The following is a 56,289-nucleotide window of genomic DNA, read 5'->3' on the forward strand; positions in this document are numbered from 1 at the left end:
CACCAGCGCCTGCAGCAGCACCTTGCGCTTGGCTTTCTGAGCGAATAGAATTCCGCACACTGCGTACAGCAGCACGCCGCATAAAAGACAGCCAATTTGATAAATCGGCGTTCCCATCCAGTTAAAATAGTATAAAACGCTGAATAAGAACGAAACTAAGAGGGAACCGCCGAGAAAGACGGCGGCCAGTCTGAGATAGGGGTCAAGCAAGTGTTTCATGATGTCACCTCACTCCCATCTTACGCTGGAAATGCTGAATTATGTCAACAGGAGGAAGTCAAAGTGGAATATGTTGAACTCATTTCAAAATGTATTTTTTTCTATCTGATCATCATCATCTCGCTGCGGGTGATGGGCAAGCGCGAGGTCGGCGAACTGAGCGTGCTGGATATCGTCATTTATTTCGTCATGTCGGAGGTTTACGCCCTGTCCATATCCGAACCGGACCAGAGTATCTGGAAAGCGCTGATCGCAATCCTGACGCTGACGGTGCTGCAGATCCTCATCGCCTGGGCCTGCCTGAAAAAGAAGAAATGGCGCGATTTTTTTGAAGGTAAGCCGAGTTTGATCATCTATAACGGCATGATCGACCAGATGGAGATGAAGAAGCAGCGCTATACGATCGACGATTTAATGTATCAGCTGCGTGATAAGGATATTTCAACGCCGGAGGAGGTTCAGTTTGCGATTCTGGAAAACAGCGGCACGCTGACGGTGTTAAAAAAAGACGCCAGCAAGCTGAAGTGGAAAGACCCGCTGATCTCCGACGGCATCGTGCAGCGGCAGGTGCTTCAGGCCATCGGCAAGGACGAGGCATGGCTGCGCGAACAGCTGGAAACCGAAGGCATCTCGGATCCGGCGGATGTGTTCTTATGCCTGTGGCAGAAGAATGGCTTTTTCGTCCTGAAAAAGACAGCGCAGAACCCGACCGAGATGCAGCACGGTCGTCACCAGCATACCGCTGACTAACGCGATTCCGACCGCCTGCGTGCCGAAGGGAATCGTCAGAAAGCTGATGCAGGCTAAGCGCGTCAGACAGCCGCAGGTCGTGTCGATCATCGCCTTCTGACTCTGGCCGAGCGCGTGCAGCACGCTGCTTAAGCAAGGCTGGATCGAATACAGAATAAACGGCAGAGCCAGCGAGCGCAGCAAACCGACCATCTGCGTCTGGTGATAGAGCAGCTGGCAGATCGGCTCGGCAAAGCAGAACAACGTCAGTCCGCTGGCGCAGCCGATCCCCAGGCAGCACAAGCCGATCTGAAAGAATTGTTTGCGGGCATGGTCCATGCGGTGCCGGCTGGCCTGGTAGGTAAACGAGGGCAGCAGCCAGTTGCTTAGAGCGATCGTCGCAAAGCTGGGCAGCGTCAATAACGGCATGACGTAGCCGTTAAGCTGACCATAGGTTGTGATCAGCTGCTGCTGAAGCAGGACGCCCGCGAACAGCACGAGACACATCGGCTCCAGAAAGCTTGTCAGGGAACCGATTAAACGACTGCCGGTCATTGGCAGCGACAGGCTGAGCAATTCGTTGACGGTCTGCCAATGCAGGGAATCGGTTAAGGTGCTGACGTGATGCAGCACCCTTTTTTTACGTTTGAGCGCGATCAGCAGATGGACGATGCTGCCCATTTCTCCAACCGACATCGAAAACACCGCGATCGACGCCATTTTAACCGGATCGGTCGTCGGCGCCAGCGTGAAGCAGCCGATCAGAAAGAGAATCCGTGTGATTTCCTCGCTGATCTGACAGGCCGTGGGCGGGATAATTTCCTGCCGGCCCATGAAATACCCCTTCAATAGCCCCGAGACACTGACCAGCGGAATGATCGGTACGACCGCCCGCAGCACCGGAATCAGAACCTGCTGCTTCAAGACGACGGCTGCCAGCAACGGGATCACGAGGATGAAAAAGACCGTCAGAAGCAGGTTGTTGATCACCGAAAGCAGAACGGACGCTTTTAACACCGGCGTGTAGTCCTGACGCGAAGCGATGATCTTGCTGACGGCGCTGGGCAGCCCCATCTGGCCGAGCGTGATGAGGAACACCGTCGTCGGCATCGTCAGACTGTAATAATTCATCGCCTCGGCGCTGAGAACGCGCGCGCAGGCGATCCGAACAAAAAAGGAAAGGATTTTTGCGATCAATGAAAGGGTAAGGAGATGGACAGTTGATCGAATGATTTCTTTTTTCATTACTTTTTCCTCCACTTTTTATAAAGTATGATTTATAATAAATAAGTATGATTAAGAAAGGGGAGAGTTCAGATGGAATCCCTGGATCTGAAAAATAAGCAGATTCAGCTCACTCTGATGCTGAAGCTGCAGCAGCTGCAGCGTGAACAGCTTCCCGGCCTAAACTATAAAAATCTTGAGGATGTCATGCAGAAGCTGGTGTGGAAAAGGAATCAACCGAAGACTTTACACGAGGCTGTAAATGATATATTATCTTTATCGGCAGATCAGATTGTCCGCTTTTTGTCAAAGCAGGCGATCATTGAAGGGTATCATCAAGAATTATCAGAGTTTAGCGATTTAATAGGAGGAAGAAACGTATGAAAAAGGGGACAAGAACAAGTCGTTTAACGGTCTTCATCGTGACTGTTGTTGCCATCTTTGCAATGATCGGCATCTTCGCGCAGGATGTCGCCAGAAACACGACGCTGGGTTTGGATTTGCAGGGCGGCTTTGAGATCGTCTATCAGATCAGCCCGCTGCAGGAAGGCAAAGATTTGCCGGCGATGTCCGCGGTGGCGGAAAGCGTCAGCAAGCGCATTAACGTACTGGGGGTCAGCGAACCTCAGATTTTGATTGAAGGCAACGACCGCATCCGCGTGCAGCTGGCGGGGGTCAAGGATCAGGAGGAAGCCCGGCGGGTGATTTCCTCGACCGCGAACTTAACGTTCCGCGACGTCAACGACAACCTGCTTTCCGATGCAAGCATCATCAAGGAAGGCGGCGCTTCTTTAGGGTATGAAAACGGCGCGCCGGTCGTCAGCTTGAAGATTGCCGATCAGGCGAAGTTTGCGGAAATCACGCAGAAGGTTTCCGAAATGGGAACCGGCAACAACATTATGATTGTCTGGCTGGATTATGAAGACGGCGATTCCTATGTCAAGGAAGCGGCCGTAGCGCAGGCCGGGGGCGAAGCGAAGTATATCAGCGCGGCGCAGGTCAAGTCGGCAATTTCCGGCGACTGCGTCATCAGCGGCGGCTTTACGGAAAGCGAAGCGCGCGAGCTGGCGGAGCTGATCAATTCCGGCAGTCTGCCTGTCAAGATGACAGAAATTTACTCCAACGTCGTCAGTGCCGACTATGGCATCGGCGCGTTTAACAAGACTGCGACGGCGGGCATCGTCGGCGTGGCGTTAGTCATGGTCTTCATGTTGGTCGTCTACCGTTTCGCGGGCGTGATTGCCGACGTGATGCTGGCGCTGTACATCTTCGCGGTCTTCGCGATTTACGGCGGTATGGGCGGCGTCTTTACGCTGCCGGGCATTGCGGCGCTGGTTTTAGGCGTCGGCATGACCGTGGACGCGAACATCATCACCTTCGAACGAATCAAAGATGAACTGTACGCCGGCCGTTCCGTTCAGAACGCCGTCAAAGAAGGACAGTCGACTTCGTTTGCGACGATCTTCGACGCGCAGTTCACGACGCTCTTAGCGGCGTTGATCATGTATATCTTCGGCACCGGCGCAGTCAAGGGCTTTGCGACGATGCTGATGGTCACCGTTTTCTGCACGATGGTGTTAAACGTGTATGTCTCCCGCTTCTTAGTCAATCAGATCGTGAAGTCCGGCGCGCTGGACAACAAGAAGACCTGGTTCGGCGTGAAGCAGTCGAATATTCCGGATGTGGCCAAGCGTCAGGAACAGTTTTACTTCGGTCCGTTTAAGAAGGTCGACTTTGTCGGCAAGGCGAAGTATTTGATTACAACCAGCCTGATTATTCTGGCGGCGGCGGTCGTGATGATCTGCGTCAACGGCTTTGGCGGCAAGGGCGCGATGAATCTGGGGATCGACTTCTCCAGCGGCACGAAGATTACCGTTTCATCCAATGAAACGCTGAATACCAACGAGGTCCGCAGTGATTTTGAAGCGCTGGGCTACAAGCCGAGCCGCGTGCAGGCTTCCGGCGATAAGGTTGTTTACGTCACGCTGAACCAGGCGTTGGAACAGGATCAGCTGACCTCGATCAAGGAAACGCTGACGGCGAAATACGGAATTGAGCCAAACGATAACGTCGTTACGCCGGTCGTCGGCCGCGAGCTGGTCAAGAACGCAATCGCGCTGTCCTTGCTGGCGTGGGTGGCGATGCTGATCTACATCACGATCCGCTTTAAATGGGATTATGCGGTCAGCTGTATCGTCGCGCTGGTTCATGACGTTGCAATCGTTCTGGCGATCTTCGCCATCTTCAGAATGGAAATCAACATCGAGCTGATTTCCGTCATTCTGGCGATCATCGGCTATTCGATCAACAACTCGATCGTCGTCTTCGACCGCGTCCGCGAGTCGGTGGCGGAAAGCCGCAAGCCGAAGCTGACAAACGAAGATTACAAGCAGATCGTCAACGACTCGCTGGATAAGACGCTGGTGCGTTCCGTCTTCTCTTCGATCACAACGCTGCTGCCGATCATCGCGCTGCTGTTGATGGGATCGGGTGCGATCGTCACGTTCAACTTCGCGATGTTCGTCGGTCTGATCGCCGGCACCTTCTCCTCGATCTTCATCGCGCCGCAGATGTGGTATGCTATCCGCACCCATGTGAAGCCGAAGGAAAAGAAAAAGAAGAAAGTCAAAAAAGAAAAACTGGACGAACTGACGATTCCAGGCATCAACGATTAACCATCAGGAAGGCGGCGCGAGCCGCCTTTTGTGCATTTGAAAGGAGCGCGAGCCCAGACAGACAGCGTATTTTATGATAAAATAAACAATACAGGTGAAAAATATGAAAATTGAACGAATTGAAACCAACGGCGAAGAACAACGGATCCGGCAGGAATTTGGCGTCAGCGAACTGTGCGCGAAGGTGCTGGCCTGCCGCTGCCAGGACGATGAACAAATCCGTCAGGTGCTGAATCCGGATCTGACGCTGCATCCTTGCCAAAGCCCGGAACTCACGCAGATTTTAAAACGGCTGGACACCGCGCGTCAGCGTCATGAAAAAGTGCTGATCGCCGGCGATTATGACGCCGATGGCCTGTGCGCGACCGCAATCATGAAAGAGGCGCTTGACCGAACGGGAATTGTCAACGGGTTTTACGTTCCCCACCGGCTCAACGAGGGTTATGGCTTATCTGCGCAGACCGTGCAGCTGGCCAGGGAAAAGGGCTATTCGCTGATCCTGACCGTGGATAACGGCGTGGCGGCGCATCCCGCGCTGGCCTTGGCGAAACAGCTGGGCGTGGAAGTGATCGTCACCGATCATCACGTAATCCAGCAGGAGCCTGAATGTCTGACGCTGCTGCACCCGTCGCGGATGGGCAGGCCATGGCAGTATTGCTGCGGAGCCGGGGTGGCGCTGCAGTTGTCAATGGCGATGACGGGACCGCGCAAACGGCCGATCATGCTGGCGGCAATCGCGACGATTGCCGATATGATGCCGCTGTGGGAAGAAAACCGGATTCTGGTGCGGCTGGGACTGAAATATCTTAACGAACGCCAGTTTACGGCGATCGAAGCGCTCAACGAAAAGAAATGCGAGCTGTGGACGGAGAAGGAAGTCGCCTACCAGATCGTGCCGAAGCTCAACGCCGCCGGCCGGCTGGCCGAGCTGTGCAATATCAACAACATCGTGCGCTATCTGCTGCTGGAAGATCCGGCGCAGATCGAATCCGCAGCGGCGCAGATCCGCCAGATTAATCAGAAGCGCCGCCAGATGAGCGACAAGATGACCAAAACGGCGATGGAACAGATGCATCATGAGGATCCTTTCCATGTGATTGCGGATAAGGAATTTCATGAAGGCATCATCGGTTTGGTCGCGGGCCGGATCATGAACGAAACACACCGGCCGACGCTGGTGCTGGCGCCCAGCGCTCAGGGCTACAAAGGCTCGGTGCGCAGCGTACCGGGTTTGGATATCCAGACCTTCTTTGAGGATCTGCGCGGGTATCTGATCCAGTTTGGCGGCCATGCTCAGGCAGCCGGCATCGAAGTCGCGGCGGATCAGCTGGAACCGTTGAGGCAGGCGATCCTGGCTAAAATGAAAACGCTAAATTTAGCGCTGCAGGAGCCGACGCTGCAGGTATTGCCGGTCAGCGCTCAGGAAATCAATCTGGCGGCGCTGCATGAGCTGGATCAGCTGGCTCCGTTTGGGCAGCAGTTTGAGCCGGTGACCTTTGAGGTCAGCGGGCTGACGATTCTGCAATACGCCAAAATGAAAGAAGTTTATCCGAAATGGCAGACGACCAACGGCGTCGATCTGATCGACGCGATCAGCTTTAACCGGGAACTGGACAATCCGCATCCGGTCAGCTGGATCGGTCAGCTGCAGATCAACCGCTTCCGCGGGCGGGAAAAGTGCTCGATTCTTGTGGAAACTGTTGAATAAAACAGTTCAATTTGATAAAAATTTGTTATAATAACGGTATTATAGGAGGCATCCATCCATGGACTTTAAAAAATATATTGCTTCAATTCCTGATTTCCCGCAGCCGGGCGTGCTGTTCCGCGATATTACGCCGCTGATGAGCGACGGCGAAGCGTTCCACGCGGCGACATCAGAAATTCAGAAGTTTGCCGAACAGGTCGGCGCGGAAGTGATCGCAGGGCCGGAATCCCGCGGCTTCATCTTCGGCTGTCCGGTGGCCGCGAATCTGCATATCGGCTTTGTGCCGGTCCGCAAGCCGGGCAAGCTGCCGCGTGAAACGATCAGCTACCGCTACGATCTGGAATATGGATCCAACGAACTGCACATGCACAAGGACGCAATCAAGCCGGGGCAGAAAGTGCTGATCGTCGACGATCTCTTGGCGACCGGCGGCACCGTTCAGGCCACGATTAAAATGATCGAAGAACTGGGCGGCGTGGTTGTCGGCTGTGCGTTTCTGATCGAGCTGGAAGGCTTGAAAGGGCGCGAGGCGCTGGCGGGCTACGAAGTCTTTACGTTGATGTCCTACGAATAAGCCGAAGAGGATTCTCTTCGGTTTTTCTCAAAAAAGGGGGAATGGGTTGTGGATAAAGGGAATACGATGATCACGCTGGATGAGCTGATGAATGAGGTGAAAACCTACATCCAGGAGCCGGACAGCCTGGCTCTGATCGAAAGGGCGTACCGCTATGCGCAGGAACACCATCAGGGGCAATTCCGCCGCAGCGGGGAACCGTATATGATCCACGCCGCCCAGGTGGGTTATATCCTGGCGACGATGAAGGTCGGACCGCGGACGATCTGCGCGGGGCTTCTGCACGACGTGCTGGAGGACTGCGGCGTTTCAGCCGAGCAGATGAGCGCGGATTTCGATGAAGAAATCACGATGCTGGTGGAAGGGGTCACCAAGATCGGCAATCTGAAATTTAAGGACGAGAAGGAATATCAGGCGGCAAATCATCGTAAGATCTTTATCGCGATGGCCAACGATATCCGCGTAATCGTGATCAAGCTGGTCGACCGGCTGCACAACATGCGCACGCTGCAGTACATGCCGCCGCAAAAGCAGCAGAAGATCGCGGCGGAAACGCTGCAGGTCTACGCGCCGATCGCTCACCGCTTAGGTATCAGCGAGATCAAAAACGAATTGGAGGATCTTAGCTTTTACTATCTTGACCGCGAGAAATACTATGAGATCGCGCATCTGGTCGAAGAGAAAAAGGCGATGCGCGACGAACAGGTCAAGCACATGATCCGCGATATTTCCGAAATGCTGCAGGAAAAAAATATCGAATTCCGGATTTTCGGCCGCAGTAAGCATCTTTACAGCATCTACAAAAAGATGAAGACGAAGAACAAACGGTTTGAGGAAATCCTCGATTTGTTAGCGATCCGGATCGTTACCCAGACTAAGCTGAACTGTTATGAAATCCTCGGCTATATCCATGCGGCTTATCGTCCGATCCCCGGGCGCTTGAAGGACTATATCGCGGTGCCGAAATCGAACATGTACCAGTCGCTGCACACGACGATCGTCGGCGATGAAGGGCGCATTTTTGAGATTCAGATCCGCACCGAGGAGATGGACAGCATCGCAGAGATGGGCATTGCGGCGCACTGGCGCTACAAGGAAGGCACGAAGTATGATCCGCATAAGGAACAGCGTGAAATCGAACAGAAGCTGTCGTGGTTCCGTGATCTGTCGGCGCTGACCGGCGATCTCAGCGACGATCCGAACGAATACATGGATACGCTGCAGAAGGATATCTTTGAGGCGAACGTCTATGTCATGACGCCGAAAGGGCGGGTCATCGAGCTGCCTAACGGCTCCACGCCGATTGACTTCGCCTACCGTGTGCATACCGAGGTCGGCCATTCCACCGTCGGCGCGATGGTTAACGAAACGCTGGTGCCGCTGAACACGCCGTTAAAAACCGGCGACGTCGTGCAGATCAAGACGTCCAAGCAGTCCGCGGGACCGAGCGAGGACTGGCTGAAATTCGTCAAGACCAACCATGCGAAAAATAAGATCCGCGGCTTCCTGCAGAAGAAGGAAGTCGAGAAGAAACAGGAGTTTATCGAACGGGGCGAACAGATCATCCGCGACGAGCTGAAAAAACGCGGCTATCCGGAAAAGGATTATTTTGAACGGAAAAAGATTGAAAGCATTCTGACGGCGTTTCAGGTCGGCTCCTATACCGATCTGATGTACGGGATCGCCGTGAAGTCGATCTCGGTGATCAGCGTCATTGAAAAGCTGACAAATCAGAAAAAACCGATCATTCTGGATAATGAAACGGTCAGCCGGTCGTTTTCTCCAGCCCGCAAAGCGCCGAGCAAATCCGGGATTATCGTGCCGGGCATCGAGTCGATGATGATTTCGCTGGCCGGCTGCTGCAGCCCGATCCCGGGCGATGAAATCGTCGGTTATATCTCCAAGGGCAACGGCGTCAAGGTTCACCGCCGGGACTGTCCGAACGTCGCCAATGAGAAATCGCGGCTGATCGATGTGGAATGGGACGACCGCCGCGAACCGCGCAAATATGAAGCGACGATTCAGATTTACAGCCACGACCGCAATTTCCTGTTAACTGATTTGATGACGGTCATCTCGCAATGCAAGGCATCGCTGCAGAATATCAATTCCTCCGTCAATCAGGAAGAATTGACGGTATCGACAAAAATCATGCTGCTGGTCGACGATTATGATCATTTAAAAACGCTGATCGCCAATCTCAAAAAGGTGAACAGCGTGGTCAGCGTGGAACGGGTAATCCAATAAAGGAGGACTTCATACATGAAACTCAGTACAAAATGTTTACTGACAACTTTCGGCGCCGCCGCCGCGGTGGGGACGGCGTATGCCGTGCAGCGCGAGGTCAATCAGCGAAAGCAGCGTTTTGATCAAGACACCGGGTTTGAGCTGAAGGAATACCGGATGATCAACGGCATTCAACAGTATCTGGTGCATCGCACGGAAAACGATGAAAATCCGGTGCTGTTAATTCTGCATGGTGGACCGGGTGAATCCGCGATGCCGACGCGCTATCTGTATCAGCGTGAATGGGAGAAGTATTTCACGGTGGTGAACTGGGATCAGCGGTTGTGCGGCAAGACGCTGCAGATCAACGCCGATCAGAAGGAGGAGCTGGCTTCTTCACTGACGCTGGATCAGCTGATCGAGGACACGCGCGAGATCTGCGATGTGCTGCGTGCCCAATACCATCAGGATAAAATTTTCATTCTCGGTCATTCCTGGGGTAGCGTGCTGGGCACGATGTTTGTTCGCAAGTATCCTGACCGTGTGAAAGCCTACGTCGGCGTCGGTCAGGTTGTCAGTATGCGGCGCAACGAAGAAACCGGCTATCAGAAGGTGCTGCAGAAAGCGCGGATCGCCGGAGCGGATCACGACGTTCAGCGGCTGTTGGCACTGACGCCGTATCCCCAAACGCAATTTGATCAGGAAATGATGGATAAAATGATGGCCGTGCGCAGGCTGCAGCGGAAATATCATCTCGCTGCGCCAATCTCGCTGAAAGCTCTGTGGCAAATGCTGGTGGCGCCCGATGTCAACCCCGGCGAGTTCTCAGTCTACTTCAACCTTGATTTCAAGCTGCAGCTGCCGTTGCTTCAGGAACTGATGAGCTTTGATCTGGAAGCGATGGACCGGCATTACGAAGTCCCAGTGTACTATTTGTTAGGCGATCAGGACTGGCAGACGCCGTATCCGATCGCGCAGGAATACTTCGCGGGGATCGAAACGCCGCGGAAGCAGCTGATCCTGATTCCCAACGCCGGACATAATACGATGATCGATCAGCCGGAGTTTTTCCTCAATGCGCTGCGCGCGGTTTTGTTAGTATAGTCTACATTTATTAGATTCTTTTCAAAAATAGTGCTGGTGAAAGGAAAAACAAAATAAGAAAAATATAGATGAGTTCCGGTAAGGGGACTCATCTTTTTTAGTGAGCCTCGTTTTATTGAAGTTGATTCTTGTGTAAATGAATATTCCAAGATGATAATTTCCATCATAATTTATCAGGTCTTTTCTGAATTAACTGCAAATTAACTTCAGCGCAAGTATTTTTGTGAATATAAGAATCTGGGAAGAACGCATGACCTCCTCTAAGCATGATTTTAAGGGGAGGGCCTGAATTATGCTTGATGTAGAGTAAACCTACAATTTGACTTTAACAGTCAGAAGGAAGAATAACGAATAAAATGTTAAGAAAAAGAAACATATGGGACAGAGTGCGGAACATGTGATTATTATTCGTACAAATCAAAATGCTTAATATAAAACCAAGCGCTTTCATTTTTACAGCATCAATTTTGTTAAAATTTACTGATTTAAATTTAAACAACTTTTAACTGGTGATTTACAAAGATATTTTCGAAATGGAATATAATGTCGATGTTATCTGAGGAAAGGATTTGGAGAATGAAACGAAAAGAACGTACACAAATTCTGATTCATTGTTCACTGGATTTTCTGACTACGCTAAAGCAGAAAATTGAAAGTGAGCATCCAATTCGAGTCGTTGAGGATCCGCAGCTATCCCTGGTTATGGTCAAAATGCGGGAAAGTGCTCAAAACAGTTTGTTCTATTTTACGGAAATGGTTGTCAGTGAGTGCAAAGTTGAGGTGGAGGGCGTTTTAGGTATCGGAATTCTGCAGGAAAATCAACTGGAAAAAAGCTTTTGCTTGGCCGTTATTGACGCAGCCTACAACGCTTCGCTGGAATGCTGCGAAATGTTGACGGCAATGATCCGGGAACAGGGCGAATTGCAGCGAAAGCAAAGAATTCATGAAAATCAGCAGATATTAAAAACTCGTGTCAACTTTGAAACCATGGACACAGAATGAGGAGAAGTTAATGAATAAAGATCAGGTTTATAGTCTTCATCGCGTATATCGCAAGGTGCTGGACGCGATGGCACGACCAGGTACGATTCAGTCACTGAGTGAAGAATCTGCGGTAATCCGTCTGGATTTGGGATGCTTACCCGCCATGCAGTGTTTAATTCAGCTTTTGCTGGATGCGGATACGTCTTTCTGCGCTTTCAGCGCGGACGAGGCATTTGAAAGAAAAATCAGTCAGCTGACCTATTGTCCAATCCAGTCAATGGAAAAAGCCGCCTATGTGTTGATGACAAAATCAGTGAACACAGCGCTGCCGTCGGTGATTGAACAGGTCGGCGGCGGGACGCTGGAAGATCCGCAGTTAGGCGCGACGTTGATCGTGGAATGCGACGCATTGAAGGGTGACGGCGAATTGGTGATGAAAGGGCCGGGAATCGAGAATTCAGCTCGATGTCAGATTGAAATTCAGGCTGACTGGATCGAGGCACGGACGGAAAAAAATGCTGAATTTCCGTTGGGCGTGGATTTGATATTTGTTGATTCGGCAGGGCAAATTCTTTGTTTACCACGAACAACTCAAATAAACAAGGAGGCAGAAACATGGCTTATGTAGCGGTGAAGGGCGGAAAAATTGCCATTGAACAAAGTATTCTCCGATTGAAGCAGGAACGTTTGCTCTCAGGAACGGCCGCCAAGGTTAAGACGATAGAGAATTCGATGCGCCTGCTGATCGATCAGGTGATGAGCGAAGGCTCGATCTATTGTCCTTCTTTGGCTGCTCTGGCCATCAAGCAGGCGGAAGGCTCGATGGAGGAAGCCGTATTTCTTTTGCGAGCTTATCGATCTACATTACCGCGCCGTTACTATTCAACGACGGTTGAAAGCTCGGATATGCAGATTGAACGTCGGATTTCAGCTGCGTTTAAAGATATTCCAGGCGGACAAATTTTGGGAACCTCTTACGATTATACTCACCGACTTTTGGACTTCGAGCTGATGGACGAATCCGATGAACAGATTCAAAAAATTCTTCGGCAGTTCAAAGCGGAAGACGAGGAAACGGCTCCTGCGCCAGAAACAATGCGGATGCCGAAAGTGACGGATTATCTGCGCTCCCAAGGTTTAATCGCACCCGTGAAACAGGACGATACCCAACCCCAAGATGCGACTAAGGAAACGCTGACCTTCCCGTGTCCCCGTTCGATGCGGCTGCAGATTTTAACTCGAGGAATGACGCAAGCGGTGACGGCTTTAGGCTATGCATCACTGCGCGGATATGGTGTGGCGCATCCGACAGTGTGCGAACTGCGGGTTGGCCGGCTGCCGGTAACGATTGCGGACCCTGCGAATGCCGAAGATGAAGAAAACGAATATGTGATCGGTGAAATTAAAGCGACGGAAGTGGAAAGCTTAATTCCGGTTACGCGTCAGGATGAGGATGGCAGAAAGCAGATCGGTTTTGAAATTGGATATGGCATTGCCATCGGTCAGAACGAAACCAAGGCGATCGCGATGAGCATTCTGGATCAATGCTTAATGCATCCGGAGAGCAATTTTGCGACTTCGGATGAAGAATTCGTTCTATATCATGTCGACAGCATTGAGGCCACCGGTTTTATTTCTCATTTAAAATTGCCGCATTACGTTACATTCCAGGCTAAATTAAACAGCGCCCGGAAAGTCAGGGAGGAACAAGCATGAACGAGCATATCAATTTTGCCTTTTTTGACGAAGGCAGCAAACGTGAGATTCGCAGAGCAACATTAAAAGCAGTTGCGATTCCGGGATATCAGGTTCCTTTTGCTTCTCGTGAAATGCCGATCGCCCGCGGCTGGGGAACCGGCGGCTTACAGCTTACGTTGTCGTGTATTCTGCCGGAGGATCATCTGAAAGTGATCGATCAGGGCAGTGATGAAAGCGTGAACGCTATTTCAATTAAAAATTTGATCACCTCCACCACTGACGTTCAGGTTACTCAGGATACGGAACAGGCAACGCTGATTCAGTCGCGCCACCGGATTCCAGAGGTGCCGTTAAGTGCCGGACAGATCTTAGTGCTTCAGGTTCCGACGCCTGAGCCATTGCGGCATGTGGAACCGAGTGAAAGGTTGACGAAAAAATTGCATGCCGAAGCTGAATACAGCGGAGCATGGTTGATGCTTTTTGAACAGATTATGAAATATGGACAAATGGCAACCGGGGCAGATCATCCGGTTCGCACAGCAGGCCGCTATGTCATGGCGCCTTCGCCGATTCCGAAATTTGATAATCCGAAAATGGATCATAGCGATGCTTTAATTCTTTTAGGAGCCGGGCGTGAGAAAAAAATATACGCTGTCCCTCCGTACACTTCGGTTGTCTCCCTTGATTTTGAAGACGTGCCGTTTGAGCCGGAAAGCTTTGCCGGGAAAAAATGTAGCTTGTGCGGCGCTGAGCATGTGTATTTGGATGAAATTCTGGAAGAGGATGGAACGGTTCGGTATCAATGCAACGATACGAGCTACTGCTTGGCGCGCCGCAACCGCGGGGAGGAAAACTAATGGAAAAGATCGAAACACCATTAATGAGCGTACGCCATCTCAACAAGCAATTTGGTACAGGCTGCGCGCATTGTCAGAACGGGAAAACCGATGAATTAGTCGGCAATTACTGTCCGTATTGCGGTACGGTTTACGCCTGCCGGGATTTGAATTTTGATTTGTATGATGGGGAAATCCTCGGAGTAGTCGGAGAATCGGGCAGTGGAAAGTCGACGATGATGCGTTGTCTGTATTTTGATCAGGAGGTCAGCGGAGGAACCGCCACGATTCGAACCTATAAAAACGGCCGTGCTAATCTTTTTGCCGAGTCGCCTCAACAACAGCGGTTTATCCGCAATACGGTGCTGGGAATGGTTTATCAGAATCCGTATCTTGGCCTTAAGATGAACTTTTCTTCGATCGGCAACATCGCGGAAAAACTGATTGCGGCTGGATGCCGTAACGTAAATAGGATGGAAAGCCGTGGCGTTGCGTTGTTGGATCGAGTCAACATTCCCGCTCATCGCCGCAAGGATGAGCCGAAGACTTTTTCTGGCGGCATGCAGCAGCGCGTTCAGATCGCAAAGGCGTTGTCGAATAATCCTCCGGTGCTGCTGCTGGATGAAGTAACGACCGGGTTGGATCTTTCCGTTCAGGCAAATGTTCTGGACCTGATAAAACAAATTCAACGGGAAAGCGGTGTTTCGATGATTGTCGTTTCGCATGATTTGGCTGTAATTCGGATGCTGGCAGACCGTACGATTGTAATGCTGGAAGGTCAGATTATCGAACAGGGGCTGACGGATCAAATTATGGAGGACCCGCAGCATCCATATACGCAGCAGCTAGTGTATTCGCTTCTTTAGGAGGATAAACAATGAAACTGATTACAAACGTCCGTGTTGTATCACCTGAAAAAATTCTCGACGGCTGTCAGGTTGTAATTGACCAAGGGCAGATTCTTAAAATTCAGCCGGAAGGTTCGCCTGTCGATGGGGAAATTGACGAACGGATTAACGGCTATGGCGGCTGGTTGATTCCCGGCTTTGTCGATATCCATTCCGATTATGTCGAACAGATGATCGCCCCGCGCGTAACCAGCGTGATCGATTTTGAACTGGCTTTGTATGAATACGAAAAAGAACTGATGGCACATGGCATTACGACGATGTTTCATTCTGTTTCGCTGTTAAAAAACACGGGGAAAAAGGCGATGCGCCGTCCAGAGAACGTCCGTCGGCTGATGGAACTGATCGATCGCAGCCATAGTCAGCTGCATCTGATTCACCATCGTTTTCATCTGCGCTTTGAGCTGGATAATATTGATGCTTATGAAGAAGTATTGGATTATATTGATAAGGGATATGTGCATTTGCTTTCTTTTATGGATCATACGCCGGGACAAGGGCAGTATCGTGATCTGGAAATTTACAAATTATCCTATATTTCAGACGAGGGCTTGAGTGAAGCGCAAGTGGAGGAAGAACTTCATCGCCGCATGAATCATGAAACGCTGACGCTTGACAAAATTCAGGCGGCTGCCGACAAAGCGTTTGAAAAGGGAATTGCGATTGCTTCTCATGATGATGATACAATTGAAAAGTTGGATGTGGTTCAGGATTTCCATGCGACAATTTCAGAATTTCCAATTACGATGGAAGTCTGCGCCGAAGCTCATCGTCGTGGAATGCTGACGGTGGTCGGAGCGCCCAATATTCTTTTAGGCGGCTCGCATGCCGGTAATCTTACGGCCAGCGAGGCAATTAAAGAGGGGATTGCGGACATTCTGTGCTCGGATTACTATCCTGCCAGTATTCTGCATGCAATCTTCATGATGGAGCATCAGGGACAGCAACTTCCGGAAATGGTGCGGATGGCAACGCTGAATCCGGCGAAGGCGGTTGGCATTGACGATCAGGTTGGATCGATTGAGGCAGGGAAAAAAGCAGATCTGTTGATTGTTCAAGAACTGCCAAACCATTTCCCGGCGATCACGCACGTATTGGTTGATGGAGTCATTGTCAGCGAAACGCATTATCGGGTATAACGGTTTCGTTCAGGCCGCCGAGAGAGGTTTTCGTATCGAAGCCCGTAGACAGAAAATGAAAAATAGATTCGCCCACAAGGCAAGGAGATAGGTATGGAACAGAATGAACAGGTTTGTCTGCAGATCCGTGATCTGTCTAAACAGTTTACGATTTACAACAATGGTAAGACGATATATGCTTGCCAGCATGTCAACCTGACGCTGAATCAGGGAGAATTTATCGGCATTACCGGAAAAAGCGGAAGTGGTAAATCGACGATTTTAAAGGGGATTTACCGAACAAATTTGCCTCAGGCCGGAGAAATCTGGTATGCCAGCGAAAAATATGGATGGATTGATTTATGTCAGGCAACAGAACGGCAGATTCTTTATTTGCGGCGCTATGAGATTGGCTATGTCTCGCAGTTTTTACAGCTGATGCCGCGCACGACAGCCCGTCAGATTGTTGAAAATGCAATTTTGGAAATGGGGGGAAACACAGAAACAGCACGCCGGGAATCAGAAGCGATCTTGCGGCATTTTGAACTGGACGAAAGTTTGTGGGACACTTACCCTAACACCTTTTCAGGAGGGGAAAAACTGCGGCTGAATATTGCTTCAGCGATGGTAAAGCATCCGCGGCTGTTGCTGCTGGATGAACCGACGGCCTCTCTGGATCATCATTCCAAACTCAAGGTACGCGACCTGATTGAGCAGTTGAAACAGGAAGGAACGACGATGCTGGGAATTTTTCATGATCTGGAGTTCATGGAAAATCTCTGTGACCGCCAATATAATATGCAATTGGGAGCCATGGACGAATGAGCTGGGATTATCACATTCATTCAGATTATTCGGACTCAGATCAAACTTTAGAGCAAATTTTAAATCAGGCGAGGCAACGAAAGCTGGAAGCGATTGCGATAACAGATCATGACTGTATAGACGGAGCGTTGCAGGCAGCTAAGCTGAGTCAAAATTTGGAAGTAGTTTTGGGGATTGAAATCAGCGCGCAGGGTGAACAAGGGCAATCTATTCACATTTTGGGTTATGATTTTGATCCGGAAGCTGTTCATTTGCGTAAACTTTGCCAAAAGACTCTGATACAGCAGCAGGAACGCTCGTTGTGGCAGATTGATCAGCTTCAGCGAGCCGGATATTCAATTACAGTTAATGAAGTAAATAAACGTTTGGGGCACGGTGGTTGGATTTATAAGCAGCACATTATGGATGTTCTGATAGAAAAAGGAATTGCAGAAAGTCTTAGCGGAGATTTTTATAGAAAAACATTTAAAAACGGCGGAATTTGCGAACGAGCTATTGTTTTTCCATCCGTGCTGGAAGCGATTAAGGCTATTCACGCTGATCATGGTCTAGCTGTTTTAGCGCATCCTGGACTTTCTAACTGTATCGAACAAATTTGGAAATGGAAAGACTTAGGTCTGGACGGCGTAGAAACTGGGCATAGCTCACATTCTTTCAGTCAGATGATGCGGCTGCATGAGATCGCGATGGCGTTAGGCTTGATTGAAACTGCGGGCAGCGATAATCATGGACGTTATGGCAAAGAACCGCCGATCGGATCGGTCAGCTGGAGAGGAGAACGTTTATGTCGGCAGAAGAAAAACTAATTTTTGCGCAGTCTTTGATACGTGAAGCAGGTGCGCGTCTGCGCAGTCGTTCTCTGAGCGAATTAAAAATTCATTTAAAAAATAAGGATATTAGTGATTTAGTTAGTGATGCCGATAAGCAAACAGAAAAGTTTTTGGTTTCTGCGATCCGCAGGCGATTCAAAAATCAAAGCTTTTTGACGGAAGAAAAATCTGTGGCCTTTAAACCGGGTGCGCAGGTGTGGATTATTGATCCTATCGACGGGACGACCAATTTCATAACTTGGAAACGGGACTATACAATTTCCATAGCTTATTATGAAGAAGAAAAACCGGTCTTCGGACTGGTTTACGACGTTGAAGCTGACGATCTTTACTTGGGGATTACCGGCGAAGGCGCTTGGAAAAACGGTGAAAAAATGGCGAAGCTTCCGCAGGATAAGCCGTTGTCTAAATGTCTGGTTGATGTCAGCTTGAAAAGTATATCGTTGTTAAAAATTAAGTGTGGGATTCAGTTGGAAAAATTAGCGTCATATATTCGTGGACATCGTAGTATGGGCTGTGCTTCCTTATGCTTATGTCGGCTGGCAGCCGGAGAACTTGACGTTTATCTTTCCGCTCATTTAAAAACATGGGATTATGCCGCCGCGGTAATTTTGATTAATGAAACCGGCGGAGCCTGGGGGCTGCCTTTCCATAACCGGCAGGCGATATACAGTACCTCTGTTCCTTTTTTGGCAGCCGTTAACCGAGGCTTGTATATACAGATAGTAAATAAGTTTTTAACAGTTAATCGGATTTGATGTTGCGTTTCCTTAATCATGGCAAATCAGTCGCAGACGCGGCTTTTTTTCGATGGAGAAGGTTCAGCCGGCGGAAAATATGAAAATACATAGAAAAGACTTGAAACCGCTGGCGTAACATATAGAAACAGTATGATCGATCATATAAAAAGTGAAAAATGCAATGAAATTGGCAAACTGCTTTTGACTGCTGCGAATGGCTTAAAATGATAAAAGTGAGTCCGGTCTGAATCTGTTAATGGGCATTAACATAGGCTAAAAAAAATTAACATAAAATAAACGGTGATTCAATTCTATTTCTGTAATTTCTTGATAAAATAGCCCTGTCTTCGTAATCAGAACTAAAGAAGACTCGAGGAGGATATTGATGAAAAAACTTGTCACGGTATTGTTGGCCGCTTGTCTGCTGGGAACCGCTGGTTGTTCTGCAAATAACGGATCATCCGAAAACAGAGGTTCAGCGGGCGGACTGGAAAAAATTACAGTTGCATTCTTACCAAACGAGCAATCGACAGGCTTGTCCAAAACTAATGAAATGCTGGTAGCAGAAATTCAAAATGCGTTAGGTGACGACGTTAAAGTCGAAGGCATTGTCTGTGACGACTATTCTGCGGTTTCCGAAGCAATTTTAACAGGCACTGCTCAAATTGCCTGGGAGTCAGGCGCAACTTTTGCGGCGGCTCACATGGCGGATGAGGCTGTTATTCCGCTGTTTACCTATGGCGAAGATGCCGACGGCGACGGCAAAGGGGATCTGGATCATGCCGTTTATAAAGCCTATATCGCAACCGATATTAAAAATAAAGCAGATTTTGAAGGCAAAAACCGTGACGAAATGTTTGAGCAGCTTTTAGGTAAAAGTTTCTCTTTCGTCAGCGCAACTTCGACTTCAGGCCGTTTAGTTCCTACCACCTCATTGTATATGGTGTTTGGACCGGATGGTATGAAAAAAGTAACGGAAAAAAGTCAAATATTTGAAAAGACTGACAAAGAAGGCGGACTCTTTTCAGAAGTCCAGTTTGGTGGCAACCATCCGGGCAGCGTTCAACTGATTGTGACCGATAAGGTGTATGCCGGCGCGTTCTGCTGCCAATATGGAGAGGATTACAAAGATCAGCTGTATATTATTGATACGGTGGACGTTCCGAATGGTCCGCTGTGGGTTAATTCGAATTATATTACTGAGGATCAGCAGAAAGCTTTGATCGATCACTTTGTTAACCTAACGCCGGAAAATTGCGTAACAGACTTCTTTGACGCCGAAAAAGGCTTCTTCTATGAAACTGATCATCCGGAACTGAATCGCTTTGTACAGCAGCCCGCAGATTTCTATGATTTCCTGTTTGAAATGTATAAGGACGAGAAGTAATTACGAAAGGGGAACGTCACATGACAGAAATTTTATCGCTTAGACATGTGTCGAAGGTTTATGATAACCGTGTTCAGGCACTGAATGACGTTAGCTTCGATGTTCATCAAGGCGAGCTGATTTCTATTATTGGGCCTAGCGGAGCAGGAAAATCAACCCTGCTTCGCTGCATAAATCGAATGATTGAAGCAAGCGAAGGGCAGATTCTATTTTTAGGACAAGATGTAACGGCGGCGGATAAAAAACAGCTGAAGGAGGTCCGAAAGAATATTGGGATGATCTTTCAAAATTACAATTTAGTTTACCGTTTATCGGTGATTGAAAACGTCATGCACGGCCGGCTGGGAAATTATTCTGCGTTTCAAAGTACGCTCGGGTTGTATCGTAAGGAAGATGTTGAGGAGGCTCAGCGTCTGTTACAGATGCTTGGATTGCAGGATCGTTTGTATGAAAAATGTTCTAAGCTTTCAGGCGGACAGAAACAGCGTGTCGGGATTGCCCGCGCTCTCTTGCAGCATCCTAAGATGATTTTGTGCGACGAACCGATCGCTTCGCTGGATCCGCAGTCTTCTAAGGTAATTATGGAATATCTTCGAGACATTGCAACTTCAATGAATATCCCATGTCTGGTCAATTTGCATCAGGTGGACGTTGCGCTGCATTATTCTGATCGGATTATCGGCATGCATCAAGGGGAAGTTGTTTTCTACGGTTCCCCTCATGATTTGGACGACGCGGTTATTGAAAAGATTTATGGCAAAGGACTAGAGGATTTATTAAACCATGGAGGCCAGGCATGAGTTATTTTCGGGAGAAACGGATGCGTACCGTGTTTTTCCTTGTTATTGGTTTTTTTCTGACCCTGGTGGGGTCACAGCGTATTCAATTCGACTGGGTTTTGATGATCACCCACTTTCCAGCTGCAATAGGCCGTTTTATCCAGCTCTACCTTCCGCCAGATTTTAGTGAAATGGGGCGGATGATTCAGGAAATGGGTGTGACGATTTTGATTTCGTTGGCCGCGGCGGCGACAGGGATGATTCTGGCTTTCTTCGCCGCGCTAGCAATTTCAGCGCGGACGTCAAAAAACAAAAGTATCGCGCTGATTGTCAGAATGCTGGCTTCCTTAACTCGTAATATTCCTGAAGGCGTATGGGCGATCGTTTTGCTGATGTGTTTCTGGTACGGTGAATTTCTTGCCTATCTGGTTATGAGTATTATCTCTTTTGGTTTCCTGGCCAGAGTATATGCGGATGCCATGGACGAGACGAATATGGAATGCATTGAGGCGTTGGAGGCAACCGGAGCTTCCTATTGGCAGATCGTTATCAGCGCCGTGATCCCGGAAACGATGCCAGCCTTGATTTCCTGGAGTTTATATGCTGCAGAAAACAATATTCGATCGTCGACAATTATCGGTATGCTGGCAGGCGGCGGAATTGGATATCTGATTGGCAATTACCGGCATTTCCGCCAGTTTCAATCCCTGTTTGTCGCAATTGCTTTGGTTGTTGCCGCAGTTTTGGTCTTTGATCAAATTTCAACTCAAATTCGTAGGAGGATTTTGCAATGAGTGCTTTAGTTTCTGATATTCAAGCTCCTGCTGTTCCTTTGATAAAAACGCGGAGCGGACGTTATCGGCTGAATCAGAAAGATATGTCTTCTTGGCTGATTTTGACTGTAGGAATTATGTTTCTGTTTGCTTTGATATTCTTTCTCGGTTTTGTTGCTAACTATAAATGGGATCAATTTTCTCCGGCGGCCGCAATGAAAATTGCGACAGAATTTTTCCGCTTCGATAAGATTGCGTTGGCAGATCAGCTGTCGATCCTGTCATTGCTTATCAATACGATTATTCTTGGATTTATTACGACTGTTCTGGGTGCTTTAATCGGCCTGCCTTTTGGATTGATAGCTGCGCGCAATTTATCCTGGCCCTGGCTTTCTAATATCATTAAAGCGCTGGCTAGCTTTGTCCGGGCGGTTCCGACCATCATTTGGGTGTTATTGTTTATTTCTGGTTATGGTCTGACATCTACAACAGCGATTGTCGGCATGGTTTTCCACAGCTGGGCTTTCTTTGTTAAAAGTTATAGCGAATCTTTTGAAGAAGTTGACTCCGGTACAATCGAAGCGCTGCGTTCTACTGGCTGTACGTCTTTGCAAGTTATCAGTGGCGCGGTGATTCCCAGCGCTTTAACGCGAATGATTTCCTGGATTGCGATGCGCAGTGAAATTAACTTTGCAGTTGCTGTGGTTGTTGGACCGGCGGTCGGAGTTGCGGGGACGATTGGCTCTGTCATCAATGGTTATTCGAGAGTCGGCAATTACAGTGGATTGGGATTCTCTTTATTCAGTGTCTTTCTGACTGCATTAATCTTTGAGTTAATTCTGGCACGTCTGAAACAAAGATCAGCTGGCTAAAGAGGCTGGAACGCTTTTGCCTTTTGCGTTACAGCCTCTTTTTTGCGATGCGGATACCACGAGCTATGTGCGTGATGCCATGGCATGAAGGGTTAAAAAACAAATGCCCTCCGATACAGTGAAAAGGTCTGACAGTCAACGATAAAATGAAGGAGGTATTTTTCAAATGAATGACAAACTGTTTATCATACACGACATGACGAGGCCAATATCATATTATTATCGTGCTAGAATAGCGAAGAATGGGATCTATAGTAAATTGAGGTTGAACATCGGAAAGGAACTGAGAATGTTGATCGAAAGAAAATTAGGATAGAAGCTATTGGAAGCGGAAGCGTGTCCGGATCATACGCCGATGCTGATCGAAATCACGCCGAAGTATAATAGTTTTAAAGGGTCAACCGATAAGTTAAGTTCCACTTCAAAAAAGGAAAGAGAAAAGTGAAAATTACTCATATAAATGCGATAAAATAAGAGGGAAATGAAAGAAATTAGCCTGTAGACCTAGACTGGGTTTGATATTTGGCTTATAAGATAGAGATGGAAAAAAGCATAAAATACAACGAATTAAAACATGCGGTAAGCTCGGAAAATGGTAAAGAAAAGCTGGCAGGGACTGGTTTCCGTCTTAACCAGCTGCGCAGGGTTTAGGATTGTGTTGACGCCTGCGGGGATTCGCGTTTGGAAAATACAAAAAAGCTCTCAATAGAGAGCTTTAGCTGCATATGGCGGAGAAAGAGGGAGTCGAACCCCCGCAGGCTTTCACCTCTGCCAGTTTTCGAAACTGGTCCCTTCGGCCACTTGGGTATTTCTCCGGGTGCTTTTCTATTATACAAAATTCTTTTCAAAAAATCGAGCCTTAAATGAAAAAAATGCAAAAAAAGTGTTATTGTTCACCGGTAAGCAAGAAAAAAGAATATGGATAAAAACTGTTAAGGAGGGTTTTTACTCGAAATTGGGCAAAGAAAAAAGGTCAGGCAGGATAAACCTTCATTTCATGCTTTGTCCTGCCTGCTTCTTTGTATGGATATTCTATGTCTGCCCGAAACCGAATAAGAATCTTAAGGAGAAAACTATAATATTTCTTCTTTTTTCAGGCAGCCACTGAGCGGCCTGAGGATCATGGCTTAGCCTGTGCCAATTTCGGACTGCATTTTACGAAAAGAAAACGCAATCAAGGCTCTTTAACGTGTTTATCACTAATACGCTCTTTTTTCATTTAATAGCAGCAAAAAAGTTCAAAGGCGTTCGAAATGATGATGATCCGATTCTGTTTTGATCAGAATATTTCATAAAAGATTGTTAATAGAATACTCAACGTCAGAAGCAAAACGGCAAGCTTTAATACAAAGTGTCCGCTGTCTTTTCGCAGCGCTTTCTGTTTCTGTGCGTAATCGAAATACCGCTGCGATTGCGCCTCAGGATGCCGCGTCAACAAGTTCTTCGCCGAAGAAAACGAATAGGTCATAAAATCAAAATAACCGCCGTGGATCAAAAACTCAACCAGTCCCCCAACAAGCAGAACCAGACTGAGGATCGACAGAACGTCGATAAACATCAATAACGGATTGTCAGAAAAAAAGGCGCACCCGGCGCTGAAAATCAACGCCGCCAAAGTGAAGCTCAATAAAGATTTAAGATTTTTTTTCATACGCTACCTCGGGGGCTATTATATCAAATCCTGCACGAAAGATGAAACTAATTTCACAAAATTGTCATATTTCATTCCAAATTTTTAAGGATATCATTCGCAACATTGGTACGATTTTTAGTCAATGCAGTAAAATTAAAGGTTTCATTTTTTCCATGATTGAAAATTGATTTTGAAAGGAATATACTAAGTGGCGTGCTTTAAACAAGGAGGGAGGTCGTGCTATGGAATCTGAGATCCTGGATCTGATTCAAGCGGATCAGAAGACGCGAAAAGCGGTAGAAGAAGCGCATCGGATGAAATTTGAGCTGAAGCGGAAAATTGCCGATACGGAAAAGCAGATCAGCGAAGACGCGTGGAAAGAAGTTCATCAGCGGGTCGACGCCAAAAAAGCCGAGCTGGATTATCAGATCAGCCAGGTGGAATCCGAGAATTTGAAGGAATATGAGCAGGAGCTGAAGCGGCTTCAGGCTCATTATCTGGAGAAAAAAGAGGAATGGCAGAAAGAACTGGTTCGCCGTTGCCTGGAAATTTGAACGTCCAGCATACGACCTAGTTAAAAAGGAGGGGTGCCATGGGAACCGCATCGAATGCAGCAATGGCGACCAAAGCCAAGGCGATGTTTGGAAAACGGCTGACGGCTTCGGATTACCAGCAGCTGCTGCAGAAGAAATCAATTCCGGAAATCGCTTCTTATCTTAAAAACGAAACGCTGTTTCGGGAAGCGCTGGAAGGATACAGTGAAACCGGGCTGCACCGCGGTCAGCTGGAAATGCTGATCCGGCGCGATCTGGGAACCCGGCTGTCCCGGCTTTTACGGTATGCCAGTACCAGTGGGGATAAGTTTTATCGCTACGGCATCATGATGAGCGAGGTTGAGCAGATCATGGCCTGCATCCGCGCCTTTAATGATGAGGACAACTACAAGATGATCGGCGAGCTGCCGCTGTATATCGAAAAGAGTACGTCGTTCGATATCCGGGCGCTGGCTCAGGTGCGTGATTTCAATGCGCTGCTGGAAGTGCTGGATAAAACGCCGTATGCCGATCTGATCCGTCCATTCTCCGTGACGGACATGGAGGAGTTTGATTATACGGCCTGCGAAAGCGTCCTGCAGAAGTATTTCTATGATCAGGTCATGAAGATCGTCGATCAGGAGTTCAGCGGCAAGGTGAAAAAGGAGATCCGGGAGATTTTCCTGACCCAGATCGAATTGGACAACATCACGCGGATTTATCGTTCCAAACGGTATTTCAACGCGACGCCCGCGCAGATCAAAAAAGTCATCAATCCGGTTTACCTGCGGATACCGAAGCGGGAATTGGAGGATATGATCGATCACTGCAACGCTGAGGAATTCATGGAACGGCTGGCCCGTTCCGCCTATCACAACTATCTGGATTCCTCCAACTTCGCGTACATTGAATATCACGCGCAGTCGATCAATTATAACCTGAACAAGCGGCACATGATGTTTTCGACCAATCCGGACATCGTGCTGATCGCGTATCTGGTATTGTCGGAAACGGAAATTCAAAACGTCGTTGATATTATCGAGGGTGTCCGCTACGGAATCCCGGCTGATAAGATTAACCGGCTGTTGATTTATTAAGAAGAAAGGGGGAGCTTATGTCAATCGTAAAAATGAAGCTGGCGACGGTGCATGCCGGAGCCGATCAGTTTCAGGACGTGCTGAAACGCTGCGTGTCCTGCGCTCAGTTCCATCCGGAACCGGCCGCGCATCTGATCAACGATGAAAACGGCGGCAAGGCGCTGCAGGACGAAAACGTCTACAACGAATACCTGAACCAGCTGAAAAATATTGGCCATAGCGTCGGTTTCGAAATGAAAGCCGGACCGGTCAGCCGCAGCTATGAAGAAGCGGAAATCGAAGCGTTTATCAAGGAAGTCAACGAGCAGTTCGCGCTGATCGCGGATACGCACGAGCTGATGACCTTGACGGACAATGATGAAATCGCTTTGGAAAAAGTGCGGAGCTATGGATTTGAGGCGATGCATGAGTGCCAGTATATTTCGTTCGGAATGGGCCGCCTGCCGGCTGAAAGCTTCAAGAAGCTGAGTCTGATCGAAAAGAAGAACTTCGTCGTTGAGGAGCTGCATAAAAGCGGCCAGTACGTCTGGATCCTGTATGCGACGTCCAACACCTTCGTTAAAGAAGTCAGAAAATGTATGGAAAGCCTGTTCATCGAGGAAATTCCGATCCCGCGCATCGACGGAAAGAAAATCCTGGAACAGTATAAGGAAAAGCTGACGGAGGTTTATTCCTATTGCGCTTATACCAGTGAAATCCGCAAGCTGTACCGCTATGTCGTGCAGGTGCAGGACGACTATCAGCTGGCTGGCTTTGTGCCGGAAAAATCAGCGGATCAGTTTGTCCGGCTGTTTGACGGGCTGAATGTCCGCGTCGATCTGGCTGAACCGGAAACGGCGCCGCAGCTGGTGCCGCCGACGATGCTGCACAATGCCTGGCTGTTCCGTCCGTTTGAGATGTTTGTCGAGATGTATGGTCTGCCGAATTATCACGACCTGGATCCGACGCCGTTTGTGGCCGTCACGTTCTGCCTGTTGTTCGGCATCATGTTCGGCGATCTCGGTCAGGGCGCGCTGCTTCTGATCGGCGGTCTGCTGCTGGAAAAAATCAAGCATAACCGGCTGGCCGGCATCGTCGGCCGGGCGGGATTGACGTCGATGATCTTCGGCTTCCTGTTCGGATCAGTCTTCGGTGTGGAAACACTGCTCAATCCAGTGCATCAGAGCCTGTTCGGCGTTCGCGAGAAGCTGTTTGAGGTCATGGACGCCAGCGCGACGATGCCGTTATTGATCGGCGCGGTCGCGATCGGCGCAGTGCTGATCCTGATGACGATGATCATCAATATCTATCTGAATATCAAGCGCAAAGAGATGGCGGAAGCGCTGTTCTCGCAGAACGGCGTGGCCGGATTTATTTTCTACGGCTATATCATTCTGTTTTTGATCGGCATGTTCATGCCGGATATGCTGCCGTTTAATCCGGGAAGCAAGCCGCTCATGGTCCTGTTCATCGGCGTGCCGGTCGTCCTGTTCTTCATGAAGGAACCGTTAAACGGCTTAATGAAGGGCGAGGGGCTGACGCCGCATCAGGGCTGGGGCAACTTTGCGCTGGAAGAAGTGTTTGAAGTGCTGGAAATCATTCTGAGCTTCGTCACCAATTCCCTGTCTTACCTGCGTGTCGGCGGTTTCGTTCTGAGCCATGCCGGCATGATGCTCGTCGTCATGACGCTGGTCAAAATGACCGGCAACGCCGGACCGGTCGTCTTCGTGCTGGGCAACTTGTTTGTCATGGGCTTAGAAGGTCTGATCGTCGGCATTCAGACATTGCGTCTGGAATATTATGAAATGTTCAGCCGTTACTTTGTCGGCAACGGGAAGAAATTTACGATGATCTCATCGGAAAATGCATAAGGAGGAAAATAAACCATGTTAACATTACTTGAAATGCTGCTGCCTTTGATCGCCGTGATCCTGGTGATCGCTCCGCTGTTCTTCATCTACAAAAAGGGCGCTTCCGCTGAAAACCTGAAAACCAAGCTGATCGCGCAGATCTGCGTCTTCGGCGGCGTCTTCGTCTTAGCTGTGCTGTTTCAGTTCGGCGGCGTCCATGCGCTGGCGGAAGGCACGGCGGCCGCCAATTCCATCACCGGCACTTTAGCTCAGGGGATGGGCTTTATTGCAGCGGCGCTGGCGACGGGCTGTTCGGCAATCGGCGCCGGCTGGGCGGTGGCTTCCGCGGCTCCGGCAGCGATCGGAGCGATCTCGGAGAATTCGGAAAACTTTGGTAAGGCGATCATCTTCGTCGCGTTGGGCGAAGGTGTTGCGATCTACGGTCTGCTGATTTCCATCCTGATCATCAATAAGCTGTAAGATCGGGGATCGTCATGAAACTTTATTTGATCAGTGACAATATTGATACCCAGATGGGCATGCGCTTAGCCGGGGTCGAAGGCGTCGTGGTCCACGAACGGGACGAGGTGCTGGCCGCTTTGAACAAAGCGATCGAGGACCCGGAGGTCGCGATCGTGTTAATGACGACGAAAATCGTCAACACCTGCCCGGACGTGGTATCCGATTACAAGCTGCGGCTGTCCAAGCCGCTGCTGGTCGAAATTCCAGATCGTCACGGGTCAGCCAAAATCGGAGAAACGATCGACCGCTACATCAGCGAAGCGATCGGCATCAAATTGTGAGGTGAAAACAATGGCAGAGAAGACAGAAGCGCTCACGGCCATCCTGGAGGACATTCAGGATCAGGCCGGCTTGGTTACCGATCAGATTCATTCTGAGGTGCAGCAGCTGCAGGACGAGGAGATTCATTTCTTCACGGAATCGCTGCATAAGGAAACCGGGCACTACGAAGAAAAAGAAATCAGCGAGCTGGAGCTGCTGCAAGCCACGAAGACCTCCCAAGCCAAGCTGAAAATCAAGCGGGATCTGCTGGCGCAGCGCCAGGCGATGGCCGCGGAACTGTTTGACCACGTGGCTGACGCGCTGAAAGCGTTCGTGGCTTCCTCCGCTTACGCGGATTTACTCGAAAAGAAGCTGGATAAGCACGCGAAGATCGCCGGCAAGGCCGGAACGTTCATCGTGCGCGAACAGGACGAAGCGCTGATGCGCGAAATCTTAAAGCGCAAGGGCTTTTCCCAGCCGGTGGAAACAGCGTATCTGGAATTTGGCGGATGGCGCTTTATGTGTCCGTCAGAGGGCTTTGAGATCGACGAAACGCTGGACAACGCATTAAGAAATCAGAAAGAGTGGTTCCAGAACAATTCCGGATTCACATTGTAATACGACGAAAACCGAGGTGAAGACATTGAATAACAATTTGATCTATTCAATCAACGGACCGGTTGTCACCGTCAAGGATTCCAAAGACTTTTCCATGCAGGAGATGGTCTTTGTCGGCAATAAGGAAATGATGGGGGAAGTCATCGGCATTGATGAACAGTACACGACGATTCAGGTGTACGAATCCACCACGGGTCTGAAACCGGGCGAACCGGTTCGGCCTTCCGGATCTCTGTTGTCTGCGACGCTGGGGCCGGGAATTCTGAAAAATATCTTCGACGGCATCGAACGTCCGTTAAAAGAGCTGATGGAAACCGAAGGCGCGTTCATTGCCGCCGGAACGATGGTTTCCCCGCTGGATGAAGAAAAACTGTGGGACGTGACGATGCAGGTCAAGCTGCACGACCGTTTGCGTCCGGGACAGATCTACGCGACCTGCCCGGAAACCGAGCTGATTGAGCATCGCTGCATGCTCAGTCCGATGCTTCCGGAAGGCGAGGTCATTTTCGTCGCTGAAAACGGTCAATTTCATATCAACGACGAGATCGTGCGGATCCGTGACGATCAGGGCGAAGAACATGCGTTGACGCTCACTCAGAAATGGCCGATCCGCAATCCGCGGCCGGTCGGCTATCGCAAGCCGATCACCCGTCCGCTGATCACCGGCCAGCGCGTCATCGACACGCTGTTTCCGATCGCCAAGGGCGGCGCAGCCGCCATTCCGGGCGGGTTTGGCTCGGGCAAGACGATGACCCAGCATCAGCTGGCGAAATGGTGCGACGCCGACATCATCGTGTATGTCGGCTGCGGCGAGCGCGGTAACGAAATGACTCAGGTTCTGGAGGAATTCACGGACCTGATCGACCCGAAAAGCAACAAGCCGCTGCTGGCGCGGACAGTCTTGATCGCCAATACGTCCAACATGCCGGTCGCGGCGCGTGAAGCGAGCATTTACACCGGCATCACGCTGGCGGAATATTACCGCGATATGGGCTATCACGTCGCGATCATGGCCGACTCCACCAGCCGGTGGGCGGAAGCGCTGCGTGAAATTTCCGGACGTCTGGAAGAAATGCCGGCGGAAGAAGGCTTCCCGGCGTATCTGCCGTCGCGGATCTCGCAGTTCTATGAACGTGCGGGCTATATCGAAACCTTAAACGGAGCCGAGGGTTCCGTCACGATTATCGGCGCGGTCTCGCCGCAGGGCGCGGACTTCTCCGAGCCGGTCACCCAGAATACCAAGCGGTTTGTGCGCTGTTTCTGGGCGCTGGATAAGTCGCTGGCGTATGCCCGTCACTATCCGGCGATCAACTGGAACGACAGCTATTCCGAATATCTGGACGATCTGGCACGCTGGTACGACAAGAACGTCGACCATGAATTCAACGCGCTGCGTCAGGAAATTCAGGCGATCCTGCATGAAGAGAATCAGCTGATGGAAATCGTCAAGCTGATCGGCTCCGACGTGCTGCCGGAAGATCAGAAGCTGACGATGGAAATCGCCAAAGTGATCCGCGTCGGCTATCTGCAGCAGAACGCTTACCATCCAGCCGATACCTACGTGCCGTTTGAGAAGCAGTTCAAGATGCTGAAGATTATCTCGTATCTCAATGCTCAGGCCAAAAAGCTGGTGGCCAGGCGGATTCCGGTATCGCTGATTGCCAAGACCGGAATTATCGACAAGGTCGTCAAGATCAAATACGACGTACCGAATGATCAGCTGGAGCTTCTGGACGGTTATTTTGAGATGATCGATCAGGCTCTGGCCCAGGTGGAATAGGAGGAGAAAACAGATGAGCGTTCAATTAATGGGTTTGAATGAAATCAACGGTTCTCTTGTTGCCCTGGACAACGTCGAGGACGTCAGCAATGAAGAAATGGTTGAAATCGAGCTGACCGACGGCTCCGTGCGCAGCGGCCGTGTCGTCCAGATCGAAGGCCGGCGCGCGATCATTCAGGTGTTTGAAGGCACGACCGGATTATCCAAAATTAACAACAAGACCCGGCTGTTAGGTCATCCGATGGAGCTGGCGGTGTCCCAGGAAATTCTGGGCCGGATCTTCAACGGCGCGGGCGAGCCGATCGACGGTTTGGGCGAGGTGTACGCGGAGAAGCGTCTGGATATCAACGGTCAGCCGCTCAATCCCGTTGCCCGGAAATATCCGCGCAATTATATCAACACCGGAATTTCTGCGATTGACGGTTTAAACACGCTGATCCGCGGGCAGAAGCTGCCGATTTTCTCCGGCTCCGGTATGCCGCATGACAAGCTGGCCGTTCAGATCGTCCGGCAGGCGCAGCTGGCCGAGGGTGATGGGAAGAACTTCGGCATCGTGTTCGGCGCGATGGGCGTCAAGAACGACGTCGCCGATTACTTCAAGCGCAGCTTTGAGGAAACCGGCGTCATGGAAAAGGTTGTCATGTTCATCAATCTGTCCAACGATCCGATTATCGAACGGACGCTGACCCCGCGCTGTGCTTTGACGGCCGCGGAGTATCTGGCGTTTGAAAAGAACATGCACATTCTGGTCATCTTAACGGATATGACCTCATATTGCGAGGCGCTGCGTGAAGTGTCCAGTTCCAAGGGTGAGATTCCGGGCCGTAAGGGATATCCGGGATATCTGTACTCCGATCTGGCTTCGCTGTATGAAAGAGCGGGGATTGTCGAGGGCGTGGAAGGCTCGGTCACGCAGATTCCGATCCTGACGATGCCCAACGACGACATCACCCATCCGATTCCGGACTTAACGGGCTATATCACCGAGGGCCAGATCGTACTGGACCGCTCGCTGCATCAGACCGGGATTTATCCGCCGATCGGCGTGTTGGCTTCCTTGTCCCGTCTGATGAAAGACGGCATCGGCGAAGGCTATACCCGCAAGGATCATGCCGACGTGTCCAACCAGCTGTTCGCCTGCTATGCCAAGGTGCAGGACGCGCGCTCGCTGGCTTCGGTTATCGGCGAGGATGAGCTGTCGGATATGGATAAGAAATACATGGCGTTCGGCCGGCTGTTTGAGAAGGTCTTCGTCGGTCAGGGCTTTGATTCCAAGCGTTCGATCAACGAAACGCTGGATCTGGGCTGGGCGCTGTTGTCCACGCTGCCGATCGAAGCGCTGGATCGTCTGGATCCGGAAGTCATCAAGGGAAATTACGATCCGAAGCGGGCCGCGCGGATGCTGAATCTAAGCGGTCAGGAGTAGGCTTATGGAAAACAAGGTATTCCCGACCAAGGGCAACCTGATCGCGTCCAAAAAGTCGCTGGCGCTGGCCCGGATGGGCTATGATCTGCTGGACCGCAAACGGAACGTGCTGATCCGCGAAATGATGCAGTTAGTCGATAAAGTTAAAATGCTGCGTGACGAGATTACCCAGAGCTATGCGACGGCGTATTATCTTCTGCAGCAGGCCAACGTCTCAACCGGCATTATCTCCGATATCGCCGCCAGCGTGCATGTCGAAACCGGCGTGCATGTCACCTACCGCTCAGTCATGGGCGTTGAGGTGCCGTCCGTCAGCATCGAACCGTCGGAAACGAAAATGGAGTATGGCTTTGAAGGCACGAACTCCCGTGTCGATGAAGCGTACCTGCAGTTTCACCGCGTCAAGGAGCTGACGATCATCCTGGCGGAGGTCGACAACAGCGTGTACCGGCTGGCTAATGCGATCCGCAAGACGCAGAAGCGGGCCAACGCGCTGAAGAATATCAGTATTCCGAATCTGGAAGCGACCGTGAAATTCATCACAGAATCGCTGGAAGAAAAAGACCGTGAGGAATTCTCCCGCCTGAAGGTCATCAAGGCGAACAAGGCGAAGGAAACCGCCGTCGAATAAATGGTAAAAAACCGCAGAAATCCGCAAATAAGGCCGGATTCGCTGCGGTTTTTTTGGGGTTTGGCGTATAATAAGGGACACGAGGGAGGATGAGCGGCAATGCGGATAGGTTTGATCTCGGATACGCACAACGTCCTGCGTCCGCAGGTAATCGAACTGTTAAAAACTTGCGATGCAATCTGGCATGCGGGCGATTTCTGCGAACCGGAAATCTGGGAAGCGCTGAACGCGCTGAAACCGCTGCGCGGCGTGCAGGGCAACAATGACGAAGATCCTTTTTTTGAACGGCTGCCTACTATCGACGAGTTTGACTGCGGAGGGCTGCATATTGCGATGGCGCACAGCCGACGTTCGCTGGATTGCGTGCGGGCTGATCTGAAAATTTTCGGTCATTCCCACCAGTTTTGCGACGAGCAGCTTAAAACGGTGCGCTGGCTGAATCCCGGCAGCTGCGGGCGAAAGCGGTTTAATCTGGAGCTGACGATGATGATATTGACAATTAAGGATCAGAAGCTGCAGGTCGAGCGGATCGATCTTAGCCGCTAAGAAGTCCGGCTGCGGCGAGCTTTGCCGCAGCTTCGACCTTGAACCGGAAATCAAAAAAAGAACGGAACTCTGAAATCAAAGTTCTGTTCTTTTTTCTATGTTTCCGGCAGCCAGGCCGCTTTCATAATGCTCCATGATTTTAAATCATGAAACTTCGCAGCTTACAATCCAGCCAGCTGACGGATCTTGTCTTCGCTTAGCCGCCAGGTCGTCCATTCCGTCAGGCCTTCTGCGCCCAGATTTTGATAAAAGGCGATCGACGGAGCGTTCCAGTTGAGGCATACCCATTCCATCCGGCCACAGCGGCGCTCGACGGCGATTTCCGCCAGCCGTTTGAAGAACGCTTTGCCGTAGCCGCGGCCGCGTTTTTCCTGCAGGACGTACAAATCTTCCAGATACAATCCTTTCCGGCCGACAAACGTTGAGAAGTTGTGGAAATACAATGCAAAGCCAACGACCTGACCGTCCTCCTCACCTAACAGTACTTCCGCCCGGCGTTCGACGAACAGCTGGTCGTAAAGGGTGGCGTCGTCCCAGACGACCTCATCGCTCATTTTTTCATATTCCGCAATCAGCCGGATGAACCGGCTGATCGTCGCGCAGTCTTCCGGCTGCGCCTGTCTGATTGTAAAACCCATGATGTCCCTCCTGATCTCATTCTGGAATCTATTGTACCGAATTTCAGACCGGATGACCATCCCTTTTCTTCCAAAGAGTGCCAGAGGAATGCGGGAATATTCCTCTGCGGGCCGGGAAAACTTCCATTACGCACATCAGGAGGGTCCGGGTCAATGGGTAAATATAAAGTAGAGATCTGCGGCGTCAACACGGCGACGCTGCCGGTTTTAAAGAGTCAGCAGATGACGGAGCTGTTCGTTCAGCTGCAAAACGGCGATTTGTCAGCCAAGGAGAAGCTGATCAACGGCAATCTCAAGCTTGTTCTGTCGATCGTCCAGCGCTTTGCGCACCGCACGGAAAACATGGACGATTTGTTTCAGATCGGCTGCATCGGACTGATCAAGGCGATTGATAATTTCGATCTTTCCCATGAAGTCCGCTTTTCAACCTACGCCGTCCCGATGATCATCGGCGAGATCAAGCGTTATCTGCGGGACAACCAGATGATCCGGGTCTCGCGGCATCTGAAGGATCTGGCATACAAGGTATTGAAGGAAAAAGAAGCGTTCATCCATGCGAATCAGCGTGAGCCTTCGCTGGCGGAACTGGCGGAGATCATGGGCGTCAAGGAAAAAGAGATCGCCGAAAGTCTGGAATCGCTGCAGAGCGTCGTCAGCATCTTTGAGCCGATCTACAACGACGACGGCGACACGTTGTACCTGCTGGATCAGATCAAGGATGATCACGATGAGATCGGCAAGCTTTCCAGTCTGATCGCACTGAAGGAAAGCATGAAGCATTTGAGCGATAAGGAAGCCCAGATTATCAACAAGCGCTACTATCAAGGCCAGACGCAGACAGAAATCGCCTCTGAACTGGGAATTTCCCAGGCCCAGGTGTCGCGCCTGGAAAAAAGCGCGCTGCAATGTCTGAAAAAGAATTTCTGACCCTTTTCGATTTTTTTAGAGTCGATTCGATCGTTTGCACAAAAATCCGCCGGCGGCATACACTGAAAACAGGTGATAACTATGAAATTCAGTGAACTGCAGGACAAACAGGTCGTCAATGTTCAGGACGGCACCCTGATCGGCCGCGTCGAAGATTTGGACGTATCGCTGACCAACTACCAGGTTCAATCGTTTCTCGTCGGCAGGAATACCGGCTGGCTTCGTTCGTTGTTCGCGTTTTTATTTCCGCCGGCGCGGATCATCGTCTGCCTGGATCAGGTCGTCAGCGTCGGTGAAGATGTGATCCTGATCCATCCGCGGACCAAGAGCGGCAAGGGGAAGGAGTAAACGGCTGGAAAGCTTTGGAAAACAGAAGCCGGAATTTCGTTCTTTTTCGCTAAAATTCGTGTGAAAAAGGCGGTTGAAATCCTTTCATTTCTGTGAACTCGGTATTCCCTTGCGCAGATTTATGATATAATGAACGAGAACTAAAGGAAGGTGCAAACCATGGGAGTATTAGATAAAATGAAGAATTTCATCGCTCCGGTCGACGATGATTACGATGAGGAAGAACTGGAAGTAGAAGAAGACGAGATCGCCGCGCCCGTCAAATATGAACAGCCGCAGACAAAAGGTGTGACCAGAATCGCTTCAGATACGAAAATGGTTTTGTTTGAACCGCGTTCGTTTGACGAAGCCGAGGAAGTCGCGAAGCATTTGAAGGAAAGACGCGCCGCCGTCGTTAATCTGCATCGGCTGCAGCGGGAGTACGCGCAGCGCACGATCGACTTTTTAACGGGCGTCGTGTTCGCGCTGGATGGAACGATTCAGAAAATCGGCCACAACGTCATTCTGTGCACCCCGAAGTCCATTGCCGTCCACGGTGAAATCAGCCTGGACAGCGATGAGGAATAGTGCGGACCCCGCATTTTTCGGAGTCGGACGAAGCCGCGCTGCAGGCCCGGCTGGAAGACTGGATTGATCAGTGCAGGACGCGCCGCAAGCCGGTGCGCTCCTGTTTTCTTTCGCCTTCCCAACAGGAAGCGCTGAAACCGTTTCTGCCGTGGGATCTGGCGTATCGCTGGGACGGCGGTTGTGCGGAGGCCCAGCGGAAAAAGCTGATTCTGGCTCCGGAGGAAGACGCGTGCGTCAGCGATATCGTCTGTTTGACCGCACGGATTTCGGATAAATTTGTGCAGATCAAGCATCCTGACGTCTTAGGCGCGCTGATGAACCTGGATCTCGACCGCTCGCAATTTGGGGATCTGTGGGTTGAGCCGGGTCGGATTGTGATCTACACCAGCGAAGAGCTGGCGGATTACGTCTGTATGAACCTGACGCGGATTCATAAGCTGTCGATCCGTCTGGAACGCTCGTCGATGATGTATGAGCCGGTCGTAAAGAAGCAGGCGCTGACGGTGATCGTCACGGCGCTGCGGCTGGACTGCGTGATCGCGGGATTATGCCGGATGTCACGGGCGAAGGCGCAGGATTGGATCCGGGCGCAGAGAGTGTCGGTGAATCACAAAATTCTTGATGAATGCGACTTTCTGTGTCATAATGAAGACACGATTTCCGTGCGCGGGTACGGGCGTTTTGTGCTGAAAGGCCAGCGCGGTCAGACCCGCAGCGACCGGATCGTCGCTGAATTTGAACAGTATGTTTAAAAGGAGGGATTTCTTTGGAACCGGGAACGCCGAAATTCCGAGTGATGAAAAACGGATACGACCGCTTTGCCGTCGACGACGCGGTTGACCGGTATGTCCGGGAAATTGATTCTCTGAAAAAACAGCTGGATCTGACCAGCCGTCAGATCCAATCCGCCAACGAACAGCTGGCGGTGATCCGTCAGCGTTATCAAACGTTGGTCAGCGAACTGACTGTGAAGGAAAAGGCGGCCGACGATATCGCGCGCCTGGCCCTCAAGGAAGCCAACACGATCATCGAAACCGCGCAGAACAACGCGGACGCGATCGTAAGCGAAGCCTTGACGACCGCCCGGATCATCCTGAACGACCTCTCGCGCATCGCGTCGGAGGCGACGGAGATGAAGGGCGATATGCAGGAACAGCTGTCCTCGCTGATGGGGATGCTGGATCAGTTTGAAATTCCGCCGGTTCCGAAATCGGAATGGCTGAATCAGGAAAAGCTTTGATGCAGGACGCGCCGGTTCCACGGCAACGGGAGTGCAGAGAGTCTGCGGGTTGGTGAAACGCAGAACCCCGGGTGGACAGGACATCACCTGCGAGCTGTCTTTTTGAAATGAGTAGGAAAGACCGCGGCTCGGCGTTATGAGAGAAGCGCATTCTTCCCCTGAGGGCGGAAGGGTGAACAAAGGTGGTACCGCGCAGAACTGCGTCCTTTTCTAAGGGCGCTTTTTTATTGTTGAGGAGGTAGAGGACATGGATTACAAAAACACACTGCTGATGCCGAATACGAAGTTCGAGATGAGAGGCAAGCTGCCGACGAAAGAACCCGGCTATCAGACCCGCTGGAAAGAACAGGACATCTATGAAAAAATGCTGGCGAAGCGCGAGGGCTGCGAAGCGTTTGTGCTGCATGACGGGCCGCCGTATGCCAACGGCGACATCCATCTGGGCCACGCGTTAAACAAGATTTTAAAGGACGTCATCGTGCGCTCGCATTACATGGCCGGCTACAAGGTGCCGTACATCCCGGGCTGGGATACCCACGGTCTGCCGATTGAAACAGCGATCACCAAGCTGGGCTACGACCGCAAGAAGATGGAGCTGTCGGCATTCCGCAAGCTTTGTTACGATTATGCTCTGGAACAGGTTGAACGGCAGAAAGCCGGTTTCCTGGCGTTGGGCGTGGTCGGTGATTACGATCACCCTTACATCACATTAAAGAAGGAATTTGAAGCACATCAGATCCAGATCTTCGGTCAGATGGCGATGGACGGTCTGATCTACAAGGGCTTAAAGCCAGTCTACTGGTCCCCATCCAGCGAATCGGCCTTAGCGGAAGCGGAAATCGAATACAAGGACATCAAGTCGCCGACGATCTTCGTCAAGTTTGCGGTGAAGGACGGCAAAGGTCTCCTCGATAACGAGACTTCGTTTGTGATCTGGACGACGACGCCGTGGACGATCCCGGCCAACCTGGCGATCTGTCTGAATCCGGAGCTGACCTACGCGTTAGTGGACAGCGAAAAGGGCAAGCTGATCGTATTGGAAGAACTGGTCGACACGCTGTGGGCCAAGTTCGGATTGGAAAAGAAAGACATTATCAAGACCTTCAAGGGCCGCGAGCTGGAGATGATCACCTGCCAGCATCCGCTCTACGACCGTGAGTCGTTAGTCATCCTGGGCGATCACGTCACCGCCGACGCCGGCACCGGTTGTGTTCATACAGCTCCGGGCTTCGGTGCGGACGACTTCTTTGTCGGCCAGAAATACGGCCTGCCGGCTTACTGCAACGTTGATGAGCACGGCTGCATGATGGAGGACGCCGGGGACTGGCTGAAAGGTCAGTACGTCGATGACGCCAACAAGACCGTTGCCAATCGCCTGGACGAGTTGGGCGCGCTGCTGAAGCTGGAATGGATCACCCACTCCTATCCGCATGACTGGCGGACGAAAAAACCGATCATTTTCCGTGCCACGACGCAGTGGTTCGCTTCGATCGACAAGATCCGCACCGAGCTGCTTCAGCAGATCGACAACGTTGACTGGATTCCGAAGTGGGGCCAGCAGCGTATGCACAACATGATCGCCGACCGCGGCGACTGGTGCATTTCCCGCCAGCGCGCCTGGGGCGTTCCAATTCCGATCTTCTACAATGAAGACGGTACGCCGATCATGGAAAAAGCAGTCTTTGAACATGTCGCCGATCTGTTCCGTGAGCATGGAAGCAATATCTGGTTTGAGAAGGACGCGAAGGAGCTGCTTCCGGAAGGCTACACCAATCCGGCATCCCCGAACGGTGAATTCACAAAGGAAACCGACACGATGGACGTCTGGTTTGACTCCGGTTCCTCGCATACCGGCGCGATGATCGAACGCGGCCTGGGCTATCCGGCCGACCTGTACTTTGAAGGCAGCGACCAGTACCGCGGCTGGTTCAACTCGTCGCTGATCGTCGGCACCGCCGTGCATGGACAGGCGCCGTACAAGCAGGTGTTAAGCCATGGCTTTGTCATGGACGGCAAGGGCGTCAAGATGAGCAAGTCGCAGTGGAACGCTGTTGCGCCGGGTGAAATCACGAAGAAATACGGCGCTGATATCCTGCGTTTGTGGGCAGCCAGCGTCGATTACCAGGCCGACTGCAGCATGTCCGAGGAAATTCTGAAGCAGATCAGTGAGAACTACCGCAAGGTCAGAAATACGTTCCGCTTCTTACTGGCAAATATCAACAACGAAGATGACTTCACAAAAGCCGACCTCGTTGCGGTCAGCGAGCTGCCGAAGCTTGATCAGTACATGCTGGCGCTGCTCGACGAGGTTAACGCGAAATGCCAGCTGGCCTATCAGGAATATCGCTTCTCCGACGTTACAACGCTGCTGACAAATTTGATGACGAATGAATTCTCGGCTTATTATCTCGATTTCACCAAGGATATCCTGTATATCGAGAAGAAGGACTCCCCGCGCCGACGTCAGGTTCAGACTGTGCTGTATCACGCAGTCAACGTTTTAGTCCGGCTGTGGGCGCCGATTCTTGTCCATACTGCGGAGGAGGTCAACGATTTCTTTAAGGGTGAGGAAGAAAGCATTCATCTGGGCCGGTTTGCGGAACCGTTTAACATTGCGGACGCCGAAGCCTTAAAGGCCAAGGTCGGCCGGCTGATGCAGATCCGTTCCGATATCTTTAAAGCGTTGGAAGAAGCCCGCGCGGAGAAGGTCATTGGCAAGTCATTAGAGGCGGAAGTGCTGGTCAACGTCAGCGACGAGGACCGCGCCTTGATCGCGGAGCTGTGCGGCGATCAGTTCCACCAGTGGCTGATTGTCTCGAAGGTCAGCTTCTCAATCGACGAGCTGAAACCGTATGACGTCTGCCAGGTTGAAATTGTCAAGGCAGAAGGCACGGTCTGCCCGCGCTGCTGGAATATTTCCGATCAGGCCGATGAGGAAGGACTGTGTCCGCGCTGCCGCAAGGTGCTCGGCCTGTAAGTCTTGTTCACTCATTTAAGATCCCGTTCGCGGGGTCTTTTTTATCCCTTTCTCTAACGATGGAATTTTTATTCCTTAACGTGAACGCCTGCTTTGTCAGAACAGAAAAAGCAGGAGCGGTCCGCGGAAAAAAGCAGGTGAGAGATAGACAAAAGGGCACGAAAGTCCACGGTTTTTTCATTTCTTTGTTCAGCGGAATCTGATATAATCATTAAGATAAGGAGGATCCGTATGCTGCTGAACTATTTCACGCCTGCGCTTTATCTGAAAAGCTATGAAGATCTGGATCCCGCCTGGTTAGTGCGGCGGAAGATCCGGCTTTTAATCTTAGATATCGACAACACGCTGGCGGCGCACGATGAACAGGTCGCCGGCGACAAAGCCAAAGCATTCGTCCATAGACTCAAGGACGCCGGCATTCAAGCCGTTGTCATGTCGAATAACAACAAGGAACGTGTCAGCCGGTTTGCGGCGAGTCTGGATGTGCCGTATTATTATTTTTCAACGAAACCGCTGAAGCGGACGTATAAGAAGGTGTTGCGCGATACCGGCCTGAAGCCGGATCAATGCGCGGTGATCGGCGATCAGCTGCTGACGGATATCCTCGGCGGCAGCCGGATGGGCTTGACGACGATCTTAACGACGCCCTTAGTCACCCGGGATATCCCCTGGACCAAGCTGAACCGGGTGGTTGAAAATCAGGTGTACCGTCTGTTGGAGCATGAAGAAATCTTGAAAAGGGGAGACTATGATGAGTGAAAGATGCCAGGGCTGCGGCGCGCTGCTGCAGCACGACCGTCCCCAGGAGGCTGGGTATACGCCCAAAGCGGGCAGTGCGCTGTGTCAGCGCTGCTTCCGGCTGACCCATTACGACGACCTGCAGTTTTCGATGCGGGAAGGGATTGATCCCGACCGGATTCTGGCGCAGATCCACGCGATGGACGCGCTGATTTTGTGGGTGGTTGATCTGTTCGATTTTGAAGCAAGTTTGCTGGAAGGCATGAACCGGCATCTGTTCGGCAAGGACGTCATTGTCGTCGGCACCAAGCGCGACCTGCTGCCGGAAACAGTGGGCAGCGAGAAGCTGGCGAAGTTTGTGTACGGCCGACTGAAGGAGCTGGGCATCCATGTCAAGGGTCTGGTCGTGACCGGTAAAAATATTCCCGGCGGACCGGAGGAAGTGCTGCGGGCGATCGAATGGGCCAAAGGCAAGGACGTCGTCGTGATGGGCATGGCCAACGCCGGCAAGAGTACGCTGCTCAACGCCCTGATGGACAAACCCCAGCTGACCAGCTCACGTTATCCCGGCACCACGCTGGACTTCAATCCGCTTGACATCCACGGCGTCACGGTGTATGACACGCCAGGCTTGACGCCGCGCAATTCGATGCTGCTGCACCTGGACGAAGAAGATCTTAAAACAGTGCTGCCGGCGAAGGCGGTCAAACCGGTCGGCTTCCAGCTGCGCGGGGATCAAAGCTTCGCGGTGGGCGGTTTGTGCCGGATCGATTTACTCGGCTGCGAACATGTCTCGGCCGTGTTCTACTGCAGTAATCTTCTTGAGCTGCACCGCGGCCGCGCAGATAAGGCGGATGAGCTGTGGGATCGACATTACGGCGAGCTGCTGCGGCCGATTCCCGCCGGGATGCCGTATGCCGAATGGACGAGCACCGTCCTGACGCCGCTGGGGGTGAAGGAAGACATCGTCATTCCGGGCGTCGGCTGGATGTCCTTAAGCGGAACATGCGGTCAGATTCGCGTAACCCACCCGCAAACATTGGAAATCAAACACAGAAAGGCAATGATATAAATGTTAACGAACAAACAAAAAAGCGCGCTGCGTTCGATGGCGAACACGCTGCGCCCGATCTTTCAGGTCGGCAAGGAAGGCGTTTCCTATAACCTGATCAATACGCTTTCCGATGCGCTGGAGGCACATGAATTAGTCAAGCTCAATGTCTTAAAGAGCTGTCCGGACGACGTCCGGCAGGTCGCTCTGGATCTGGCCAGCGGCACACATGCCGAAGTCGTTCAGATCATTGGCAAAACGATCGTGCTGTACCGCGAAAGCCGCGAACACCGCAGGATCGAGCTGCCGCGATGAAAATCGGTTTATTGGGAGGCACCTTCGACCCGATTCACAACGGTCATCTGGCAATCGCGAAAACCGCGCTCAAACGCCTGCGACTGGATCAGGTCTGGTTTGTCCCGTCGCTGAAAACGCCGTTGAAGGACCGGGAACTGACACCCTTTGAGCTGCGTGTGACGATGATGGAAAAGGCGCTGCGGCCCTATCGCAAAATGAAGCTCTGTCTGATTGAAAAAGATCTGCCGACGCCCTCCTATACGATCACAACGGTGAAGACGCTGAAAAAACAATATCCGGACGACGAATTTGTCTGGATCATCGGCGACGATCAATATGCCAATCTCGATCAATGGAAAGCGGTCGACGAACTGCGCCGGCTCGTACAATTCGCCGTCTTCAGCCGTCAGGGAATCGCGGTCAAGCAGCCGGGATTTCTGTATGTTGAAAACTTTTCACATCCCGCTTCGTCCACAGCTGTCCGCCAGGGCGCCTTTAAGGATGTGCCGAAGGCTGTCCGGCAGGTAATGCTGGAAACGGGGCTGTATGTCGAGGAGATTGCGAAGGCGTATTGTCACCCACGCCGCTATCAGCACTGCGTCACGATGAGCGCGCTGGCGGTCGAGCTGGCGAAAGCGCATGGGGTGAATCCGCGCAAAGCCTACGTTGCGGGCATGCTTCATGATCTCGCCAAAGGCCTGGATGAAGAAACGGCGCGCGGCTGGATCGAAGTGTACTGGCCGCAGGCCCGGGATCAGGCGTGGAAGATCTGGCATCAATACATCGGGGCGACCTGGCTGAAAACCCGGCTGTATCTTTACGATCAGGAAATTCTGGAAGCCGTGGCGTGGCATACGACGGGCGAGGGCAAGAGCGATCTGGCGAAGATCATCTACATCGCCGATAAGATCGACCCCGGCCGCGGTTATGATATTACCCGTCAGAAAGCGGTGTGCCTGCAAGATCTGGATCAAGGCTTTCGTCTGATCCAGCAAGAACAGAAAGCTTATTTACGCAAGGAGGGATTGAATGTCTGAATTACTGCAGAAAGTCGTCCACGCGGCGGATCAGCGGCTGGCGGAAGATCTGGTCGTGCTGGATTTCCGCGGCCACAGCCCGTTTACCGATTACTTTGTGATCGCCTCGGCGAAGAATGAACGGATGGCCGATTCGATCGTCGATCACGTGATTGAGGAAGCTGAAAAAGCCGGCTATGCCGTGCGCAACGTCGAAGGCGGTCAGGGCAGCCGGTGGCTGTTAGTCGATTTGTACGAGATCGTACTGCACGTTTTCGTCGGCGAAGAACGCCAGGTATATAATCTGGAAAAGCTGTGGGGCGATCTGCCGCGGGTTGAGGTTCAGCCATGAGCTATGACAGTCTTGCGGCCTATTACGACGCGCTGGTGAAGGATGAGGAAGCGACGGCCGCCTGGCTGGATTACACCCGGCGCTATTGTGCGCCTGGCCCGCTGCTGGAGCTGGCGTGCGGCAGCGGCGAGATTTCCATCGCGTTAGCCAGGGCCGGCTACACCGTCGACGCCACGGACTTATCCCCGTCCATGATCGCTGCTGCCCAGGTCAAACCGCATCCGGATTCGATTACCTTCCGCGTGATGGATATGCTGGAAATGGAAACGAAGCAACCGGTACAGGCTGTGGTATGTTATTGCGACAGTCTGAATTATCTAACTTCGCTCGATCAGGTTGCGCAGTTTATCCAGAAGGCGGCGGCTTTGTTAAAAAACAGCGGCGTGCTGTTGTTCGATATGCACACCCAAGAGCGACTGAATGAGTTCGCCGAGGAATATATTGAAGAAGGAATGTTGGGGGATACGCCGTATCAATGGACGATCCTCAGCGACGAGGATCGGATTTACCAGCATTTTGCGTTCTGGACGCCGCAGGGACTGCGCGAGGAACATCATGTCCAGACGGTCTTCGATCCGTTAGCCGTGCGCTGGCTGATGGAAGAAGCCGGCTTCGACGTGGAAATCATGACGGATTTTACACAACCGGGTATTCAGCCCGGTGAAAAATTGTTTTACGCAGGGAGGAAGAAAGTATGATCGCGATTATCGGAGCGATGAAGGTAGAGATTGACGCGCTGCTGGATCGGATGAGCGAGGTTCAGGCCTGTCCGGTGCAGAAGATTTCGTTTTATACCGGGAAACTGGCAGGCGAGCCGGTCGTTGTTACCCAAAGCGGCGTTGGCAAGACGCTGGCGGCGATGAGCACGACGCTGTTATTGGAGCATTTCGATGTCGACGGCGTAATCAACATCGGCACGGCCGGCGGATTACTGGAAAATCAGGAAGTGCTGGACGTCGTCATCTCGACGCGGATCGCGCATCACGATGTTAACGTGCCGGGCTGGAATCATGGCTTCGGACCGGATAATCCGTGCTGCTTTTCCGCCGATGAACGGTATGTCCAGGCGGCCGGCGAAGTCATTCAGCAACAGGACCGGGCCTGGATCGGGCCGGTGGCTTCCGGCGACTGCTTCGTCAATACGCCTGAACAGGTCGAGCGGATTCTGCGCGACTATCCGCAAGCCTTGTGCGCGGAAATGGAGGCGGCCTCGATCGCTCAGGTGTGCGCGCATTACGGCGTACCGTTTGTCGTCGTTCGCTCTCTGTCGGATATCACGCTCAAAGAAGGCAATGAGATGACCTTCGAGGAATACGCGCAGAAAGCGTCGGCCCGCTCGGCTAATTGGTGCGAAAAGCTCGTTGTGAAGCTGGCTGAGCGCTCATGAGCGAAACGCTTCGATTTTGGCTTGAGCGGATCATGACCGTGGAGTTCTGGGTCGAGGCGCTCTCGGCGTTTAAGGATCTGGGGCCGCTGGCGCCGATCTGCTTGGCCTTAGTGGAATCGTTGATCCCGGCGCTGCCGCTGGTGGCGATTGTCACGATCAATATCAGCGCTCACGGCGCAATTTTAGGTTTTTTGTATTCCTGGGTGGGAACGACGCTCGGTTCACTGATCGTCTTCCTGTTCTTCCGCCGCATTGTCAAACGCAAGCTGATGCCGTGGTTCAGCCGCAGGGCGTCAATTCAGAAAGCGCTTGACTGGGTGGCTGAGCGCAACGCCGCGGTTCTGTTTATTCTGGTGTCGCTGCCGTTTACGCCCAGCTCGTTTATCAACATCGCGTTCGGTTTATCTGATTTTGACGAACAGAAGTTCATCAAGACGCTGATCGCCGCCAAGCTGATTATGATGCTGGGGCTGAGCTTGTTCGGCAAAACCCTGAGTATTTCCTTTACCCGGCCGGTCTATCTGATTTTAGCTGTTGCGATCTTGGCCGCGTTGTACCTCATCTCCGCACATTTTCGCAAGAAGCACGGATTATGAATCCTGAACTCATTAAAATGAAACGCAAAGATAAAAACGCAGCGTAAGCGATCCCGCTTACAGAGCCGGCAGGCAGCCCGGCTCCATTGCAAGATGGAAGTAACCTTCTCTGCTTCGGGTCTTCCGTTCTTTCAGCTTCGACAGCGGCGCGATCAGGAAAAAGAAAACCGGTTCGCGCTGAAGCAGAAGCAACGAAAAGCAAAGCACCGGGGGAAATCACCCGGGCCGATCAAAAAAAGGATGTCTGATTTCATCTGCGGAGACGCTCTCCGGGAAATCAGACATCCTTTTGCTTGGTTTTAAGCGATCACCGGGTGAATTGGCCGCTTATGCATGCTTGTTGACGATGCGGGTTTCCGTTTCGCCGCTTTCCAGATCGATCATGCGGACAAACAGGGAAACCTTGTTGTCCGGATTCAGATTATCCCACAACAGCGTGGTCAGTGCGTCCAGCGAATCCGGGATTTCCACGCGCTTGGGTTCGCCCTCAAAGCTGGGCAGCGGATCCCCGTCGTGCATGTAGGTGTGAATGAAATGACCTTCACCCGCCAGCGGATTTTCGTATGCGAAGGTGTAGCGGTGGCAGGACTGCGGATTGCCGTCGCTGCTTTTTAAGATCGACAGCGCATAGTTGAATTGGCCGTTTTCGATATGCAGGATCCCGGAGATCCGCGGCGTGAAGTTCGGTCCGTCCGGCTCGAATTCCCGGCTGCGCAGCGCCTGTTCAAACGTCAGCTGCCTGTCCATGCCGGCGTAGATCGTATCGGTCTGATCGCCGTTGGTGACGATCGTCTTGTTGCCCAGAACGCGCACCGGCGCATAAATGATCAGCGACGGATCGGTCAGCTTTGAGGGATCGTAAGCCTGCGTGCGGATCCCCTGTCCGTCTGTGACAAAGATGCGGTTGCGGCTGTTTTCACTGCGGCCCATGATGAAGTACGCGGCTGCCGCTTTGCGGCCGTCCGGCGTCTTGCCCAGCACGATGCCCCGTCCCGGGTAGGTGTTCTGTTGAAGATCCTCTTTGAGTGAGATTTTTTGCATAAATTTCCTCCCTAAATTCAACGGGAATGACTCCCGGCCCAGGCGGTCGGCTGTTTCAGAATTGTGCTCCCTGTGGTTATTCCACTGATCCGCCAGTTGCACATCCACCAAAAAGTTTAGACTATTCTTACAAAAAAAACAAGCGCCGGAAAAAAGAAAAGTCCTGAAATTCAGGACTTATTCCGGTTGTTCGATCAATTCTCCCTGATCTTCAATTTCGCCGGTCCAGATGCCGTTGTCGATCATCCACAGCTTCAAGCTCTGGGCGTCGATCGGATCTTCCTTGTTCCAGCTGAGAACGCTGTTAACCGTCTGTACGCCATCGTCGGCGACACTCAGAGAAACAAACGCCGGATAGCTTTCAAAGCCCCACTGGCTCTTCAGCTTGGCGGCTGGGTAATTTTCACCCAAGCTGGTCAGATCATAAAATTCAAATGCGTCCAGCGCGGTTGTTTTCAGCTCCTGCGCCAATGGCTTGAAGACATATTCGTTGATATAAGCGCAATCGTCGTTGTCCGGACGGCAGAAATAGATATGATGCAGTCCGGGTTCCAATGCCGGTTGGGCAGAAGCCGCTGCGGGCGCTGCGTTGTCAGCGGGTTCCACGGAGCGAAGATTATCCGTCGACTGGGCAGCGCTTAAATAGCTTTCCTCAATGCCCGTGGCGGCTTTCGGTTCCAGCGCCCGATAAGAAAACAACGTAGCGCTGCTGAGAAAAAGGAATCCCATGGATCCGATCATCAGTTTCTTTAACACATCATCACGCTCCTCAAATGCCCAATCATCATATCATGTTTCATCTGGTTTTGCAAATTCAGTCCCGCTGAAACAAGCACTGTGAATCTTTACCTTTACGGCAAAGAGGGGTCAGGTTCATTGTTTCAGCCGGCTGAATTTGGTATAATAAGGACCACAGAGGTGAAGACCATGAATTCTAAGCGGATCCGGTCGCTGCTGCTGTCAGCGGCGCTGCTTTTCGTTTTATTTTTAAGCTGGTTTATCGGCCGGTCGATATTTGTTCAGGGACCGTACATCAAGGATCGCAGCGCGGATCTGCGGCTGCATCGGCAGTTAATGGAAGCGATGCGCGCACCTGCGGGCGAGCTGGTCAACCGCTACGCGCTGAATGAGGTAACGTATATATCGCGCGTCACCTCGCTGTCGAAGCAATGGATCGTGTGGTACGACGATCAGCTGAACATCAAGGCGCAGATGGAAGAAGCGCAGATCGACGCAGCGCAGGCTTTAGCGATTGGAGAACAAAACGGAATCGCTGCTTCGGCAATTCAATTCGGCTGGGTCAAGGACCGTCCGGCAATTATCGTCGAGGACCAGAACCGCGAGCTGGCGCTCGACGCTGCAACGCTGGAAAAATTAATGTTGTATGAAAAGAGGTAAAGGATGAAGGCATGGTGGAAACAGCCGTATATCAACCGGCTGCAATGGATCCTGGAGCATTACGAATGGTTCGGGTTTTCCGAGAAGGAAGGACTGGTCGTGCTGATGATCGAATATCTGAACACATGTCAGATCGCGATCACGCCGGCGCTGTTGGAACAGAAGACGGGACTGACCAAGGAAGCGCTGGACCAGGCGTTAAGCGTCTTGTGCGCGAAGAAATATCTGGAACTGAAAGCGGGCCGTTCCTCCGTCAGCTTCAGCCTGGACGGACTTTACAGCGCGGACACGGCGAAATCACAGAAGGCGATGGAACAGCCGGTGTTCGATTTGTTTGAAGGCGAATTCGGGCGGCCGCTGAATTCCAACGAGCTGATGACGCTGCAGGATTGGGTCAGCCGGTATGATTCGTCGGTTCTGGTCAAAGTGCTGAAAGAAGCGAGTATGTATCAGAAGCTGAATTTCGCGTATATGCAGCGGATTTTATCAGAATGGCAGCGCAAAGGCTGGATCGGGCAGGATGGCCGGGAGGTAAGAAATCATGAAAGTGGATGAAATTTTAGCGGCGCTGACGGCGATGTTTCCCGATGCGCATTGCGAGCTGAATCACCGCAACCCGTTTGAACTGGCGGTCGCCGTCGTGCTGTCCGCGCAGACAACCGACGTGTCTGTCAATAAGGTCACGCCGCGGCTGTTTGAAAAATATCCGACGCCCGAGGCGCTGGCGGAAGCGCCGCTGGAAGACATTGAAGATTGTATCCGCCGGATCGGTTTATATCATAATAAAGCAAAAAGCATTCAGGGACTGGCGCGCGGCGTCGTCGGGCAGTTCGGCGGAGTGATGCCGCAGACGATGGAGGAACTGACAAGTCTGCCGGGAGTTGGCCGCAAGAGCGCCAACGTCATTATGTCGGTGTGCTTCGGGATGCCGGCGATCGCGGTGGATACGCATGTAGAGCGTGTTTCCAAGCGGCTGGGGCTGGCCGCGCCGAAGGATACCGTGCTGGAGGTGGAAAAGAAACTGATGCGCAAGCTGCCAAAAGCGCAATGGTCGCATGCGCACCATCTGTTTATTTTCTTCGGCCGCTATTTCTGCAAGGCCAAAAACCCGCAGTGCCAAGATTGTCCGTTTACTTCTTTCTGCCGCGAGTATAAAGCTCAGCAGAAACAGGCTGAAAAACTGGCCGCCAAGAAAGCGGCCCCGATCAAAGCCAAAGCTTAAATTAAGTGTTAAAATGAAAAAACAAGTCAAAGGCGCAGGTGATGAAAACCCGCGCCTTTCTTTTCGATTGAATTCAGTGAAATCCAATAGGATAAACCGATGAGCTTCCGGCAGAAAGTCATCCTCTCGGAAATTGACCAGAAGGATCGTCGGAAACTCTTATTTGCCCTTGAACAGCTTGAAGCCTTTCGGCTTTTCCAGTTCTTTGAACGCCTGATCCATCCAATCCGGATGGCGGCCTTCATCCTTGGCCATATTCAGCCATTTCAGCGCTTCCTCGCGCTTGCCGGTTTTCCAGTAATGGTAGGCCAGGACCGTGTGGAACCATGGCGTGTCGTAGCCTTTTTCCAGGGCTTCCTTTAAATAGACGTCGGCTTTCGGGTGATGACCTAACCGGTCTTCGGTGCAGCCTAACTGCGCCAGCAGCCAGCCGCTTTTTTCCTCACGCAGATGCGCGGCCCGCTGAAAATAATCCAAAGCCTTGTCATACAGTTCCAATTCGCTGTAATTCCAGCCGAATTCCTCATATAAGGAGGCTTCGTCATGATCGTTTGCCTTGCGCAGATGCGCGATTGCTTCACGATGTTTGCCCAGCGGTCCCAGATTGCGCGCCATCATCCAATGGTAATCGCTGCAGTCTTTTTCATCTTCATCAAAGCCCAGCGGGACTTCCTTTAACGCTTCCTCGTATTTTTCCATGCGGTTGTAAACGATCGCCAGCTGATAGTGCGGCCAGCTGTCCGCATACCCCAGTTCCAGACCTTTTTTCAGACTGGCCTCCGCCGCTTCCAGCTGGTTCGTATTTTTATAGGAAATCCCCAGCTGACAATACGTCCAGGCATGATCCGGCTTGAGTTCGATCGACCGCTTCAGATAACCGATCGCTTCCTCGCTGCGGTCGAGCTGATTCAGGCAGTAGCCCGCTTCGCCCAAGACCCAGCGGTCGTCCGTTTCCGGCAAGTTCAGTTTCTCCAACACGGCCAGTTCGTCCTCATAGCGGCTTAATTGCGAGAGAATCCAGGCTTTTTCACGCAAATTCCACGGTTCTTCAAAATCCAGCTGTTTGGCTTTTTCCATCTCAGCCAGCGCCTCGTCGAACTGCTTTAAGCGGCTCAGGGCGTAACCTAATTGGGCGTGTGCCCAGCCGTCTTCCGGATCCATTTCGATTGACCGTTCGAAAAGCTTGCGGCCTTCTTCATAGTGATCCAGCTGAATTTCATTCCAGCCGATTTCATTGACGATCCACAGATCGTCGCGGCCCAGCTCCTGAGCTTTTTTCAGTTGTTCCATCGCATCTTCGTTGCGCCGCAGCCGGCCGAAGTTCCAGGCTCTTAACGAGTACAGCTCAATGTCCTGTTTGCCTTTTTTTTCGGCGACCGCCAGCTCGGCCAGCGCCTGATCGTAGCGGTCCAGCTGACTGAAGGCGTCGGCCTTGCGGTAATGCAGCCAGTCGTCGTCGCGCCCCATCTCCATCGCTTTTTGCAAGTATTCCAATTCCTTGTCATAAGCTCCGATCCGATGATACAGCCAGGCGCAGTCACTCCAGATCCAGATTTCGTTAATACCGGTGGCCAGCGCTTTTTCATAATTCTCCCGCGCGGCGTCCAGCTGGTCCAGACGTACCTGATTCCAGGCGATCTGGGCCAGTACCCAGCCGTTTTCCGGCTGTTCTTCCAGCAGCTTGAAATACACGTCCAGCGCTTCTTCCTTATGCCCGCCGGCCGCGAGATTCCAGCCTAACTGGGTTTTAACCCAGAACGGATCGTTGTGGGATGCAACCGCTTTTTCATAATATTCGGCGGCTTTGTCATATTCGTTGACCTCTGAATAGTCGTAACCCAGTTGGGCATACAGCCAGGCGTCGTCGCGGCCTAAGCTCAGGGCTTTTTCCAGCAGCGGCAGGGCTTGCCTGGAATCGCCTTTCTGAGAGAGCTGATAGGCTAAATGCGACAGCGCGGAGATGTTGTCCGGATCTTTCTGCAGCGCCAGCTCAAACTGCGGGATTGCGTCCTCTGGCTTGTTCATGTCTTCGTTGACATAGCCGATCTGAACCTCGATCCAGGCATCGTCGCGGCCTAATTCCCTGGCTTTGAGAAAGTGCGGCAGGGCTTCTTCAGGCTTGCCCTGCATCGCGTAGCAGCGGGCCAGCTCGCATTGGCTCCAGATATCCTGATCGTTGATCGCCACGGACTTTTCAAGGTAAGGCAGCGCCTGTTGGGGATGATCGAGCGTGTTGCAGCAGAAGCCCAGTTCGTTGAGCAGCCACAAATCGTCCGGATTGTCCTTGATCAGCTCCTGCAGGATTTCCAATTCGTCTTCCAGCTGATTGACGCGCGAGCAGCTCCAGGCATATTCCTTCATCACCCACAGATCGCGGTAATTCATCGTCAGCGCTTTTTTTAATTCGCTCAGCGCCTGATCCGGCTGTTCCATCCGGTTGTAACAAAAGCCGATCTGAGCGTGGCACCAGCCGTCGGTCTGATCGAAATACAACGCTTCCTCAAAGTAGCCGACGGCTTCCTCGAACTTGTCCAGCTGCGTCAGGGTCCAGCCTTTTTCACGGTACAGCCAGGCGTCGTCGCGGCCTTTCTTTTCCGCCTGATTCAGGTAGTCCAGCGCGGATTCGTGCATTTCCATTTTATTGAGCACCCAGCCTAGCTGGGAGAGAATACCGGCGTCGTCCTGACCTAAGCTCAGCGCTTTGTTTAAACTCCAGAACGCTTCCTGATAGCGTTCGAGCATGCCCAGAATCCAGCCGCGTTCGCTGTAATACCAGGCTTTATCATGAACCTTGGCTTCGTTGGCGTCGAGCGTCAGCAGGGCTTCCTGAATCTGATCTTCATCGACTAATTTCTGAATTTCTTCTTCGATTTTCAAGTTATCAGCTCCTTGTTCTCATTTTAACATAAAAACGGCAGAGCGAATTGAAATTCCTCTGCCGGGATTGATATTAAGACTTTTGTAAGAATACCGAATTAATCCTTGTTCTCATCGTTTTGATCCTGGGTATCCTCGCTTGGCGTTGGATCCGGGGAAGGCGAGGTATCCGGACTTGGATCAGTAGACGGGGTCGGATCCGGCGTTGGCGCCGGCTTTGCCGTACAGCCCTTGATCGGATCGCCCTCATAGCCCTGATTGCAGGCGCAGGCGCCATTGACGACGGACGCGTTGTCGCCGCAGGCAAGACCGACGTACAGCGTGACAGCGAAGCGGGCCTGCCCGATTGTCGACTGCATGAACGTCATCGTTGTCCCGTTGACCTTGACGCCGTTGGAAATAATTTCGTTAGTGCCTTTCTTCGCTTCGTCGGCGACTTCTGTAAAGCTGACGGTGACGCCGTTGGCGCTGGCCCAGCTTTCAATTTCCGCCTTGGTCGCTTTGTCGGATGGGATCGTCAGCTGGATCTCCTTATCTTCAACCTGGATTTCCTTGCAGATCTCATTGCTTCGGTAATTCATATTTTCATACGCGTAGTAGCCGCAGACGTTGACCTTGTCGCCCGGCTTGACGTCGATGTGCTGATCGATGCTGGCTTGTTCGCTGGTTACGTCGAACGAGAAGTCCTGAATGGAAACCTGCGCTTTGTAGCGGATCGGACCGTAGACCCATGTCCAGTCGAACGCGACTGCGCAGTCCGGCGCGTCGTACCACTTGCCGCCGACTTCAATGCCGAGATTTTTGGTGTTCGGCGCGACGGTGAGCTTGCTTGCGTCCGGGTAATCGCCCCAGGTCAGATGCAGGTTGCCGTCAGTGCTCAGGCTGGCGTCGAACGTGCCGATATCCTGAACTGAAGCCTGCAGCGGATCGGCCAGCTTGTTGAATTCCTTCTTGATCATGCCGGTGGTCACGAAGCTGCCGTCCATGCCTTCCAGCACCGCGGTGTACGGATACAGACCCTTGATATGGGTGATCGAGGTCACGCCGTCGGGCTGGGTGATCGCCGGCGGATTCTCCTCGTCTTTATGCAGGACGTCGAGCATCAGCTTGGAGATATTGCCCGGGATGTTCAGTTTGCTTTTCTGCGAATCAAAGTAAGTTTTTTTATCTTTAATCCCTTTTTCATAACCAACCCAGACCGCGTTGGTGTATTTCGAGCTGGATGCGATCATCCACTTATCCTTGGCCGCGCCCTGCGGAATGCCGAATTTCAAGCCGTCGCTGCCCCAGTCGGTCGTGCCGGTCTTGCCGTAAATCGGATAACCGCGCTTTAAGATCTGCATGTAGTTGGAATACGGGCCATAAACCGCCTGGTACATCAGATGCGAAGCCAGATAAGCGGATTCGGCGCTGATGACCTGGGTTCCGGAATAATCCGGAACGACCGGCGAGGTGCCGTCTTTGAACTCGATCTTGGTAATCGTGTGGGGCTTGATGTAGCTGCCGCCGTTGATCATCGTGGCATGCGCACCGGCCATTTCAACCGTACTGGCTTCGTAGGTGGAGCCGCCGATCGCATAGCCGACGTTGAATTCGTCCTGGGTGACGCGGCTGAAGCCGAGGTTTTGCAGATACTGCACGACCTTCTTGCTTCCGATCGCGTCGATGACTTCCTGCAGCGTTTTTAACGCCGGGGTATTCAGCGAGTTGCCGACGGCGTATTCCAGCGGAATATCGCCATAGTAGCGGCCGTTGAAGTTCTTGACGACCTTCGTCGTCCCGGCGTAATTAAACGGGGCGTCGGTGACTGTGTGGGACGTTGCCCAGCCGAGGTTTTCAAAGGCCAGCGCATAGGATAAGAACGGTTTGACCGCGGAACCCGGCTGCTTGTACTGATCGGTCGCATGGTTGAGCAGCAGGCTGCCGCCGCCGGCGTAATTGCGTCCGCCGCCGATGCCGACGATCTCGCCGGTCTGGTTGTTCATCGAGACGATCGCGATTTCCATCAGGTCGTCCGGGAATTCCACGTTGGTTTTGCCAGCCTGGATGTCGTCGATCTGCGTCTGGACTTCAGGATCCATCGACGTGTAGATTTTCATCGGCACGACGGTCGGATCCATTCCAGTCAGTTCTTTTGCCTCGGCGATGACCGCGTCGACATAGCTCTGGTATGGCGTGCCGCCGTCGGTGCTGCCCTTATTGACGGAGCTGTCGACCAGCTGATCTTCAATTTTGATCGACTTGGCCAGCTCGGCTTCCTGTTTTGTGATGTAGCCGTGCCGCTGCATCAGGTTGAGCACCGTGTTGCGGCGCTCGGTCGCATAATCGAGATTTTTAAATGGATTGTAGGCGTTGGGGCGGTTGATGATCCCGGCCAGCAGCGCGCTTTCGCTGAGGTTCAGCTCGCTGACGTCTTTGCCGAAGTAATACTCGGCGGCCTTCTGAACACCGCGGATGTTGCCCGAGCCGCCGAAATTCAGCTTGTTTAAATACAGCTCGAAAATCCGCTTTTTGTTTGTCTGTTTCTCCAACTGCATCGCCAGGAAGATTTCCTGAACCTTGCGCTTGACGCCGGCCAGCTTGCTGCGGGCCGCCATCTCGCCGGTTTCATCGTTGGTAAAGTAGGTGTTTTTCACTAACTGCATCGTAAAGGTTGAGCCGCCCTGCGAAAAGCTCAGCGTTTTCAGGTTGGTCAGAAACGCTTTGGCAAAACGCGGCAGGTCGAAGCCGTTATGTTCAAAGTAACGGCTGTCTTCAACGGCCACAAACGCGTCGACTAAGGACGTCGGCATATCCTGGTAGGAAACGTTGGTGCGGATCTGCTGACCGATGTCCTGGATCAGATTGCCGTCCTTGTCAAGGATCTGCGTCGATTCCTTGCTTTCAAAGTTGTTGATGTCGATCTTCGGCGCATCGTTGATCATGCTGCCGATCATCACCATCCCGACGCTGCCGCCGATCAGCCCCAGGATTACGATCACCGAAACGATGATCGTCGCCATGTTCTTGGCGTTGATTTTTCTTCTTTTGACCGTTTTCTTTTTGGCCGCCGGCTTTTTCCTCGGCGGCTGTTTCTGCGTCGTATTCATAGCTCACTTCTCCTTAAAATATAGTTCGTCGATCACCCGCAGATAATGTACCGGCGGGGTCAGCGAATATGGAATCAGAATCCCTTCCTGTACAAACCACGAATAAGGCAGGGATTTCCGTTCGGCCAGACGATACTGCCGGATCATTTTCGCGGCGTCGACATAGTAGGTTTCATCGTAGGCGATAAACCGGACGATGACAAAGGCGATCGCTCCCTGCCGCAGCACCCGCTCCAGATGCTCGATCTGATGCAGATGGATGTGGGAGAAGGGAAAGGATGTTTTCGAGCGTGTTTCCTTCGCCTCAAAGTCAATCGCTTTGCCGCGGTAGACGCCGTTGTAATCGGTTGTGGAAGGAACCTTGAAGTACGCTTCCGTGATTTTGGCAGCGCTGCGCTTGGGATAATCGACCTGCACGATCTGGATCGGCGTGGGTTTCTTGTGGATCACCGCTTTGTCCAGCTGCAGGTAGTATTCATTGGTCTTATTCAGATCATTTTCCAAAGACATCCCGCGGCCGCCGGCCGACTGTTTCAGTGGCTGAGCGTTGACTGAGCGCGCGGAAGTCTTTCCATTCGGATAACCGATCATATCATCACCTTCCATTATTATATACAACATTGCGTCGTTTTTCTAGGAATACCCGGGATTCGTAACAAAATCGTAAAGTCTGACCGGTCTTTGTCAAAAAACGTTTTGGGATATGACTTGCTTTTTAACCCTCAATCTGCGAAAATAAAAGCAGACGGAAGGTTGTGACACGATGGAAAACAAGCTGAACTTAGATCCTCAGGCAATTCTGGATAAAGAATTTCACGTTGACTTCAAGGGATATTCTCCAGCGGAAGTGGACGAGTTTCTGGATTCGGTCATTCAGGATTATCAGATCTATGAACGCAAGATCGGCGAACTGGGTGAAAAGCTGATGGCTCAGGAACGGGCCAACGCTTCGCTGAAAGCCCGGATCATCGAACTGGAAAGCCGGCAGAAGGTCATGGAAGAAGCGGGTCAGAACTCGTTTAATCAGGTTGATATTCTGAAGCGGCTGTCGCGTCTGGAACAGGAAGTCTATAAAAACAAACAGATGGATTAGTCTTCTATCCGGGCAATCGCTGGCTTGATCAAAGCTAGAGGAAAGTCCATGCTCGCACAATCTGCGATGATTGTAGTGTTTGCGCCGGCCCAATCAATAAGACCGGGCAGCCGCAAGGCTGACGGCTGACGAAACCCTAAGGTTCGTTTGAACTATGGCGGACGTCTGTAACAGTGTCACAGTGACGGAGTTTCCGGGGAAATCCGGAAAGTGGAACGCGATAAACCCCGCAAGCGAGAAACCCAAATTTGGTAGGGGAACTTCCAAACCTGAAATGAAGGGCGCGGAAGCCGTCCGCAAGGACGGAGATAAATGGTTGCCGCCCGGTCCGCAGGGATCGGGAACAGAAC

The 56,289-nt window shown here is 51.7% G+C and carries 58 protein-coding genes, 1 tRNA gene, 1 other RNA gene and 1 riboswitch (2 of these 61 cut by a window edge); of the genes, 49 read left to right on the forward strand and 11 right to left on the reverse strand.

Features of this window, described 5'->3' with window-relative positions; all coding sequences use genetic code 11:
* A protein-coding gene (locus I2D94_RS07195; protein WP_006060798.1) for a hypothetical protein crosses the window boundary here: on the reverse strand, window positions 1-219 show its 5' portion. Its footprint begins 132 nt before the window's first position; 219 of the gene's 351 nt are visible here — the first part of the coding sequence; it begins with the start codon at window positions 217-219; its stop codon lies beyond the left edge, outside the window.
* A gap of 63 nt (window positions 220-282) precedes the next feature.
* Between I2D94_RS07195 and I2D94_RS07200 the strand changes: the two genes are divergently transcribed.
* Entirely contained in the window at window positions 283-969 is a 687-nt protein-coding gene (locus I2D94_RS07200) for a DUF421 domain-containing protein (RefSeq protein WP_195396143.1), read from the forward strand.
* On the opposite strand, the gene I2D94_RS07205 is transcribed toward I2D94_RS07200, so the two are convergent.
* The gene (locus tag I2D94_RS07205) at window positions 871-2,193 is read right to left on the reverse strand and encodes an oligosaccharide flippase family protein (protein WP_195396144.1); all 1,323 of its coding nucleotides are present in this window, start codon (window positions 2,191-2,193) and stop codon (window positions 871-873) included. The two genes, I2D94_RS07200 and I2D94_RS07205, sit on opposite strands and share 99 nt — an antisense overlap.
* 72 nt (window positions 2,194-2,265) lie before the next feature.
* Here I2D94_RS07205 and I2D94_RS07210 point away from each other — a divergent pair, with 72 nt between their 5' ends.
* From I2D94_RS07210 to I2D94_RS07300, 19 genes are all read left to right on the forward strand, one after another.
* Complete coding sequence (locus I2D94_RS07210; RefSeq protein ID WP_006060801.1) at window positions 2,266-2,556, forward strand: post-transcriptional regulator; 291 nt, start codon at window positions 2,266-2,268, stop codon at window positions 2,554-2,556.
* On the forward strand, window positions 2,553-4,847 hold the full coding sequence (gene secD / locus I2D94_RS07215; protein ID WP_195396145.1) for a protein translocase subunit SecD: 2,295 nt from the start codon (window positions 2,553-2,555) through the stop codon (window positions 4,845-4,847). The genes I2D94_RS07210 and secD overlap by 4 nt, the downstream gene beginning before the upstream one ends.
* Window positions 4,848-4,950: 103 nt before the next feature.
* The gene (locus tag I2D94_RS07220) at window positions 4,951-6,555 is read left to right on the forward strand and encodes a DHH family phosphoesterase (protein WP_195396146.1); all 1,605 of its coding nucleotides are present in this window, start codon (window positions 4,951-4,953) and stop codon (window positions 6,553-6,555) included.
* Between the two features lie 58 nt (window positions 6,556-6,613).
* On the forward strand, window positions 6,614-7,129 hold the full coding sequence (locus I2D94_RS07225) for an adenine phosphoribosyltransferase (protein WP_195396147.1): 516 nt from the start codon (window positions 6,614-6,616) through the stop codon (window positions 7,127-7,129).
* Window positions 7,130-7,195: 66 nt separating this feature from the next.
* Window positions 7,196-9,376, forward strand: a complete 2,181-nt coding sequence (locus tag I2D94_RS07230; RefSeq protein WP_072683643.1) for a bifunctional (p)ppGpp synthetase/guanosine-3',5'-bis(diphosphate) 3'-pyrophosphohydrolase — start codon at window positions 7,196-7,198, stop codon at window positions 9,374-9,376.
* Between the two features lie 15 nt (window positions 9,377-9,391).
* Window positions 9,392-10,459 carry an alpha/beta fold hydrolase gene (locus I2D94_RS07235; RefSeq protein WP_195396148.1) on the forward strand — a complete coding sequence of 356 codons (1,068 nt, stop codon included), beginning with the start codon at window positions 9,392-9,394 and terminating at the stop codon, window positions 10,457-10,459.
* 576 nt (window positions 10,460-11,035) lie between these two features.
* Window positions 11,036-11,461 carry a phosphonate C-P lyase system protein PhnG gene (phnG, locus tag I2D94_RS07240; RefSeq protein ID WP_195396149.1) on the forward strand — a complete coding sequence of 142 codons (426 nt, stop codon included), beginning with the start codon at window positions 11,036-11,038 and terminating at the stop codon, window positions 11,459-11,461.
* Window positions 11,462-11,471: 10 nt separating this feature from the next.
* On the forward strand, window positions 11,472-12,071 hold the full coding sequence (phnH, locus tag I2D94_RS07245) for a phosphonate C-P lyase system protein PhnH (RefSeq protein ID WP_195396150.1): 600 nt from the start codon (window positions 11,472-11,474) through the stop codon (window positions 12,069-12,071).
* On the forward strand, window positions 12,059-13,159 hold the full coding sequence (locus I2D94_RS07250) for a carbon-phosphorus lyase complex subunit PhnI (protein ID WP_195396151.1): 1,101 nt from the start codon (window positions 12,059-12,061) through the stop codon (window positions 13,157-13,159). Before phnH ends, I2D94_RS07250 begins: the two co-directional genes overlap by 13 nt.
* A complete protein-coding gene (locus I2D94_RS07255) occupies window positions 13,156-13,998 on the forward strand; it encodes an alpha-D-ribose 1-methylphosphonate 5-phosphate C-P-lyase PhnJ (RefSeq protein ID WP_195396152.1) in 843 nt (280 codons plus the stop codon). Before I2D94_RS07250 ends, I2D94_RS07255 begins: the two co-directional genes overlap by 4 nt.
* Entirely contained in the window at window positions 13,998-14,843 is an 846-nt protein-coding gene (locus I2D94_RS07260) for an ATP-binding cassette domain-containing protein (protein WP_195396153.1), read from the forward strand. Before I2D94_RS07255 ends, I2D94_RS07260 begins: the two co-directional genes overlap by 1 nt.
* An 11-nt stretch (window positions 14,844-14,854) precedes the next feature.
* Window positions 14,855-16,024 carry a phosphonate metabolism protein PhnM gene (gene phnM / locus I2D94_RS07265; protein WP_195396154.1) on the forward strand — a complete coding sequence of 390 codons (1,170 nt, stop codon included), beginning with the start codon at window positions 14,855-14,857 and terminating at the stop codon, window positions 16,022-16,024.
* Window positions 16,025-16,117: 93 nt separating this feature from the next.
* Window positions 16,118-16,828: a phosphonate C-P lyase system protein PhnL gene (locus tag I2D94_RS07270; protein WP_195396155.1), complete on the forward strand. Its 711-nt coding sequence runs from the start codon at window positions 16,118-16,120 to the stop codon at window positions 16,826-16,828.
* The gene (locus tag I2D94_RS07275; RefSeq protein WP_195396156.1) at window positions 16,825-17,634 is read left to right on the forward strand and encodes a PHP domain-containing protein; all 810 of its coding nucleotides are present in this window, start codon (window positions 16,825-16,827) and stop codon (window positions 17,632-17,634) included. The genes I2D94_RS07270 and I2D94_RS07275 overlap by 4 nt, the downstream gene beginning before the upstream one ends.
* Entirely contained in the window at window positions 17,613-18,416 is an 804-nt protein-coding gene (locus I2D94_RS07280; protein ID WP_195396157.1) for an inositol monophosphatase family protein, read from the forward strand. The genes I2D94_RS07275 and I2D94_RS07280 overlap by 22 nt, the downstream gene beginning before the upstream one ends.
* A gap of 367 nt (window positions 18,417-18,783) precedes the next feature.
* Window positions 18,784-19,785 carry a PhnD/SsuA/transferrin family substrate-binding protein gene (locus I2D94_RS07285; RefSeq protein ID WP_195396158.1) on the forward strand — a complete coding sequence of 334 codons (1,002 nt, stop codon included), beginning with the start codon at window positions 18,784-18,786 and terminating at the stop codon, window positions 19,783-19,785.
* A gap of 20 nt (window positions 19,786-19,805) precedes the next feature.
* The gene (gene phnC, locus I2D94_RS07290; protein WP_195396159.1) at window positions 19,806-20,585 is read left to right on the forward strand and encodes a phosphonate ABC transporter ATP-binding protein; all 780 of its coding nucleotides are present in this window, start codon (window positions 19,806-19,808) and stop codon (window positions 20,583-20,585) included.
* On the forward strand, window positions 20,582-21,358 hold the full coding sequence (locus tag I2D94_RS07295) for an ABC transporter permease (RefSeq protein WP_195396160.1): 777 nt from the start codon (window positions 20,582-20,584) through the stop codon (window positions 21,356-21,358). Before phnC ends, I2D94_RS07295 begins: the two co-directional genes overlap by 4 nt.
* On the forward strand, window positions 21,355-22,209 hold the full coding sequence (locus tag I2D94_RS07300; RefSeq protein WP_195396161.1) for an ABC transporter permease: 855 nt from the start codon (window positions 21,355-21,357) through the stop codon (window positions 22,207-22,209). The genes I2D94_RS07295 and I2D94_RS07300 overlap by 4 nt, the downstream gene beginning before the upstream one ends.
* A 726-nt stretch (window positions 22,210-22,935) precedes the next feature.
* Here I2D94_RS07300 and I2D94_RS07305 read toward each other — a convergent pair.
* Both I2D94_RS07305 and I2D94_RS07310 read right to left on the reverse strand, forming a co-directional pair.
* Window positions 22,936-23,024, reverse strand: a tRNA-Ser gene (locus tag I2D94_RS07305).
* A 464-nt stretch (window positions 23,025-23,488) separates the two neighbouring features.
* Complete coding sequence (locus tag I2D94_RS07310) at window positions 23,489-23,860, reverse strand: DUF3899 domain-containing protein (protein ID WP_195396162.1); 372 nt, start codon at window positions 23,858-23,860, stop codon at window positions 23,489-23,491.
* Between the two features lie 224 nt (window positions 23,861-24,084).
* Here I2D94_RS07310 and I2D94_RS07315 point away from each other — a divergent pair, with 224 nt between their 5' ends.
* From I2D94_RS07315 to I2D94_RS07360, 10 genes are all read left to right on the forward strand, one after another.
* Window positions 24,085-24,396 (forward strand): hypothetical protein, encoded by a 312-nt coding sequence (locus tag I2D94_RS07315; protein ID WP_072683586.1) that lies wholly within the window; start codon window positions 24,085-24,087, stop codon window positions 24,394-24,396.
* Between the two features lie 38 nt (window positions 24,397-24,434).
* Window positions 24,435-25,472, forward strand: coding sequence for a V-type ATPase subunit (locus I2D94_RS07320; RefSeq protein WP_072683585.1), 1,038 nt, complete (start codon window positions 24,435-24,437; stop codon window positions 25,470-25,472).
* A 17-nt stretch (window positions 25,473-25,489) separates the two neighbouring features.
* Window positions 25,490-27,322: a V-type ATP synthase subunit I gene (locus I2D94_RS07325; protein WP_195396163.1), complete on the forward strand. Its 1,833-nt coding sequence runs from the start codon at window positions 25,490-25,492 to the stop codon at window positions 27,320-27,322.
* A gap of 15 nt (window positions 27,323-27,337) precedes the next feature.
* Window positions 27,338-27,781 carry an ATP synthase subunit C gene (locus I2D94_RS07330; RefSeq protein WP_006060813.1) on the forward strand — a complete coding sequence of 148 codons (444 nt, stop codon included), beginning with the start codon at window positions 27,338-27,340 and terminating at the stop codon, window positions 27,779-27,781.
* A 14-nt stretch (window positions 27,782-27,795) separates the two neighbouring features.
* The gene (locus I2D94_RS07335) at window positions 27,796-28,104 is read left to right on the forward strand and encodes a V-type ATP synthase subunit F (RefSeq protein ID WP_195396164.1); all 309 of its coding nucleotides are present in this window, start codon (window positions 27,796-27,798) and stop codon (window positions 28,102-28,104) included.
* 10 nt (window positions 28,105-28,114) lie between these two features.
* Window positions 28,115-28,702, forward strand: coding sequence for a V-type ATP synthase subunit E (locus I2D94_RS07340; protein ID WP_195396165.1), 588 nt, complete (start codon window positions 28,115-28,117; stop codon window positions 28,700-28,702).
* Window positions 28,703-28,727: 25 nt separating this feature from the next.
* Complete coding sequence (locus I2D94_RS07345) at window positions 28,728-30,482, forward strand: V-type ATP synthase subunit A (protein ID WP_195396166.1); 1,755 nt, start codon at window positions 28,728-28,730, stop codon at window positions 30,480-30,482.
* A gap of 13 nt (window positions 30,483-30,495) precedes the next feature.
* Complete coding sequence (locus I2D94_RS07350) at window positions 30,496-31,908, forward strand: V-type ATP synthase subunit B (protein WP_072683580.1); 1,413 nt, start codon at window positions 30,496-30,498, stop codon at window positions 31,906-31,908.
* Between the two features lie 4 nt (window positions 31,909-31,912).
* A complete protein-coding gene (locus tag I2D94_RS07355) occupies window positions 31,913-32,539 on the forward strand; it encodes a V-type ATP synthase subunit D (protein ID WP_006060818.1) in 627 nt (208 codons plus the stop codon).
* 99 nt (window positions 32,540-32,638) lie between these two features.
* The gene (locus I2D94_RS07360) at window positions 32,639-33,085 is read left to right on the forward strand and encodes a metallophosphoesterase family protein (protein ID WP_072683579.1); all 447 of its coding nucleotides are present in this window, start codon (window positions 32,639-32,641) and stop codon (window positions 33,083-33,085) included.
* 161 nt (window positions 33,086-33,246) lie between these two features.
* Here I2D94_RS07360 and I2D94_RS07365 read toward each other — a convergent pair whose 3' ends face one another.
* Window positions 33,247-33,723 carry a GNAT family N-acetyltransferase gene (locus I2D94_RS07365; protein ID WP_229056796.1) on the reverse strand — a complete coding sequence of 159 codons (477 nt, stop codon included), beginning with the start codon at window positions 33,721-33,723 and terminating at the stop codon, window positions 33,247-33,249.
* 153 nt (window positions 33,724-33,876) lie between these two features.
* On the opposite strand from I2D94_RS07365, the gene sigG reads away from it, so the two are divergent.
* The 14 genes from sigG to I2D94_RS07435 all read left to right on the forward strand — a co-directional run bounded on the left by sigG (window position 33,877) and on the right by I2D94_RS07435 (window position 45,219).
* Complete coding sequence (sigG, locus tag I2D94_RS07370) at window positions 33,877-34,650, forward strand: RNA polymerase sporulation sigma factor SigG (RefSeq protein WP_072683577.1); 774 nt, start codon at window positions 33,877-33,879, stop codon at window positions 34,648-34,650.
* Window positions 34,651-34,731: 81 nt separating this feature from the next.
* Window positions 34,732-34,998, forward strand: a complete 267-nt coding sequence (locus I2D94_RS07375; protein ID WP_072683576.1) for a YlmC/YmxH family sporulation protein — start codon at window positions 34,732-34,734, stop codon at window positions 34,996-34,998.
* A gap of 159 nt (window positions 34,999-35,157) precedes the next feature.
* Entirely contained in the window at window positions 35,158-35,565 is a 408-nt protein-coding gene (locus I2D94_RS07380; RefSeq protein ID WP_195396168.1) for a cell division protein SepF, read from the forward strand.
* Window positions 35,565-36,317, forward strand: coding sequence for an RNA-binding protein (locus tag I2D94_RS07385; RefSeq protein ID WP_195396169.1), 753 nt, complete (start codon window positions 35,565-35,567; stop codon window positions 36,315-36,317). The genes I2D94_RS07380 and I2D94_RS07385 overlap by 1 nt, the downstream gene beginning before the upstream one ends.
* A 14-nt stretch (window positions 36,318-36,331) precedes the next feature.
* Window positions 36,332-36,805 carry a DivIVA domain-containing protein gene (locus tag I2D94_RS07390; RefSeq protein WP_050767002.1) on the forward strand — a complete coding sequence of 158 codons (474 nt, stop codon included), beginning with the start codon at window positions 36,332-36,334 and terminating at the stop codon, window positions 36,803-36,805.
* Window positions 36,806-37,052: 247 nt separating this feature from the next.
* On the forward strand, window positions 37,053-39,782 hold the full coding sequence (gene ileS, locus I2D94_RS07395) for an isoleucine--tRNA ligase (protein ID WP_195396170.1): 2,730 nt from the start codon (window positions 37,053-37,055) through the stop codon (window positions 39,780-39,782).
* Window positions 39,783-40,013: 231 nt separating this feature from the next.
* Window positions 40,014-40,541, forward strand: a complete 528-nt coding sequence (locus I2D94_RS07400) for a YqeG family HAD IIIA-type phosphatase (protein WP_006060829.1) — start codon at window positions 40,014-40,016, stop codon at window positions 40,539-40,541.
* Window positions 40,534-41,592 (forward strand): GTPase, encoded by a 1,059-nt coding sequence (locus tag I2D94_RS07405; protein ID WP_229056797.1) that lies wholly within the window; start codon window positions 40,534-40,536, stop codon window positions 41,590-41,592. Before I2D94_RS07400 ends, I2D94_RS07405 begins: the two co-directional genes overlap by 8 nt.
* Window positions 41,593-41,886 (forward strand): ribosome assembly RNA-binding protein YhbY, encoded by a 294-nt coding sequence (gene yhbY, locus I2D94_RS07410; protein WP_006060831.1) that lies wholly within the window; start codon window positions 41,593-41,595, stop codon window positions 41,884-41,886.
* On the forward strand, window positions 41,883-42,905 hold the full coding sequence (gene nadD / locus I2D94_RS07415; RefSeq protein ID WP_072683571.1) for a nicotinate (nicotinamide) nucleotide adenylyltransferase: 1,023 nt from the start codon (window positions 41,883-41,885) through the stop codon (window positions 42,903-42,905). Before yhbY ends, nadD begins: the two co-directional genes overlap by 4 nt.
* Window positions 42,898-43,236 (forward strand): ribosome silencing factor, encoded by a 339-nt coding sequence (rsfS, locus tag I2D94_RS07420; protein ID WP_006060833.1) that lies wholly within the window; start codon window positions 42,898-42,900, stop codon window positions 43,234-43,236. Before nadD ends, rsfS begins: the two co-directional genes overlap by 8 nt.
* The gene (locus I2D94_RS07425) at window positions 43,233-43,934 is read left to right on the forward strand and encodes a class I SAM-dependent methyltransferase (RefSeq protein ID WP_195396171.1); all 702 of its coding nucleotides are present in this window, start codon (window positions 43,233-43,235) and stop codon (window positions 43,932-43,934) included. The genes rsfS and I2D94_RS07425 overlap by 4 nt, the downstream gene beginning before the upstream one ends.
* Window positions 43,931-44,623 carry a 5'-methylthioadenosine/adenosylhomocysteine nucleosidase gene (locus tag I2D94_RS07430; protein WP_195396172.1) on the forward strand — a complete coding sequence of 231 codons (693 nt, stop codon included), beginning with the start codon at window positions 43,931-43,933 and terminating at the stop codon, window positions 44,621-44,623. Before I2D94_RS07425 ends, I2D94_RS07430 begins: the two co-directional genes overlap by 4 nt.
* On the forward strand, window positions 44,620-45,219 hold the full coding sequence (locus I2D94_RS07435) for a TVP38/TMEM64 family protein (RefSeq protein ID WP_072683567.1): 600 nt from the start codon (window positions 44,620-44,622) through the stop codon (window positions 45,217-45,219). The genes I2D94_RS07430 and I2D94_RS07435 overlap by 4 nt, the downstream gene beginning before the upstream one ends.
* A gap of 57 nt (window positions 45,220-45,276) precedes the next feature.
* Here I2D94_RS07435 and I2D94_RS07440 read toward each other — a convergent pair whose 3' ends face one another.
* The 3 genes from I2D94_RS07440 to I2D94_RS07450 all read right to left on the reverse strand — a co-directional run bounded on the left by I2D94_RS07440 (window position 45,277) and on the right by I2D94_RS07450 (window position 47,016).
* Entirely contained in the window at window positions 45,277-45,426 is a 150-nt protein-coding gene (locus I2D94_RS07440) for a hypothetical protein (protein WP_195396173.1), read from the reverse strand.
* Window positions 45,427-45,546: 120 nt separating this feature from the next.
* Entirely contained in the window at window positions 45,547-46,260 is a 714-nt protein-coding gene (locus tag I2D94_RS07445) for an IMP cyclohydrolase (RefSeq protein WP_072683566.1), read from the reverse strand.
* A 29-nt stretch (window positions 46,261-46,289) separates the two neighbouring features.
* Window positions 46,290-46,370, reverse strand: a riboswitch (ZMP/ZTP riboswitch).
* 67 nt (window positions 46,371-46,437) lie between these two features.
* Entirely contained in the window at window positions 46,438-47,016 is a 579-nt protein-coding gene (locus I2D94_RS07450) for a hypothetical protein (protein ID WP_072683565.1), read from the reverse strand.
* Between the two features lie 171 nt (window positions 47,017-47,187).
* Between I2D94_RS07450 and I2D94_RS07455 the strand changes: the two genes are divergently transcribed.
* The 3 genes from I2D94_RS07455 to nth are packed head-to-tail and all read left to right on the forward strand — an operon-like array spanning window position 47,188 to window position 48,880.
* The gene (locus tag I2D94_RS07455) at window positions 47,188-47,658 is read left to right on the forward strand and encodes a hypothetical protein (protein WP_195396174.1); all 471 of its coding nucleotides are present in this window, start codon (window positions 47,188-47,190) and stop codon (window positions 47,656-47,658) included.
* A 3-nt stretch (window positions 47,659-47,661) separates the two neighbouring features.
* The gene (locus tag I2D94_RS07460) at window positions 47,662-48,213 is read left to right on the forward strand and encodes a DnaD domain protein (RefSeq protein WP_195396175.1); all 552 of its coding nucleotides are present in this window, start codon (window positions 47,662-47,664) and stop codon (window positions 48,211-48,213) included.
* Window positions 48,200-48,880 (forward strand): endonuclease III, encoded by a 681-nt coding sequence (nth, locus tag I2D94_RS07465; RefSeq protein WP_195396176.1) that lies wholly within the window; start codon window positions 48,200-48,202, stop codon window positions 48,878-48,880. Before I2D94_RS07460 ends, nth begins: the two co-directional genes overlap by 14 nt.
* Window positions 48,881-49,039: 159 nt before the next feature.
* Here the strand turns inward: nth and I2D94_RS07470 are convergent, their stop codons facing one another.
* From I2D94_RS07470 to recU, 3 genes are all read right to left on the reverse strand, one after another.
* Window positions 49,040-51,757: a tetratricopeptide repeat protein gene (locus I2D94_RS07470; protein ID WP_195396177.1), complete on the reverse strand. Its 2,718-nt coding sequence runs from the start codon at window positions 51,755-51,757 to the stop codon at window positions 49,040-49,042.
* A gap of 98 nt (window positions 51,758-51,855) precedes the next feature.
* Entirely contained in the window at window positions 51,856-54,846 is a 2,991-nt protein-coding gene (locus tag I2D94_RS07475; protein ID WP_195396178.1) for a transglycosylase domain-containing protein, read from the reverse strand.
* Between the two features lie 3 nt (window positions 54,847-54,849).
* Window positions 54,850-55,437: a Holliday junction resolvase RecU gene (gene recU / locus I2D94_RS07480; RefSeq protein ID WP_072683559.1), complete on the reverse strand. Its 588-nt coding sequence runs from the start codon at window positions 55,435-55,437 to the stop codon at window positions 54,850-54,852.
* A 172-nt stretch (window positions 55,438-55,609) separates the two neighbouring features.
* On the opposite strand from recU, the gene I2D94_RS07485 reads away from it, so the two are divergent.
* Both I2D94_RS07485 and rnpB read left to right on the forward strand, forming a co-directional pair.
* Window positions 55,610-55,939, forward strand: a complete 330-nt coding sequence (locus I2D94_RS07485; RefSeq protein WP_195396179.1) for a DivIVA domain-containing protein — start codon at window positions 55,610-55,612, stop codon at window positions 55,937-55,939.
* A 4-nt stretch (window positions 55,940-55,943) separates the two neighbouring features.
* Window positions 55,944-56,289, forward strand: an RNA gene (gene rnpB, locus I2D94_RS07490) — RNase P RNA component class B; it runs 13 nt beyond the window's last position.

The organism is Holdemania sp. 1001302B_160321_E10 (genome assembly GCF_015552275.1).
Taxonomy (GTDB): domain Bacteria; phylum Bacillota_I; class Bacilli_A; order Erysipelotrichales; family Erysipelotrichaceae; genus Holdemania.

What these genes read in the sequence shown, in the direction of transcription:
- I2D94_RS07205 (WP_195396144.1), bottom strand. Translation starts at nt 2,193, where the DNA reads ATGAAAAAAGAAATCATTCGATCAACTGTCCATCTCCTTACCCTTTCA.
- I2D94_RS07210 (WP_006060801.1), top strand. Translation starts at nt 2,266, where the DNA reads ATGGAATCCCTGGATCTGAAAAATAAGCAGATTCAGCTCACTCTGATG.
- secD (WP_195396145.1), top strand. Translation starts at nt 2,553, where the DNA reads ATGAAAAAGGGGACAAGAACAAGTCGTTTAACGGTCTTCATCGTGACT.
- I2D94_RS07220 (WP_195396146.1), top strand. Translation starts at nt 4,951, where the DNA reads ATGAAAATTGAACGAATTGAAACCAACGGCGAAGAACAACGGATCCGG.
- I2D94_RS07225 (WP_195396147.1), top strand. Translation starts at nt 6,614, where the DNA reads ATGGACTTTAAAAAATATATTGCTTCAATTCCTGATTTCCCGCAGCCG.
- I2D94_RS07230 (WP_072683643.1), top strand. Translation starts at nt 7,196, where the DNA reads ATGATCACGCTGGATGAGCTGATGAATGAGGTGAAAACCTACATCCAG.
- I2D94_RS07235 (WP_195396148.1), top strand. Translation starts at nt 9,392, where the DNA reads ATGAAACTCAGTACAAAATGTTTACTGACAACTTTCGGCGCCGCCGCC.
- phnG (WP_195396149.1), top strand. Translation starts at nt 11,036, where the DNA reads ATGAAACGAAAAGAACGTACACAAATTCTGATTCATTGTTCACTGGAT.
- phnH (WP_195396150.1), top strand. Translation starts at nt 11,472, where the DNA reads ATGAATAAAGATCAGGTTTATAGTCTTCATCGCGTATATCGCAAGGTG.
- I2D94_RS07250 (WP_195396151.1), top strand. Translation starts at nt 12,059, where the DNA reads ATGGCTTATGTAGCGGTGAAGGGCGGAAAAATTGCCATTGAACAAAGT.
- I2D94_RS07255 (WP_195396152.1), top strand. Translation starts at nt 13,156, where the DNA reads ATGAACGAGCATATCAATTTTGCCTTTTTTGACGAAGGCAGCAAACGT.
- I2D94_RS07260 (WP_195396153.1), top strand. Translation starts at nt 13,998, where the DNA reads ATGGAAAAGATCGAAACACCATTAATGAGCGTACGCCATCTCAACAAG.
- phnM (WP_195396154.1), top strand. Translation starts at nt 14,855, where the DNA reads ATGAAACTGATTACAAACGTCCGTGTTGTATCACCTGAAAAAATTCTC.
- I2D94_RS07270 (WP_195396155.1), top strand. Translation starts at nt 16,118, where the DNA reads ATGGAACAGAATGAACAGGTTTGTCTGCAGATCCGTGATCTGTCTAAA.
- I2D94_RS07275 (WP_195396156.1), top strand. Translation starts at nt 16,825, where the DNA reads ATGAGCTGGGATTATCACATTCATTCAGATTATTCGGACTCAGATCAA.
- I2D94_RS07280 (WP_195396157.1), top strand. Translation starts at nt 17,613, where the DNA reads ATGTCGGCAGAAGAAAAACTAATTTTTGCGCAGTCTTTGATACGTGAA.
- I2D94_RS07285 (WP_195396158.1), top strand. Translation starts at nt 18,784, where the DNA reads ATGAAAAAACTTGTCACGGTATTGTTGGCCGCTTGTCTGCTGGGAACC.
- phnC (WP_195396159.1), top strand. Translation starts at nt 19,806, where the DNA reads ATGACAGAAATTTTATCGCTTAGACATGTGTCGAAGGTTTATGATAAC.
- I2D94_RS07295 (WP_195396160.1), top strand. Translation starts at nt 20,582, where the DNA reads ATGAGTTATTTTCGGGAGAAACGGATGCGTACCGTGTTTTTCCTTGTT.
- I2D94_RS07300 (WP_195396161.1), top strand. Translation starts at nt 21,355, where the DNA reads ATGAGTGCTTTAGTTTCTGATATTCAAGCTCCTGCTGTTCCTTTGATA.
- I2D94_RS07310 (WP_195396162.1), bottom strand. Translation starts at nt 23,860, where the DNA reads ATGAAAAAAAATCTTAAATCTTTATTGAGCTTCACTTTGGCGGCGTTG.
- I2D94_RS07315 (WP_072683586.1), top strand. Translation starts at nt 24,085, where the DNA reads ATGGAATCTGAGATCCTGGATCTGATTCAAGCGGATCAGAAGACGCGA.
- I2D94_RS07320 (WP_072683585.1), top strand. Translation starts at nt 24,435, where the DNA reads ATGGGAACCGCATCGAATGCAGCAATGGCGACCAAAGCCAAGGCGATG.
- I2D94_RS07325 (WP_195396163.1), top strand. Translation starts at nt 25,490, where the DNA reads ATGTCAATCGTAAAAATGAAGCTGGCGACGGTGCATGCCGGAGCCGAT.
- I2D94_RS07330 (WP_006060813.1), top strand. Translation starts at nt 27,338, where the DNA reads ATGTTAACATTACTTGAAATGCTGCTGCCTTTGATCGCCGTGATCCTG.
- I2D94_RS07335 (WP_195396164.1), top strand. Translation starts at nt 27,796, where the DNA reads ATGAAACTTTATTTGATCAGTGACAATATTGATACCCAGATGGGCATG.
- I2D94_RS07340 (WP_195396165.1), top strand. Translation starts at nt 28,115, where the DNA reads ATGGCAGAGAAGACAGAAGCGCTCACGGCCATCCTGGAGGACATTCAG.
- I2D94_RS07350 (WP_072683580.1), top strand. Translation starts at nt 30,496, where the DNA reads ATGAGCGTTCAATTAATGGGTTTGAATGAAATCAACGGTTCTCTTGTT.
- I2D94_RS07355 (WP_006060818.1), top strand. Translation starts at nt 31,913, where the DNA reads ATGGAAAACAAGGTATTCCCGACCAAGGGCAACCTGATCGCGTCCAAA.
- I2D94_RS07360 (WP_072683579.1), top strand. Translation starts at nt 32,639, where the DNA reads ATGCGGATAGGTTTGATCTCGGATACGCACAACGTCCTGCGTCCGCAG.
- I2D94_RS07365 (WP_229056796.1), bottom strand. Translation starts at nt 33,723, where the DNA reads ATGGGTTTTACAATCAGACAGGCGCAGCCGGAAGACTGCGCGACGATC.
- sigG (WP_072683577.1), top strand. Translation starts at nt 33,877, where the DNA reads ATGGGTAAATATAAAGTAGAGATCTGCGGCGTCAACACGGCGACGCTG.
- I2D94_RS07375 (WP_072683576.1), top strand. Translation starts at nt 34,732, where the DNA reads ATGAAATTCAGTGAACTGCAGGACAAACAGGTCGTCAATGTTCAGGAC.
- I2D94_RS07380 (WP_195396168.1), top strand. Translation starts at nt 35,158, where the DNA reads ATGGGAGTATTAGATAAAATGAAGAATTTCATCGCTCCGGTCGACGAT.
- ileS (WP_195396170.1), top strand. Translation starts at nt 37,053, where the DNA reads ATGGATTACAAAAACACACTGCTGATGCCGAATACGAAGTTCGAGATG.
- I2D94_RS07400 (WP_006060829.1), top strand. Translation starts at nt 40,014, where the DNA reads ATGCTGCTGAACTATTTCACGCCTGCGCTTTATCTGAAAAGCTATGAA.
- I2D94_RS07405 (WP_229056797.1), top strand. Translation starts at nt 40,534, where the DNA reads ATGAGTGAAAGATGCCAGGGCTGCGGCGCGCTGCTGCAGCACGACCGT.
- yhbY (WP_006060831.1), top strand. Translation starts at nt 41,593, where the DNA reads ATGTTAACGAACAAACAAAAAAGCGCGCTGCGTTCGATGGCGAACACG.
- nadD (WP_072683571.1), top strand. Translation starts at nt 41,883, where the DNA reads ATGAAAATCGGTTTATTGGGAGGCACCTTCGACCCGATTCACAACGGT.
- rsfS (WP_006060833.1), top strand. Translation starts at nt 42,898, where the DNA reads ATGTCTGAATTACTGCAGAAAGTCGTCCACGCGGCGGATCAGCGGCTG.
- I2D94_RS07425 (WP_195396171.1), top strand. Translation starts at nt 43,233, where the DNA reads ATGAGCTATGACAGTCTTGCGGCCTATTACGACGCGCTGGTGAAGGAT.
- I2D94_RS07430 (WP_195396172.1), top strand. Translation starts at nt 43,931, where the DNA reads ATGATCGCGATTATCGGAGCGATGAAGGTAGAGATTGACGCGCTGCTG.
- I2D94_RS07435 (WP_072683567.1), top strand. Translation starts at nt 44,620, where the DNA reads ATGAGCGAAACGCTTCGATTTTGGCTTGAGCGGATCATGACCGTGGAG.
- I2D94_RS07445 (WP_072683566.1), bottom strand. Translation starts at nt 46,260, where the DNA reads ATGCAAAAAATCTCACTCAAAGAGGATCTTCAACAGAACACCTACCCG.
- I2D94_RS07455 (WP_195396174.1), top strand. Translation starts at nt 47,188, where the DNA reads ATGAATTCTAAGCGGATCCGGTCGCTGCTGCTGTCAGCGGCGCTGCTT.
- I2D94_RS07460 (WP_195396175.1), top strand. Translation starts at nt 47,662, where the DNA reads ATGAAGGCATGGTGGAAACAGCCGTATATCAACCGGCTGCAATGGATC.
- nth (WP_195396176.1), top strand. Translation starts at nt 48,200, where the DNA reads ATGAAAGTGGATGAAATTTTAGCGGCGCTGACGGCGATGTTTCCCGAT.
- I2D94_RS07475 (WP_195396178.1), bottom strand. Translation starts at nt 54,846, where the DNA reads ATGAATACGACGCAGAAACAGCCGCCGAGGAAAAAGCCGGCGGCCAAA.
- recU (WP_072683559.1), bottom strand. Translation starts at nt 55,437, where the DNA reads ATGATCGGTTATCCGAATGGAAAGACTTCCGCGCGCTCAGTCAACGCT.
- I2D94_RS07485 (WP_195396179.1), top strand. Translation starts at nt 55,610, where the DNA reads ATGGAAAACAAGCTGAACTTAGATCCTCAGGCAATTCTGGATAAAGAA.